This window comes from Pseudofrankia saprophytica, from assembly GCF_000235425.2.
Taxonomy (GTDB): Bacteria; Actinomycetota; Actinomycetes; order Frankiales; family Frankiaceae; genus Pseudofrankia; species Pseudofrankia saprophytica.
The window spans coordinates 118,000-171,455 of sequence record NZ_KI912267.1; the positions used below are offsets into that span (position 1 = coordinate 118,000).

At 72.6% G+C, this 53,456-nt stretch carries 50 protein-coding genes and 1 pseudogene (1 of these 51 running past the window's edge); 8 read left to right on the forward strand and 43 right to left on the reverse strand.

Annotated features, from left to right (window positions below):
* The 13 genes from cysT to rpsB form a co-directional block, all read right to left on the reverse strand.
* A protein-coding gene (gene cysT / locus FRCN3DRAFT_RS0235025) for a sulfate ABC transporter permease subunit CysT (protein WP_007519456.1) crosses the window boundary here: on the reverse strand, nucleotides 1-183 show its start. 675 nt of this gene lie to the left of the window's left edge; the window shows 183 of its 858 coding nt (coding positions 1-183); it begins with the start codon at nucleotides 181-183; the stop codon falls past the left edge of the window.
* Nucleotides 180-1,244 carry a sulfate ABC transporter substrate-binding protein gene (locus FRCN3DRAFT_RS0235030; RefSeq protein WP_007519457.1) on the reverse strand — a complete coding sequence of 355 codons (1,065 nt, stop codon included), beginning with the start codon at nucleotides 1,242-1,244 and terminating at the stop codon, nucleotides 180-182. Before FRCN3DRAFT_RS0235030 ends, cysT begins: the two co-directional genes overlap by 4 nt.
* A gap of 200 nt (nucleotides 1,245-1,444) precedes the next feature.
* On the reverse strand, nucleotides 1,445-2,296 hold the full coding sequence (locus FRCN3DRAFT_RS0235035; RefSeq protein WP_007519459.1) for a GNAT family N-acetyltransferase: 852 nt from the start codon (nucleotides 2,294-2,296) through the stop codon (nucleotides 1,445-1,447).
* Between the two features lie 19 nt (nucleotides 2,297-2,315).
* Nucleotides 2,316-3,470, reverse strand: coding sequence for a flavodoxin-dependent (E)-4-hydroxy-3-methylbut-2-enyl-diphosphate synthase (gene ispG, locus FRCN3DRAFT_RS0235040; RefSeq protein WP_007519461.1), 1,155 nt, complete (start codon nucleotides 3,468-3,470; stop codon nucleotides 2,316-2,318).
* A 72-nt stretch (nucleotides 3,471-3,542) separates the two neighbouring features.
* Nucleotides 3,543-4,721 (reverse strand): M50 family metallopeptidase, encoded by a 1,179-nt coding sequence (locus FRCN3DRAFT_RS0235045; protein ID WP_007519463.1) that lies wholly within the window; start codon nucleotides 4,719-4,721, stop codon nucleotides 3,543-3,545.
* Nucleotides 4,721-5,950, reverse strand: coding sequence for a 1-deoxy-D-xylulose-5-phosphate reductoisomerase (gene dxr, locus FRCN3DRAFT_RS0235050; RefSeq protein ID WP_027141227.1), 1,230 nt, complete (start codon nucleotides 5,948-5,950; stop codon nucleotides 4,721-4,723). The genes FRCN3DRAFT_RS0235045 and dxr overlap by 1 nt, the downstream gene beginning before the upstream one ends.
* Nucleotides 5,951-6,058: 108 nt before the next feature.
* On the reverse strand, nucleotides 6,059-7,477 hold the full coding sequence (locus FRCN3DRAFT_RS47720; RefSeq protein WP_051467390.1) for a CE1 family esterase: 1,419 nt from the start codon (nucleotides 7,475-7,477) through the stop codon (nucleotides 6,059-6,061).
* Nucleotides 7,464-8,798 carry a dual-specificity RNA methyltransferase RlmN gene (gene rlmN / locus FRCN3DRAFT_RS0235060; RefSeq protein WP_007516715.1) on the reverse strand — a complete coding sequence of 445 codons (1,335 nt, stop codon included), beginning with the start codon at nucleotides 8,796-8,798 and terminating at the stop codon, nucleotides 7,464-7,466. The genes FRCN3DRAFT_RS47720 and rlmN overlap by 14 nt, the downstream gene beginning before the upstream one ends.
* 58 nt (nucleotides 8,799-8,856) lie before the next feature.
* Nucleotides 8,857-9,969 carry a phosphatidate cytidylyltransferase gene (locus tag FRCN3DRAFT_RS47725; RefSeq protein ID WP_007516713.1) on the reverse strand — a complete coding sequence of 371 codons (1,113 nt, stop codon included), beginning with the start codon at nucleotides 9,967-9,969 and terminating at the stop codon, nucleotides 8,857-8,859.
* 164 nt (nucleotides 9,970-10,133) lie between these two features.
* Complete coding sequence (frr, locus tag FRCN3DRAFT_RS0235070; protein ID WP_007516711.1) at nucleotides 10,134-10,691, reverse strand: ribosome recycling factor; 558 nt, start codon at nucleotides 10,689-10,691, stop codon at nucleotides 10,134-10,136.
* Entirely contained in the window at nucleotides 10,688-11,467 is a 780-nt protein-coding gene (pyrH, locus tag FRCN3DRAFT_RS0235075; protein ID WP_007516709.1) for a UMP kinase, read from the reverse strand. The genes frr and pyrH overlap by 4 nt, the downstream gene beginning before the upstream one ends.
* Nucleotides 11,468-11,846: 379 nt before the next feature.
* Nucleotides 11,847-12,461, reverse strand: coding sequence for a translation elongation factor Ts (locus FRCN3DRAFT_RS0235080; protein ID WP_007516706.1), 615 nt, complete (start codon nucleotides 12,459-12,461; stop codon nucleotides 11,847-11,849).
* Nucleotides 12,462-12,919: 458 nt separating this feature from the next.
* Nucleotides 12,920-13,804 (reverse strand): 30S ribosomal protein S2, encoded by an 885-nt coding sequence (rpsB, locus tag FRCN3DRAFT_RS0235085; protein WP_007516704.1) that lies wholly within the window; start codon nucleotides 13,802-13,804, stop codon nucleotides 12,920-12,922.
* A gap of 1,080 nt (nucleotides 13,805-14,884) precedes the next feature.
* Between rpsB and FRCN3DRAFT_RS52200 the strand changes: the two genes are divergently transcribed.
* Complete coding sequence (locus FRCN3DRAFT_RS52200; RefSeq protein ID WP_051467392.1) at nucleotides 14,885-15,370, forward strand: murein hydrolase activator EnvC family protein; 486 nt, start codon at nucleotides 14,885-14,887, stop codon at nucleotides 15,368-15,370.
* A 275-nt stretch (nucleotides 15,371-15,645) separates the two neighbouring features.
* Here FRCN3DRAFT_RS52200 and FRCN3DRAFT_RS0235105 read toward each other — a convergent pair whose 3' ends face one another.
* The 18 genes from FRCN3DRAFT_RS0235105 to FRCN3DRAFT_RS0235190 form a co-directional block, all read right to left on the reverse strand.
* Nucleotides 15,646-16,713: a tyrosine-type recombinase/integrase gene (locus FRCN3DRAFT_RS0235105; RefSeq protein ID WP_007516700.1), complete on the reverse strand. Its 1,068-nt coding sequence runs from the start codon at nucleotides 16,711-16,713 to the stop codon at nucleotides 15,646-15,648.
* 200 nt (nucleotides 16,714-16,913) lie between these two features.
* The gene (locus tag FRCN3DRAFT_RS0235110) at nucleotides 16,914-17,489 is read right to left on the reverse strand and encodes a hypothetical protein (protein WP_007516698.1); all 576 of its coding nucleotides are present in this window, start codon (nucleotides 17,487-17,489) and stop codon (nucleotides 16,914-16,916) included.
* A complete protein-coding gene (dprA, locus tag FRCN3DRAFT_RS0235115; RefSeq protein ID WP_007516697.1) occupies nucleotides 17,486-18,817 on the reverse strand; it encodes a DNA-processing protein DprA in 1,332 nt (443 codons plus the stop codon). Before dprA ends, FRCN3DRAFT_RS0235110 begins: the two co-directional genes overlap by 4 nt.
* On the reverse strand, nucleotides 18,814-20,433 hold the full coding sequence (locus tag FRCN3DRAFT_RS0235120; protein ID WP_007516695.1) for a YifB family Mg chelatase-like AAA ATPase: 1,620 nt from the start codon (nucleotides 20,431-20,433) through the stop codon (nucleotides 18,814-18,816). Before FRCN3DRAFT_RS0235120 ends, dprA begins: the two co-directional genes overlap by 4 nt.
* On the reverse strand, nucleotides 20,433-20,825 hold the full coding sequence (locus FRCN3DRAFT_RS0235125) for a YraN family protein (RefSeq protein ID WP_007516693.1): 393 nt from the start codon (nucleotides 20,823-20,825) through the stop codon (nucleotides 20,433-20,435). Before FRCN3DRAFT_RS0235125 ends, FRCN3DRAFT_RS0235120 begins: the two co-directional genes overlap by 1 nt.
* Before the next feature lie 336 nt (nucleotides 20,826-21,161).
* Entirely contained in the window at nucleotides 21,162-21,458 is a 297-nt protein-coding gene (locus FRCN3DRAFT_RS0235130; RefSeq protein ID WP_007516692.1) for a DUF2469 domain-containing protein, read from the reverse strand.
* On the reverse strand, nucleotides 21,455-22,174 hold the full coding sequence (locus tag FRCN3DRAFT_RS0235135; RefSeq protein ID WP_027141228.1) for a ribonuclease HII: 720 nt from the start codon (nucleotides 22,172-22,174) through the stop codon (nucleotides 21,455-21,457). The genes FRCN3DRAFT_RS0235130 and FRCN3DRAFT_RS0235135 overlap by 4 nt, the downstream gene beginning before the upstream one ends.
* Nucleotides 22,171-23,337, reverse strand: coding sequence for a signal peptidase I (lepB, locus tag FRCN3DRAFT_RS50185; protein WP_007516689.1), 1,167 nt, complete (start codon nucleotides 23,335-23,337; stop codon nucleotides 22,171-22,173). The genes FRCN3DRAFT_RS0235135 and lepB overlap by 4 nt, the downstream gene beginning before the upstream one ends.
* A gap of 640 nt (nucleotides 23,338-23,977) precedes the next feature.
* Nucleotides 23,978-24,319 carry a 50S ribosomal protein L19 gene (gene rplS, locus FRCN3DRAFT_RS0235145; RefSeq protein ID WP_007516688.1) on the reverse strand — a complete coding sequence of 114 codons (342 nt, stop codon included), beginning with the start codon at nucleotides 24,317-24,319 and terminating at the stop codon, nucleotides 23,978-23,980.
* A gap of 239 nt (nucleotides 24,320-24,558) precedes the next feature.
* A complete protein-coding gene (gene trmD, locus FRCN3DRAFT_RS47745; RefSeq protein ID WP_007516687.1) occupies nucleotides 24,559-25,365 on the reverse strand; it encodes a tRNA (guanosine(37)-N1)-methyltransferase TrmD in 807 nt (268 codons plus the stop codon).
* Between the two features lie 99 nt (nucleotides 25,366-25,464).
* A complete protein-coding gene (rimM, locus tag FRCN3DRAFT_RS0235155) occupies nucleotides 25,465-26,001 on the reverse strand; it encodes a ribosome maturation factor RimM (RefSeq protein WP_007516685.1) in 537 nt (178 codons plus the stop codon).
* Between the two features lie 167 nt (nucleotides 26,002-26,168).
* Nucleotides 26,169-26,402: an RNA-binding protein gene (locus FRCN3DRAFT_RS0235160; RefSeq protein ID WP_007516683.1), complete on the reverse strand. Its 234-nt coding sequence runs from the start codon at nucleotides 26,400-26,402 to the stop codon at nucleotides 26,169-26,171.
* A complete protein-coding gene (rpsP, locus tag FRCN3DRAFT_RS0235165; protein WP_007516682.1) occupies nucleotides 26,403-26,828 on the reverse strand; it encodes a 30S ribosomal protein S16 in 426 nt (141 codons plus the stop codon).
* Between the two features lie 242 nt (nucleotides 26,829-27,070).
* Complete coding sequence (gene ffh / locus FRCN3DRAFT_RS0235170; protein ID WP_007516680.1) at nucleotides 27,071-28,642, reverse strand: signal recognition particle protein; 1,572 nt, start codon at nucleotides 28,640-28,642, stop codon at nucleotides 27,071-27,073.
* 881 nt (nucleotides 28,643-29,523) lie between these two features.
* Nucleotides 29,524-30,693: a signal recognition particle-docking protein FtsY gene (gene ftsY / locus FRCN3DRAFT_RS0235175; protein ID WP_007516679.1), complete on the reverse strand. Its 1,170-nt coding sequence runs from the start codon at nucleotides 30,691-30,693 to the stop codon at nucleotides 29,524-29,526.
* A gap of 63 nt (nucleotides 30,694-30,756) precedes the next feature.
* On the reverse strand, nucleotides 30,757-34,431 hold the full coding sequence (locus FRCN3DRAFT_RS0235180; RefSeq protein ID WP_007516678.1) for a chromosome segregation SMC family protein: 3,675 nt from the start codon (nucleotides 34,429-34,431) through the stop codon (nucleotides 30,757-30,759).
* Nucleotides 34,432-35,454: 1,023 nt separating this feature from the next.
* The gene (locus FRCN3DRAFT_RS0235185; protein ID WP_007516676.1) at nucleotides 35,455-35,649 is read right to left on the reverse strand and encodes a hypothetical protein; all 195 of its coding nucleotides are present in this window, start codon (nucleotides 35,647-35,649) and stop codon (nucleotides 35,455-35,457) included.
* Between the two features lie 315 nt (nucleotides 35,650-35,964).
* Entirely contained in the window at nucleotides 35,965-36,243 is a 279-nt protein-coding gene (locus FRCN3DRAFT_RS0235190) for an acylphosphatase (protein ID WP_007516674.1), read from the reverse strand.
* Nucleotides 36,244-36,433: 190 nt separating this feature from the next.
* On the opposite strand from FRCN3DRAFT_RS0235190, the gene FRCN3DRAFT_RS47750 reads away from it, so the two are divergent.
* The gene (locus tag FRCN3DRAFT_RS47750) at nucleotides 36,434-36,673 is read left to right on the forward strand and encodes a hypothetical protein (RefSeq protein WP_007516672.1); all 240 of its coding nucleotides are present in this window, start codon (nucleotides 36,434-36,436) and stop codon (nucleotides 36,671-36,673) included.
* A gap of 71 nt (nucleotides 36,674-36,744) precedes the next feature.
* Here FRCN3DRAFT_RS47750 and FRCN3DRAFT_RS0235200 read toward each other — a convergent pair whose 3' ends face one another.
* The 9 genes from FRCN3DRAFT_RS0235200 to FRCN3DRAFT_RS0235240 all read right to left on the reverse strand — a co-directional run bounded on the left by FRCN3DRAFT_RS0235200 (nucleotide 36,745) and on the right by FRCN3DRAFT_RS0235240 (nucleotide 45,012).
* Nucleotides 36,745-37,488 carry a DUF2786 domain-containing protein gene (locus FRCN3DRAFT_RS0235200; protein ID WP_007516670.1) on the reverse strand — a complete coding sequence of 248 codons (744 nt, stop codon included), beginning with the start codon at nucleotides 37,486-37,488 and terminating at the stop codon, nucleotides 36,745-36,747.
* 175 nt (nucleotides 37,489-37,663) lie between these two features.
* Nucleotides 37,664-38,629 (reverse strand): bifunctional DNA-formamidopyrimidine glycosylase/DNA-(apurinic or apyrimidinic site) lyase, encoded by a 966-nt coding sequence (mutM, locus tag FRCN3DRAFT_RS0235205; protein WP_007516668.1) that lies wholly within the window; start codon nucleotides 38,627-38,629, stop codon nucleotides 37,664-37,666.
* A gap of 3 nt (nucleotides 38,630-38,632) precedes the next feature.
* Nucleotides 38,633-39,562 carry a ribonuclease III gene (gene rnc / locus FRCN3DRAFT_RS47755; protein WP_007516667.1) on the reverse strand — a complete coding sequence of 310 codons (930 nt, stop codon included), beginning with the start codon at nucleotides 39,560-39,562 and terminating at the stop codon, nucleotides 38,633-38,635.
* Nucleotides 39,559-40,584: a phosphate acetyl/acyltransferase gene (locus tag FRCN3DRAFT_RS0235215; RefSeq protein ID WP_007516665.1), complete on the reverse strand. Its 1,026-nt coding sequence runs from the start codon at nucleotides 40,582-40,584 to the stop codon at nucleotides 39,559-39,561. The genes rnc and FRCN3DRAFT_RS0235215 overlap by 4 nt, the downstream gene beginning before the upstream one ends.
* A gap of 7 nt (nucleotides 40,585-40,591) precedes the next feature.
* Nucleotides 40,592-40,762 (reverse strand): 50S ribosomal protein L32, encoded by a 171-nt coding sequence (gene rpmF, locus FRCN3DRAFT_RS0235220; RefSeq protein WP_007516664.1) that lies wholly within the window; start codon nucleotides 40,760-40,762, stop codon nucleotides 40,592-40,594.
* Nucleotides 40,762-41,367, reverse strand: coding sequence for a YceD family protein (locus FRCN3DRAFT_RS0235225; protein WP_007516662.1), 606 nt, complete (start codon nucleotides 41,365-41,367; stop codon nucleotides 40,762-40,764). The genes rpmF and FRCN3DRAFT_RS0235225 overlap by 1 nt, the downstream gene beginning before the upstream one ends.
* Nucleotides 41,368-41,631: 264 nt before the next feature.
* A complete protein-coding gene (gene coaD / locus FRCN3DRAFT_RS0235230; RefSeq protein ID WP_007516661.1) occupies nucleotides 41,632-42,114 on the reverse strand; it encodes a pantetheine-phosphate adenylyltransferase in 483 nt (160 codons plus the stop codon).
* Nucleotides 42,111-42,668 (reverse strand): 16S rRNA (guanine(966)-N(2))-methyltransferase RsmD, encoded by a 558-nt coding sequence (rsmD, locus tag FRCN3DRAFT_RS0235235; protein ID WP_007516659.1) that lies wholly within the window; start codon nucleotides 42,666-42,668, stop codon nucleotides 42,111-42,113. The genes coaD and rsmD overlap by 4 nt, the downstream gene beginning before the upstream one ends.
* A gap of 130 nt (nucleotides 42,669-42,798) precedes the next feature.
* Complete coding sequence (locus tag FRCN3DRAFT_RS0235240; RefSeq protein ID WP_027141230.1) at nucleotides 42,799-45,012, reverse strand: ATP-dependent DNA helicase RecG; 2,214 nt, start codon at nucleotides 45,010-45,012, stop codon at nucleotides 42,799-42,801.
* Between the two features lie 263 nt (nucleotides 45,013-45,275).
* Here FRCN3DRAFT_RS0235240 and rpmB point away from each other — a divergent pair, with 263 nt between their 5' ends.
* Together rpmB and FRCN3DRAFT_RS0235250 are read left to right on the forward strand one after the other, a co-directional pair.
* Nucleotides 45,276-45,464 (forward strand): 50S ribosomal protein L28, encoded by a 189-nt coding sequence (gene rpmB, locus FRCN3DRAFT_RS0235245; protein WP_007516655.1) that lies wholly within the window; start codon nucleotides 45,276-45,278, stop codon nucleotides 45,462-45,464.
* 435 nt (nucleotides 45,465-45,899) lie between these two features.
* Entirely contained in the window at nucleotides 45,900-46,349 is a 450-nt protein-coding gene (locus FRCN3DRAFT_RS0235250; protein WP_007516653.1) for an SCP2 sterol-binding domain-containing protein, read from the forward strand.
* Between the two features lie 64 nt (nucleotides 46,350-46,413).
* On the opposite strand, the gene thiD is transcribed toward FRCN3DRAFT_RS0235250, so the two are convergent.
* Complete coding sequence (thiD, locus tag FRCN3DRAFT_RS0235255; protein ID WP_232794347.1) at nucleotides 46,414-47,334, reverse strand: bifunctional hydroxymethylpyrimidine kinase/phosphomethylpyrimidine kinase; 921 nt, start codon at nucleotides 47,332-47,334, stop codon at nucleotides 46,414-46,416.
* A 408-nt stretch (nucleotides 47,335-47,742) separates the two neighbouring features.
* Between thiD and FRCN3DRAFT_RS0235260 the strand changes: the two genes are divergently transcribed.
* Nucleotides 47,743-47,976 carry an Lrp/AsnC family transcriptional regulator gene (locus FRCN3DRAFT_RS0235260; RefSeq protein WP_007516650.1) on the forward strand — a complete coding sequence of 78 codons (234 nt, stop codon included), beginning with the start codon at nucleotides 47,743-47,745 and terminating at the stop codon, nucleotides 47,974-47,976.
* A gap of 4 nt (nucleotides 47,977-47,980) precedes the next feature.
* The gene (locus FRCN3DRAFT_RS0235265; protein WP_007516648.1) at nucleotides 47,981-48,451 is read left to right on the forward strand and encodes a DUF3515 family protein; all 471 of its coding nucleotides are present in this window, start codon (nucleotides 47,981-47,983) and stop codon (nucleotides 48,449-48,451) included.
* Nucleotides 48,452-48,524: 73 nt separating this feature from the next.
* On the opposite strand, the gene FRCN3DRAFT_RS0235270 is transcribed toward FRCN3DRAFT_RS0235265, so the two are convergent.
* Entirely contained in the window at nucleotides 48,525-49,667 is a 1,143-nt protein-coding gene (locus tag FRCN3DRAFT_RS0235270) for a D-alanine--D-alanine ligase family protein (protein ID WP_007516646.1), read from the reverse strand.
* A 424-nt stretch (nucleotides 49,668-50,091) separates the two neighbouring features.
* Between FRCN3DRAFT_RS0235270 and murA the strand changes: the two genes are divergently transcribed.
* Entirely contained in the window at nucleotides 50,092-51,501 is a 1,410-nt protein-coding gene (gene murA, locus FRCN3DRAFT_RS47760) for a UDP-N-acetylglucosamine 1-carboxyvinyltransferase (protein WP_007516644.1), read from the forward strand.
* A 121-nt stretch (nucleotides 51,502-51,622) separates the two neighbouring features.
* Here murA and FRCN3DRAFT_RS47765 read toward each other — a convergent pair whose 3' ends face one another.
* A complete protein-coding gene (locus FRCN3DRAFT_RS47765; RefSeq protein WP_007516642.1) occupies nucleotides 51,623-52,711 on the reverse strand; it encodes an NAD(P)H-dependent glycerol-3-phosphate dehydrogenase in 1,089 nt (362 codons plus the stop codon).
* 337 nt (nucleotides 52,712-53,048) lie between these two features.
* Between FRCN3DRAFT_RS47765 and FRCN3DRAFT_RS55595 the strand changes: the two are divergent.
* A pseudogene (locus FRCN3DRAFT_RS55595) lies at nucleotides 53,049-53,456 on the forward strand (2-phospho-L-lactate guanylyltransferase); the annotation flags it as partial.

Genomic DNA, 53,456 nt, shown 5'->3' on the forward strand with positions numbered 1-53,456 from the left:
ACCGGTGAACCCCCGCGCGACGACCGCCGCCAAGGGGATCAGCACCAGCAGGCTCAGCCACAGGACCGCCACGCCCAGCCCAAGCCCCGACCCGGGCCCGAGCCGCGCGGCGCCAGAGGCGTCCCGCGCGGCCCGGGAACGAGCCGGTGAAGCCGCCGTCGCCGGCTCCACCACAGTGCTCATCCGGTGGCGTTCTCGATCTTCGTCACGATGCCGTTGTCGGCGTCGAAGAACTCCTTGTTGACCTTGCTCCAGCCACCGAGGTCCGTGATGGTGGTCAGCTTCTCGATGGTCGGGAACGGCTTGGAGGGATCGTTCGCGCCCTCGACGGTGCCGATGGTCGCGTTCTTGTCCGTCGGGCGGAAGCCGTGGCTGGCGAAGATCGCCTGGCCCTCGTCACTCTTGGCGTATGCCAGGAACGCCTTGGCCGCCGGCGAGGCGGACACGGTCACCGCGGCCGGGTTCTCGATCAGGAAGGTTTCCTTGGGGATGACGTAGTCGAGGTCGACACCCTTCTGCCGGGCGCCGATGGCCTCGTTCTCGTAGGAGAGCAGCACGTCGCCGGTGCCCTGGGTGAACGTGGTGGTGGCCTCCGCGCCGCTCGCGGGCTTGCTCACCACGTTCTTGAAGAAGGACGTCAGGTACTCCTGGGCCTGCGCGTCCGTGCCGCCCTCGGCCAGGGTGTGGGTGTAGGCCGCGAGGATGTTCCACTTCGCCGAGCCGGACGAGGCCGGGTCCGGCGTGACGATCTTCACGCCTGGCTTGATCAGGTCATCCCAGCCGGTGATGTGCAGCGGGTTCCCCTTGCGCACCGCGATCACCACGACCGAGTTCGAGATCTGACCCTTCGTGCTGTCCGCGTTCCAGTCCTCGGCCACGAACTTCGGCACCAGGCGAGTCATGTCCGGGTCGAGAGAAAAGGTCACGAAGTCGGCCTTCTGGCCGCTGGCCACCGACTTGCTCACGGTGCCGCTCGCCCCGAAGGTCTCCGAGAACTTCACACCCTTGCCCGCGTCCGTCTTGACGAACGCGTCCTGCAGCTCGTCGTAGGCCGGCTTCGGAACCGAATACCCCACGATCGCGACCGACTGGCCCGCGTTGGCTCCCGCGCCGGCTCCCGCACTGGCACTCGCCCCAGCGTCGTCGCTTCCCCCGGAGTCACCGCCGCAGGCGGTCACCGCCAGCGCGAGCGCCGCACCAGCAGCGATCAAGGGCGCACTGCGCCACAGCCTACTCGGCTTCATATCTGGTCCTCCCCGGACGTACACACCGCAACGCTACAGGCAAGTCGATCGGACTTGTCGGGAACGACAGCATGCCAGACCGGGCACACCATGACCAACACCTTGTTGCATCCGCAACACGGACGAGTAACAAACTTTCCGTTTTCTCGATGGGCTTTATCGAGAATAGAGTTGAGAGGCCCCCAGCGGGGAGCGAAGATCTAAAACAGGATCGACGCGAAGGTGCCGACGCGGCTGAAGCCCACCCGCTCGTAGGCGCGGCGGGCGGGCAGGTTGAAGTCGTTGACGTACAGGCTGACGACCGGCGCGTACATCGCCTGCGCCAGCGCCACGACGCTCGCCGTGCCGGCGGCGCCGAGCCCGCGGCCGCGCAGCCGCGGCGCGACCCAGACGCCCTGCACCTGGCTCACCCCGCCGGCGATCGCGCCGATCTCGGCCTTGAACAGCACCTGCCCGTCCTCGATCCGCGCGAACGAGCGGCGCTGCCCGACGAACTCCGCGACGCGGGCGCGGTAGAGCGCGCCGCCGTCAGCGAGGATCGGCGACACGCCGATCTCCTCGGTGAACATCGCGATGCTTGCCGGCATCAGGATGTCCAGCTCGTCCGGGCGTACCAGCCGAACGCACGGGTCGGGGGCGACCAGCGGCGACCCTTCGATCACCAGTAACGGCTGCTCGCCCCGCACCTCGCGAGCCGGCCCCCAGAAAGGCTCCAGGTGACCCCACAGCTCGGCCACCGCGCCAGCCTCGCCGACGATCGACGAGCAGCGCCGGCCGGACCGGCGGGCCCGTTCGGCGAACAGCCGAACGGACGCGGCACCGGCACCGACCGGCCACAGGTTCGCGCCCGAATAGCACAGCGCGGCGATCCTGCCGTCGACGACGTGTCCCCAGACCTCCGCGCCCAGCCGCCACGGGTCGAGCCCACAGGCCTCCACCCGGGACGCGACGAACACGTCGGTGACCGGGTCCCGGGCCAGCAGCTGACGGACCGCGGGCAGGTCGCGGTCGTCGAGCAGCCGGACCGGGCTAGACCGTAGTGGCAGACCCATCCAGCATCATGATCCGCGGCTAGGCGACGGAGACGGAGGGTTCGCCGGAGGCGACGCCCGCGGTCTCCATCTCCTCGGCGAGACGCATGGCCTCTTCGATCAGCGTCTCGACGATCTGCGCCTCGGGCACGGTCTTGACGACCTCGCCGCGGACGAAGATCTGGCCCTTGCCGTTGCCGGAGGCGACACCGAGGTCGGCCTCGCGGGCCTCGCCGGGGCCGTTGACGACGCAGCCCATGACGGCTACGCGCAGCGGGACCTCCATGCCCTCCAGACCGGCGGCGACCTGGTTGGCCAGCGTGTAGACGTCGACCTGGGCGCGCCCGCAGGACGGGCAGGAGACGATCTCGAGCCGGCGGTCGCGTAGGCCAAGCGACTCGAGGATCGCCGTGCCGACCTTGACCTCCTCGACCGGCGGGGCCGACAGCGACACTCGCAGGGTGTCGCCGATGCCCTCGGCGAGCAGTGCTCCGAACGCGACGGCCGACTTGATCGTGCCCTGGAACTGCGGGCCGGCCTCGGTGACCCCCAGGTGCAGCGGGTAGTCGCAGCGCTCCGCCAACATCCGGTAGGCCGCGATCATGACGACCGGGTCGTGGTGCTTGACCGAGATCTTGATGTCCCGGAAGTCGTGCTCCTCGAACAGCGAGCACTCCCACAGCGCCGACTCGGTCAGCGCCTCCGGCGTCGCCTTGCCGTACTTGGCGAGCAGCCGCTTGTCGAGCGAACCGGCGTTGACGCCGATGCGGATCGGGATGCCGGCCGCACCAGCCCGGCGGGCAATCTCGCCGATCTTGTCGTCGAACGCCTTGATGTTGCCCGGGTTCACCCGGACGGCCGCGCAGCCCGCGTCGATCGCGGCGAAGACGTACTTCGGCTGGAAGTGGATGTCGGCGATCACCGGGATCGGCGACTTGCGGGCGATCGCGGCGAGCGCGTCGGCGTCGTCCTGGCTTGGCACGGCGACCCGGACGATCTGGCAGCCCGAGGCGGTGAGCTCCGCGATCTGCTGCAGCGTCGCGTTCACGTCGGCGGTCAGCGTCGTGCACATCGACTGCACCGAGACCGGCGCGTCGCCGCCGACCAGGACGCTGCCAACCTTGATCTGCCGGCTCACCCGACGTTTGCCGAGCGGACGGGCCGGAGCCTGTGGCATGCCCAGAGTAACGGTCACTTTGTCCTCACTGGGATATGGATGCGATTGGGCGCACGGCAGACCGATGCCCGGAGCGGCGCGCCTCGCGGGTCACTGCAGACGGATCGGGTTGACGATGTCGGCGGACAGGATGAGCAGGCTGAACCCGAGCAACACGACGACCGTCGCGTACGTGGCTGGTAACAGCTTGGCGAAGTCCACCCGTTTCACGGGGCCACGGTAGCCACGCAGTCGGCGCACCCCATGCCGTGCCTGCTCGAATGCCAGGACGGCGATGTGGCCGCCGTCGAGCGGCAGCAGCGGCAGCAGGTTGAAGATCCCGACGGCGAGGTTGATCGCCGCCACCAGGACCAGGAAGTCGCGGATCCGGTCCGGCCAGGAGCTGCCCGGCGCGGCGACGACATCACCGCCGATGCGGGCGGCGCCCACGACGCTGACGAATCCGGCGGGGTCACGGTTGTCGCTGAACAGGTTGCCCAGGTCATCGAGACGATGGGTCAGCGTGTCGTACATCCCGGTGAAGCCAGACCAGATGACCTCGCCGGTGCGCGGGATCGCCGCGATCGGACCGTAGCGCTCGGAGTCCGTGCCCGGCTTCACCCCGATGGCCCCGACCGGGTCGGACCCCTCGGCGCCGGTCTGCCGGTCGCGCAGCACCTGCACGAGATCCGGGCGCAGCGTGACCTGCTTGCCGTCCCGGTCGACGACGACGGTCGCGGCGCCCGCGCCGTGGTCACGCACGAGCTGGGTGAACTGCTTCCAGGTCGTGACCCGCACGCCGTCGAAGGACAGCACCCGGTCGCCGACCTCCATGCCGGCCGCGGCCGCCGGGCCGGGGCCCGAGCACTGGGTACTGGTCGACACGCAGCTGGTCGCGCCGATCTTGTTCTCGCTCACCTTCGGCGTGCCGAGCGCGATCAGGACGGTGTAGATCAGCACGATGGCGATGATGAAGTGCACCACCGAGCCGGCGGACATCACCACGAACCGAGCCCGGGCCGGCTTGTTGTAGAACGCCCGCGGTACGTCGTTCGGGTCGATCTCCTCGAGGGGGGTCATCCCCTCGATCTTCACGAACCCGCCGGCGGGGACCAGCTTGACGCCGTACTCCGTTTCGCCGCGCTTGCTCGACCACACGGTCGGGCCGAAGCCGACGAAGAACCGGGAGGCCTTCATCCCGTAGTGCCGGGCCGTGAAGAAGTGGCCCGCCTCGTGCAGGCAGACCGACACCAGCAGCGCCACCGCGAAGGCGACGATGCCAAGGATCATCACCGCGACACCACCTCGTTGGCCGTCTGGTCGATCAGCCGGTTCGCGGCGGCCCGGGCCTCACGCTCGGTGGCGAAGACCTCGTCGAGGGTCGGCTTGGCGATCACCTCGTGCGCCGAGAGCACCTCCGCGACGACGTCGACGATCCGGACGAACGGCAGCCGCCCCGCGATGAAGGCGGCGACCGCCTCCTCGTTGGCGGCGTTGAAGACCGCCGGCGCGGTCCCGCCACGCTTGCCCGTCTCCCGCGCGAGCCCCACCGCCGGGAAGGCGGTGGTGTCCAGCGGGAAGAAGTTGAGGGTCTGCGCGGTCGTCCAGTCCATCGGCCGCTGGGCCTCCGGAACCCGCTCCGGCCAGCCGAGCGCCAGCGCGATCGGCAGCCGCATGTCGGGCGGTGAGACCTGGGCCAGCGTCGAGCCGTCGTAGAACTCGACCATCGAGTGCACCAGCGACTGCGGGTGTACGACGACATCGATGTCGTCGTACGGAATACCGAACAGCAGCTGTGCCTCGATCAGCTCGAGGCCCTTGTTCATCAGGGTCGCCGAGTTGATCGTGATGACGGGGCCCATCGCCCAGGTCGGGTGCGCGAGCGCCTGGTCCAGCGTGACCGCCTCCAGCTCCGCGCGCTTCTTGCCGCGGAACGGCCCGCCCGAGGCGGTGAGGATCAGCTTGCGCACCTCGTGTCGCCGCCCGCCGCGCAGGCACTGCGCGAGCGCGGAATGCTCCGAGTCCACCGGGACCAGGCGGTCCGGGTCATCGCCGACGGCGTCGAGTACCAGCGGACCGCCGACGACGAGCGACTCCTTGTTCGCGAGCGCCACCGTGCGGCCGGCCGCCAGCGCGGCAAGGGTGGACGGGAGCCCCACGGAGCCGGTGATGCCGTTGAGCACGATGTCACACGGCCACGCGGCGATCTCGAGCGCGGCCTCGGGGCCGCCCAGGATCTTCGGGACGACGAACTCGCCCTTGCGGTAGCCGCGCTTCGCCGCCTCCGCGTAGAAGGCGAGCTGCAGGTCCTGCACGGCCGAGGCCGCCGACACCCCGACGACCTCGACGCCCAGGTCGAGCGCCTGCCGCGCGAGCAGTTCCACGCGCGACCCGCCGCCGAGCAGAGCGACGACCCGGAACTCGTCCGGGTTGCGCTGGACCACGTCGATCGCCTGGGTCCCGATTGATCCCGTCGACCCGAGCAGAACGACCTCACGTACGACCCGTGGCTGCGACACCCGTCCATTGTCGCAGGCTCGTCCCTGGCTCGACGACGGCCTGTTCGGTTCACCCCTGTTCGGTTCATGACACCCCGCGCCCGCCCCGTGTGGAACCGGGAGCCAGGCTCAGCCGCCGGCGAGGGCGCTGCCCAGGGAGCCGGCGATGCCCGGGGAGTCCGCCGACACGACCGATCCGACCACCGGGTGGGCCTGGAAGTAGAGCAGGCTGACCACCGTCGCGCTGAACGACGTCGCGGTCGGGCCGAGCTCGGGGCGTGCCTGCGCCTGGGGCCACGTGTGGCCGCCGCCGGTGACCGACAGGGCGCCGACATCGGGCTTCCCGTCGCAGGTCCAGGCGGTCAGCTTGCCGAGCCCGGGCAATACCTCGTCCTTGGGTTCCGCGCCACAGCCGGCGGCCTGCGCGTAGCGGCGGAGACGGTCGGGCACCGGCTGCGCGGTGACACCGGTGAACGGGGCCGCCCGCGGCGCACCGCCCCCGTCCCAGGGGGCGATCTGGTCGGCCGCGCCGTGGATCTCGAGCAGGTTCGTGACGGTCTTCACGCAGCTCGCCGGCACCGTGGCGCCGGCCACGGAGACGATCGCGGCGATCCGCCCGGGCAGCGCGCAGCTCGCGGCCACCGCCATGTCGGCGCCGTCCCCGAACCCGGTGGCGAAGACCCGGTCGTCGGCGAGGCAGCCGCGGCCGCGCAGGTCGTTCAGCAGCGCGGCGACGAACGCCACGTCATCCGGCCCGACGGCGCTCGACCGGATGAAGTTCCACCGCTTGTCGACCCCGGCCGGGACGACGACGACGTAGCCACGCTTCGTCGCCTCGCCGGCCAGGCCGGTGTAGGCCTCCAGGTCGGTGGGTGCCTGACCGTCGCCGTGGAAGTTGAGGATCACCGGCCGAGGCTGGTTGTCGCCCGCGGCGGCGGGTGGGACGGCGAGCAGGTAGCTCCGCTTCGCCGAGCCGACGGTGACGGTCTCGGCGGTCACGCCCGCCGGCAGCGTCTTGCCGGTCTTGCAGCCGCTCGGAGCGGGCGAGGCCACGACGACGCTCGCGCCGTCTCCCCCGCCGCTCCCGTCGGTGGCCGCCCCCGCGCCGCCGTCGGGAAGGCCCGCCCGCGCCGCGGCGGCGATGTTCGCCCCCGGCTCGCCCGACGACCGCGACGGGTCGTGCGCGAGCGCGTACCAGAGCAGCATCAGGAGCACGATGCCGGCGGCGGCGATCGGAACCAGCGTCGTGCTCCTGGACGTACCCGCGCGCGGGCCGCCCCGGCCGGCCACCCGCGCGCGGCGCGGCCCCGAGGCGCGGTGCCCGCGGCCGGGAGTGGCGTCGCGCCCGCCGGACTCGAGCCGGCTGGCCAGGCCGCGGCCGGTGGAGGAGCGCGCCGGGACCCGGCGGGCCGAGACATCGCCGCCGCCCCGGCCGGCGACGGGCCTGCCGGCGGCGGCGCTCCCGCCACGGCCCGCGGCACCGCCGCGACCGGTGGCACCACCGCGACCCGCGCCGCCGCCCCTGGCGGGCGGGTTATCGAAGGCCACGGCCCACGTCGGCGTCGCCGAGGCCCGGGACGCCCTCCAGGTTGTCGGTGACGCCCAGGGTGACCTCGCCGGCGCGGTCCGCCCGGCGGGGACCCGCGGTGTCGTCGGTGTCGTCGGCGGCGAGCTGGCCGCAGGCGGCCGCGATCTCGCGGCCGCGGGTGTCGCGGACGGTCGTGGTGATCCCGCGGGCGCGCAGCCGGGCGACGAACTCCCGCTCGGCCGACCCGGCGCTGGCGTGCCAGCTCGATCCCCGGGTCGGGTTGAGCGGGATCAGGTTGACGTGCGCGGGTCGCCCGGCCAGGCGCCTGGCGAGCAGATCGGCCCGCTCGGGCTGGTCGTTGACCCCGCCGATGAGGGCGTACTCGATGCTCACCCGCCGTCCCGTCAGCGACGCGTACTCCCAGGCGGCGTCGAGCACCTCGGCCACCTTCCAGCGAGTGTTGATCGGGACGAGGGTGTCGCGCAGCTCGTCGTCGGGAGCGTGCAGGGAGACCGCGAGCCGCACCGGCAGCCCCTCGCGGGCGAGCCGGCCGATCGCCGGGACGAGGCCGACCGTGGAGACGGTGAGGGCGCGGGCGGAGATCCCCAGGCCGTCCGGAGCCGGGTCGCTGATCCGGCGCAGCGCGGTGACCAGGGCCCGGTAGTTCGCGAGCGGCTCGCCCATGCCCATGAACACGACGTTGGACAGCCGGTCCCGCGGCCTCCCGGAACCCGGCGCTGAGGCAGTCTCGCGTTCCGCCTGACCGGGCTGCCCGTCGGCGCCGGGCAGTTCGCCGCGGCGAAGCACCCTGGCGGCGTCCACGACCTGTTCGACGATCTCGGCGACCGTCAGGTTGCGCGTGAGCCCGCCCTGACCGGTCGCGCAGAACGGGCAGCCCATCCCGCAGCCGGCCTGGCTGGAGACGCACACGGTCGACCGGTCCGGGTAGCGCATCAGCACCGACTCGATCGTCGCGCCGTCGACGGTGCGCCACGCGGTCTTGCGGGTCGCGCCGTCGTCGCAGGTCAGCGTCTTGCCGGCGGTCAGCAGCCTCGGCAGCAGCGCGTCGGCCAGCACGTCGCGGGCGGCGGTCGGCAGGTCGGTCATGCCGGCGGTGTCGCCGGGAGCGGCGAGCCGGGCGAAGTAGTGCCGGGCGAGCTGGTCGGCCCGGAAGGCCGGCTGACCGAGCTCGACGGCCGCCGCGCGGCGCTCGTCGCGGGAGAGGTCCGCCAGGTGCCGTGGGGGCTTCACCCGACGAGGTGTGAGGGTGAGGCCGACCGACTGCCCGGCTGGACCATCGGTCCCGGCGGGCTGGTCAGTTCCGGCTCTGGTGACTGTCATAGCTCTGCCAGTGTGCCAAACCGACCCAGCGCCCGCTCCCGGAGGAGATCCGCGGAGGCTAGCCCGGGGGTAGGAAGGCGGTGATGAGCAGCCAGGCGACCGGCGCGGTGCACAGCAGTGAGTCGAGCCTGTCCATGATCCCACCGTGGCCGGGCAGGAGGTTGCCCATGTCCTTGATGCCGATGTCCCGTTTGAGCAGCGACTCGCCGAGGTCGCCGACCGTGGCGGTGCACACGGCGGCAAGCCCGAGAATCACCCCCTGCCAGACGTGGCCGCCCAGCGGCCAGCTGACGACCACGCTCGCGACGACGACGCAGGCGGTCGCGGAGCCGGCGAAACCCTCCCAGGACTTGCCCGGTGAGACCGTCGGGGCGAGCTTGTGCCGCCCGCCGGAGAGCACCCCGGCGGTGTAGCCGCCGATGTCGCTCGCGACGACCGTGCCGAGGAAGGCCACCACCCGCCAGCTGCCGTCGGCGGGCGCGGTCAGCAGCGCCGCGAAGCCGGCGGCGAACCCGACATAGACAGCGGCGAAGATCGTGGCGGCCAGGTCGGCCGGCAGCCCCGCCGGCTCGCCCAGGGCACGGACCGCCACGGCGAGCAGCACGGTGAGCGCGAGCGCGCCGACCAGCGCGCCGGGACCGCCGGCGTAGGCGGCGATCGGCATCGCCACGGCGCCGGCGAGGAGCGGTGCCAGCGGCGGCCGCAGCCCCGCGAGCCGCAGCGCCCGCACGACCTCGAAGGTTCCGATCGCGACGGCGACGCAGACGACGCCGATGAACCCGGCCTTGACGGTGAACAGCGGTACCAGGATCAGCGCGCCAAGCAGGACGCCGACGGCGATGGCCGCGCGCAGGTTGCGGCCGGCCCTGATCCGCCGCCGGGACGACGGGGCCGGCTCGTCGGCCGACCCGCCCGGTCCGGCCGGCCTGGCCCGCTCTGTCCGTCCCGCCTGGTTCTCGGGGGACGGGTCGTGGTCCGTGGGGGAAGGGTCGTCCGCGGCCGGTGGTCTCATGACGGCGTCGTCCGCCGCGGGGGACGCGGCCGGCTCACCGACGGACCCATCGGTCGCCATCGGCTCGCCGACGGGCCCGCTGGCGCGGAGCAGCGAGCTGGGGGAGGCTTTCTGGCCCAGCCCGTCGGCCGGCGCCGTGGCGCGCAGACCTTCGCTCACCTCGCCCCTTCGCTGACCTCGCGTCGTTGGTCTGGGGGATGGTCCCCCAGCCAGGCATCATGGGCCACCGGGAGCCCGTGGCGGAACATTCCCTCGGATTCGTCGGCGCGGATCGGAGGCATCGGGCGGTGTCGCCCGATGCCCGCTCAGCCGGCAGGAAGCGCTCAGACCGACAGGAGGTCGGATTCCTTGGTCTTGAGCAGCTCGTCGATCTGGGCGACATAGCGATGCGTCGCTTCGTCCAGGTCCTTCTCCGCCCTGCGGCCGTCGTCCTCGCCGGCCTCCCCGTCCCGGACGATCCGGTCCAGTGCCTCCTTGGCATGCCGACGCACGTTGCGGATGCTGATCTTGGCGTCCTCGGCCTTGCCACGGGCCACCTTGACCAGGTCGCGCCGGCGCTGCTCGGAGAGCTCGGGGAAGACCACCCGGATGATCGAGCCGTCGTTGCTCGGGTTCACACCGAGGTCGGAGTCACGGATCGCCTTCTCGACGGCGCCCACCGACGACTTGTCATACGGCGTGATGATGACCATGCGGGGCTCAGGGATGTGGAACGATGCCAGCTGCTGAACGGGGGTGGGCGCGCCGTAGTAGTCAACGACGATCTTCGAGAACACGGCGGGCGTGATGCGACCCGTCCGGATGTTGGCGAAGTCGTCCTTGGCGACCGAGACGGCCTTGTCCATCTTCTCCTCGGCCTCGAGGAGTGTGTCGTCGATCACCGCTGTCCTTCCGTTCCGTAGGCATCGACACTGACCAGAGTCCCGATCTTCTCACCTCGCACGGCTCGCGAGATGTTCCCTTCGGTCAGCAGGTCGAAGACGACGATCGGCATGGCGTTGTCCATGCAGAGGCTGATCGCCGTGGCGTCCATGACCTTCAGCCCACGATTCAGAACCTCCCCGTAGGTGAGCGTGTCGAAGCGCACCGCGCCGGGGTTGGTCTGCGGGTCGGCGTCGTAGACACCGTCCACCTTCGTCGCCTTCAACACAGCCTGGGCCTTGACCTCCAGTGCCCGCTGCGCGGCGGTGGTGTCGGTCGAGAAGAACGGGGCGCCCAGGCCGGCTCCGAAGATGACGACCCGGCCCTTCTCCAGGTGCCGGATTGCGCGCAACGGCAGATAGGGCTCCGCGACCTGGCCCATGGCGATCGCCGTCTGGACTCGGGTGACGGCGCCCTCACGCTCGAGGAAGTCGGCCAGGGCGAGGCAGTTGATGACCGTGCCGAGCATGCCCATGTAGTCGGCCCTGGCTCGGTCCATCCCACGTTCGGCGAGCGCCTGGCCCCGGAACATGTTGCCCCCGCCGACAACGATCGCGACCTCGATGCCCGATCGGGCCACGTGCGCGACCTGCCGCGCGATCGTCGAGACGGTCACGGGGTCGATGCCCAGCTGGTCCCCGCCGGCGAACGCCTCGCCGGAGAGTTTGAGCAGGACACGCGGCCACCTGGGCTCGGTGCTCTCAGGCCCGGTGGCCACCTCGGCTTGATCGATCACGGGTGGCCCTCTCCCCAAAGGGGCCGCCGGAGGTGCGCGTTCGGGACATCGCGCCTCCTTTGGCCGCGCCAGCGGCCGGGATGTTCGGCCGGAGGTCGTCTGACTGCCAGTCTGCCCCATCCAGGGCCGTCATCGGCGGCCCGGTCCCACCAGCGGCAGGTCGCCCCGTCCACTCCAGCGGGATTGGCGCACCAGACACCGCGCGCGACTGGCGACGCGGTCGGACCCGGTGAGCCGCCAGATCGGCGGCCCACCGGTGAGGGGCGCCTCAACCTCAGACCGGCCCCATGCCCTTGCGAGGATCAACCCGGCTCTGGCACTGACCCGGAGCCAGCCCGATCGGGCGCGGAGCGTCTGTCACGCGACCGCCTCGTCCGTCCTATGCCTGGCGGATGTTGAAGCGGGCGAAGCGCCCGATCTCGATCTTCTCGCCGAGGGAGGCGCCGGCCTCCTCGACGAGCGCGCCGATGCTGGTCTTGTTGTCCTTCACCCACGGCTGGTCGAGGAGCGCCACGCTCTTCCGGTAGCCGTTCAGCTTGCCCTCGACGATCTTGGCGATCGCGGGCTCCGGCTTGCCCTCCTCGCGGGCGGCGGTCTCGTAGATCCGCCGCTCCTGCTCGAGGACCTCGTTCGGGATCGCGTCCGCGGTCACGTACAGCGGGTCGGCGGCCGCGATGTGCTGCGCGATGTCGCGGGCAAGCTGCTGGAACTGATCGGTCTTGGCCACGAAGTCCGTCTCGCAGCGCAGCTCGACGAGCACCCCGATGGTCGGCGGGAGCTGCGGGTCGGTGCGGTGCAGGTAGGAGTCGACCAGGCCGTTGGCCGTCGAGCGGCCGGACCGCTTGGCGACGCCCGCGAGGCCTTTCTCGCGCAGCCAGGCCTTCGCCTTCTCGAAGTCGCCGTCGTGGTCGACGAGCGCCTTCTTGACGTCGCTCATCCCGGCGCCGGTTACCTCGCGGAGCTTGCGGATTTCGCCGGCAGTGATCTGTGCCATCGTCTTTCGTCCCGTTCTGGGTGTGACGGGCGCCTGTGCACCCGTCGTCGGGCGCTTCGCGCCCTCCTGCACTGATTGCGGTTCAGGTAGATGACCGCGGCCGGGGCAGCTACCACGGCCGGCATCGTCGTTGGGCGGGCAAGGCCAGCCCAAACGAGCCTGCGCGGGGCGCCACGCCCTCCCCCGGCCCGCGACGAACTGGCGTGCCCGTCCTGAAACACCGCGCACCGCGCGCGTCCACGGCGGAGCGTATGGCTGGTGGTCGGACCTGCCGCCCCGGTTCCTGCTGGGGCTGATAGGCCACGGAAACGGCCAACCGACCGGAAAAGGAAAGTGCCCCCGAGTGCCCGCGGAGTCGGGTCCGCTGACCGCGTAGGTCGGTCCCTGTCTGATCGGCATTGCCGATCAGACAGGGACCGGAGAGCCCGCCCGCGAGCGAAACGCCGCCCGCGCCAGTCTCAGACGGAGGAGCCGACGGTGTCCTGGACGGCCTCGGCCGGAACCTCGGCCGGGACCTCAGCCGATGCCTCGACCGGAGCCTCGGCCGGCGCCTCAGCCGGAACCTCGGCGTCGCGGCGCAGAACCTCCTGCTCCCACTCGGTCAGCGGCTCGTCGGTCGCGAGCTGCTCGGGCTTGGCGTCGGTCGCGCTCGCGCCGGCGCGGGCCATCAGGCCGGCTCCGACCGCGTCCGCGACCACCCGGGTGAGCAGCGCGGCGCTGCGGATCGCGTCGTCGTTGCCCGGGATCGGGTAGTCGACCTCGTCCGGGTCGCAGTTGGTGTCCAGGATCGCGACGACGGGGATGTTGAGCTTGCGCGCCTCCCCGACGGCGATGTGCTCCTTCTTGGTGTCGACGATCCAGACCGCGCTGGGCACACGGGCCATGTCCCGGATGCCGCCGAGGGTGCGCTCGAGCTTCGCCTTCTCCCGGCTCAGCACGAGCTGCTCCTTCTTCGTGCGCACCTCGGTGCCGCCGGTCAGCTCGATCTCCTCGAGCTCCTTGAGCCGCTGCAGGCGCTTGTAGACCGTGGAGAAGTTGGTCAGCATGCCGCCGAGCCAACGCTCCTTGACGTACGGCATCCCGACTCGGCGAGCCTGCTCCTCGACCGCCTCCTGCGCCTGCTTCTTGGTGCCGATGAACAGCACCGTTCCGCCGTGCGCGACCGTCTCCTTGACGAAGTCATAGGCGCGGTCGATGTAGGACAGCGTCTGCTGCAGGTCGATGATGTAGATGCCATTGCGCTCGGTGAGGATGTAGCGCTTCATCTTCGGGTTCCAGCGCTTGGTCTGGTGCCCAAAGTGCACGCCGCTCTCAAGCAGCTGCCTCATAGTGACGACGGCCATGACCGCCGCTCCTTCCCATCCGGCCCACGGGGCCGGATCGTCTCGGTTGTCGGCCGCGGCTGGTGCCGGCGGCCCCCTGACGCCCGATAGGCCCCTACCGTCGCAAGGCGACGGACCGAGGGAGCCCTCCTGGCCGGCCCGGCCAACGGGCCGGGCGGCGATGGGCGCGAGTAGACCGTCGGCAATCGACCGACGACATCGAGACACGACATCGACAGGACGACCATGGCCTGCCGCGCCCGCCAGGAGCAGGCGTGCGAAGTGAGCTCCTTGCGGAACTCCATCGCTGATGATACTCGGCCGGGCCGAGAGCCCGCTCGGCCGCCATGCCTGTGGGCGCCAAGTGGGCTGAGATGCGGGTCGATCCGCCCATGGAGATCCTCGACTGGACGTCCGGACGCCAAACATGCGGCGGTTACCCACAGGATCCGGCTTATCCACAGACGCCCGGCTCGCGCTGGCGCGCCGCGTTCCCGGCGCCCATCGTGTGCCGGGCCGGCCGACGACGCCCCCGGGCCGGCGCACGGCGGCCGGGGGCGGGGTCCGGTCCTCCACACCGCGCCTCCCGCCCCCGGTCGCTCCGAGGGCCGCCGCCCAGCCGTAGAGGACCGTCGCCCAGCCGTAGGAGTGCCCATGGCCCCAGCCCCGAGCCACGACCCGCGCATTCCGCCACTCGTCGCCGCCGCCTTCCTGGCCGCCGTTCTCGCGCTCGGCGGCTGGTCTCACCCCGTCACCACCGGCCAGACCACCACGGCCCAGCCCCCGTCCGCGGCCCAGCCGTTGACCACGACCCAACCGGCGCCCATGGCCCAAACAGCACCCATGGCCCAACCGGCGTCCACGGCCCAAACAGCACCCTTGGCCCAAACGGCACCCTTGGCACAGCCGACACCCGCCGCCGCGAGGCTCCAGGCGGCGGCCTGGCGCGACACCGTCATCTCCCCGAGCTCCGGCGACCTGGCACCGTCGCACACCGGCGCAGCTCCGCGGCCAGACGGGGAGCCCACCGTCGGCCCGATCTCCGGTGGCACTTCTCCCTCCTCGGGCCTGGTCCCGCAGGAAGGTACGGAGGAGGGCGCCGTGCCGATCGCTCCGGCCACCCGGGCCACTCCGGCCAGCTGGCGACCGCCGCTGGACGGTCCGTTGGCGGTTGTCCGGCCGTTCCAGCCGCCGGCCACTCCTTATGGCGTCGGGCACCGCGGCATCGACCTGCACGCCCGGGTCGGCGCGACGGTGCGCGCCGCGGGCGACGGGGTCGTCAGCTACGCGGGCGTCCTCGCGGGCCGAGGGGTCGTCGCGGTTACCCACGGCGGGCTGCGGACCACGTACGAGCCGCTGACCGTACTCGTCAGCGCCGGCCAGCGGGTAGCGGCCGGTACACCCCTCGGCCGGCTGGCCGCGGGGCATCCTGGCTGCGTTCAGGACGCCTGCCTGCACTGGGGCCTGCTGCGCGCCGACGTCTACCTGAGCCCGTTGACGTTGCTGCTTCCCGACCCGCCCCGGCTGCTTCCCCTGGCCAGGCCGGCCCCCCGCACCGATCCGACGGCCCGAGCCGGCCGACGGTAAGCGGCCAGGGCCTGGTGCTCGCGCCCAGCCGTTCACGACCAAGCGCTCGCGCCCAGCCGTTCACGACCAAGCGCTCATGCCCAGCCGTTCACGGCCAAGCGTTCACGGCGCAGGCATCCCGCCAAGATCCAGCGCCGCCCCAGGCAAGATTGGCCCGCCCGCCGCGGGCATGATCGTGGTTTCGACCCTCTGGTGGTCGTAACTGCCGCCGTTCCACAACCACCCGAGGGCGCAGCCGGCGATCACGCAACGGGCTTGACCTTGGCGGTCCGGCTTTAGGCGCGCGGATGGGCCTGTTGGAAGGCGGCTCGCAGGCGCTCCGGGGTGACGTGGGTGTAGATCTGCGTGGTCGCGAGGCTCGCGTGGCCAAGTAGCTCCTGCACCGAGCGCAGGTCGGCGCCGCCGTCGAGCAGGTGGGTGGCCGCCGAGTGGCGCAGCCCGTGGGGGCTGACGCCATCGGGGCCACCTGTGGAGGCGAGCCGAGCGGCCAGGATCCGCCGCACGGCCCGGGGGTCCAGCCGCCCACCGCGGGCGCCGAGTAGCAGCGCGTGGGCCGCCGTCGCCGTGGCTCCCGGGGTCCTTCGGGCTTCGGTTTCCCGGGTCTCGGGGGGGCCGGAAGGTCCGCGGGCCTCCGCCGGGTCGGCGGTTCCCGCATCCGCGGCACCGTGCTGCGAGGGCCGCCGGGAGGGCCGTTGGGAGTGCCGCACGAGCTCGGACCGCCCGCCGCGCAGCCAGGCGGCAAGTGCGCGGGCCGCCGGTAGGCCATAGGGAACGGCGCGCTGCCGGTCGCCCTTGCCGGTGACCCGCAGCAGGCGCCGTTCATGGTCGACGTCGTCGAGATCGAGCCCGCACAGCTCGGACACGCGCACGCCCGTGGCGTAGAGCAGTTCGAGCACCAGGTCGTCGCGCAACCGCAGCGCACCGGCCAGCGGATCTCCCGGATCGCCGGCTTCCCGAATCGCCGGCCTCCCGGGGGTACCTGGCGGCGGGCCCTCGAGCAGGGTGCGCGCCTGCTCCACGGTGAGCACCCGCGGGATCCGCCTCGGCGCGCGCACGCTCGCCAGCCGGGCCGCGACGTCCTCCGGCAGGTGACCACGCCGCGTGGCGAAGGCGCTGAACGCCCGGGCGACCGACGATCTGCGCGCGAGCGTCGCCGGCGCGGCGCCGTCCGCGCGCAGGTCCGCGAGCCAGCCACGCAGCATCGCCAGGTCGAGGGCCGTGAGCTCCGGTCGCCCCATCCTGATCGCGTGGGCCCGCAGGCTGGCGAGATCAGCCCGATAGGCGCGCACAGTTCGCGGCGAGCGGTTCAGCTCCGCGACCAGGTGGTCCGCGAAGGCGGCCACGGCGCGGTCCCAGCCCGGTTCCCCGGCGCCGTCCGGTCCAGACGCCCCAGCTGCTCGCATGTCGCCACTTCATCACCTCGAGGTGGTCACGTCACGCCACCCCGATCGTGCCTTCGTCCGCCGCGCCCGGTACACGACGTCGTGACGTGGCCTGGCGCGACGCGAGATGGCGGTAAACGACGTCGGCCGCCGGCCGACGGTCAGTTGTCCGTCTCGGGAAGCGGATGCGTGGCAGGGGACGCGGCCGCAAGGGCCGGACCGGGAGCTCCGGACGAACGTGGGACGGCGATCGCCAGGCGGCCGACGGGGGCGACGTCGTGGCTCCCGTCCTCGTAGCAGCGCCAGGTCACCTCACCGGCTGGGACCTCGTCCCCGGCTTCGGCACGTAGCGTCGCGGCGTGCCGCGGGCAGCGCGGCCAGGCGTGCCAGAGGATCTCCGTGAAGCATTCCTGCACACCCACGGCGACGGCCACGACCGCCTCCGCGCCCTCCGCGCCAAGCGGCAGCGGCCCGGCACCCGCCGGCCAGAACCGCCCGTCAGGCAGGGCCACGAAGAACCCCTGCTCGGTGCCGACCAACTGGAACCGGCCGCTCCCGGTGACCAGGCGTCCCGCGGCCTCGCCCGCGCCGTCACCGTCACCGTCACCGACCAGGTCGACGTCACGGGTCGTGTCGTCGGCGCCGATCGCCGGGCCGTCGCCGGGATGGCTGTCGAGGTCGCGCTGGACGAGCCGCAGGGCGGCGCGCAGGCCGGCGAGCTGGCTGTTCGGGGTCATGGGTGAACCTCCCGCGTCGGGAACAAGGCGTCATCCTCCACGGCGGCATGGGGGGTGCCGACGTGCGACTTTCCGGCCAAGGTCGAGCCGGCCAAGGTCGAGCCAGTCGGGGTCGAGCCAGTCGGGTCTGGCGCCGTCGGGGGGCCCACAGCGAGCCGGAGCGGGTCCGGCCGGGGCTGGGCCGGACCACGGCCGAGCGCGGTCAGCCGGTAGCCGTCCGGCCCGGACTCGACGAGGCCTTCCACCTGGAGCGGGCCGAGCATGGCGAGCACGTCGCGGGGCTCCCTGCCGATCCGCCGCGCCAGCACCGCGACGCCGGCGACACCGCGCGACGGCAGGGCCTCCAGCAGAGCGCGCACCACGGCGGGCAGGTCGTCGCGCGGGCTGGTGGAGGCACTCGCGGGACCGCCGTCGAGACCTACCGGCCCGATCTCCTCCTCGATGTCGCGCGCATCTGCGACCAGCGCGCATTCCTCGCGGTGGTCACGCAGCAGCCGATGGCAGCCGGCCGACATCGCGCTGGTCACCGGGCCGGGCACGACCATGAGCCCGCGGCCCAGCCGGCGGGCATGCCGCGCCGTGCTGAGCGCGCCGCTGCGCAGTCCCGCTTCCACCAGCACCGTGCCTCTGGTGAGCGCGGCGATGAGCCGGTTCCGGATGAGGAAGCGCCGACGCAGCGGCGGGCTGCCTGGCGGCACCTCGCTGACCAGCAGGCCGCTGCCGCGGATGTCGTCGAGTAGCCGCGCGTGCGCGGCCGGGTAGGGGACGTCGACACCGCAGGCGAGCACGGCCACCGTCGTCCCGCCGCCGGCCAGGGCGCCGCGGTGCGCGGCGGCGTCGATCCCGAACGCCGCACCCGAGACGACCGTCCATTCCCGCTCGGCCAGCGTGTACGACAGCTCGCTCGCGACGTGCTGCCCATAGGCGGTGGCCGCCCGGCTGCCGACGACCGCGACACCGCGCCGGTCGACGTCCGTGAGGCTCGCGCGCGGCGCGCCGGCAGCGCCGAGGACCCAGAGGGCCAGCGGCATGCCGTACTCCCGCTCGCCACGCCCCACCACCCGGTCCAGGCCGTCCAGACCTGCTGGCCAACCTGGATCGCCGGGGCAGATCAGCCACCCGCCGAGCTCATGCAGCCGGTCCAGGTCACGGCGCGGCTCGATGTCCGGATGCTCGGCGCGGATCCGGGCCCACGCCTCGGTGGGGCCGACCGTGCGCAACAGGCCCGCGAGTCTCGCGTTGCCGTACCCGACGAGGTGCGACAGCGCCGCCCGCGCGAGCCGGTCCGGCGATTCCTCGTCGCCGGGCGGGCCGGTCGGCGCGTTCACGCGTCCCGCCCGGGGATCCGCAGGCTCAATGCGAGGCCGAGCTCGGTTGCGCCCGGCCGGTCCAGGCCGCGCAGGTCGGCCAGCGTCCAGGCGACCCGCAGCACCCGGTCGAGACCGCGGGCGGTGAGCGACCCGGTCTCGTAGGCCCGGTCGGCGGCGAAGGTGACCGACGGCGGCAGCGGCCAGTCCCGCCGCAACATGGCACCGGGCACCTCCGCGTTCGTCCGCCACGGGGTGGCCCGCAACCGGGTGGCCATGGCCGCCCGCGCGCTCGTGACCCGCTCGGCGACGACCGCGGTGGACTCGGCGGAGCCCGCGTCCGCCCGCAGCTCGGCGCGGCTGGGCGCGCCGAGCTCGATCTGCAGGTCGATGCGGTCGAGCAGCGGGCCGGACAGCCGGGCCTGGTAACGGCGCCGGACCGCGCTGGGGCACTCGCAGGCGTTCTCGCCCCTGGTGCGGGCCTTGGCGCACGGGCATGGGTTCGCCGCCAGCACCAAGAGGAACCGAGCGGGGAAACGGGTGGTCATCCGGGCTCTGGAGATCTCGATCACGCCGCTCTCCAGCGGCTGGCGCAGCGCGTCGAGCGCCGGCCGCGCGAACTCGGGAGCCTCATCCAAGAACAAGATCCCCCGGTGTGCCTGGCACGCGAGTCCGGGGCGGATCACGGTGGTGCCGGCACCGATCAGCGCGGCCGGCGTCGCGCTGTGATGCGGGCCGCGGTACGGCGGACGGCTGATCAGCGGTGTGCCTGCGGGCAGCACGCCGGCCACCGAGTGCACGGCCGTCACCTCGATGGCCGCCTCGAGGTCCAGATCAGGCAGCAGGCCCGGCATCCGCTCGGCCAGCATCGTCTTTCCCCCGCCGGGCGGCCCCTGCATGTACAGGTGATGGCCGCCGGCGGCGGCGACCTCGACGGCGAGCCGGCCGCGGCTTTGCCCGGCGACGTCGGCGAGATCGAGATCCGCGTCGCCCGGCGGCTGGCCGGGGTTCCCGCCGGATCGGCGAAGCCCGGGATGGCCGCCGGATCCGCGGATCCGACCGGGCAGGTCCGCCGCCAGAGCCACGAGCCCGCTCCCCACCGCCGTGGCCGGCTCCGGCTCGTACTCGCCGCGCAACAGGCCGATCGCGCTGCGCAGGTCCGGGACCGGCTCTACCTCGGAGGCGGGGACGAGCGCCGCCTCGGCGGCGTTGCGCACCGGAACCACCACCCGGCTCACACCCGCGTCCACGGCCGCCAGCACGGCCGGCAGCACGCCGCGCACCGGGCGGACCCGGCCGTCCAGCGCGAGCTCGCCGAGCATCACGCGCTGTTGGGGGGCGACCCGTGGGACCACGCCCGCGGCGGCGAGGATCGCGAGCGCCATGGCCAGATCGAAGGAGCTGCCCGACTTGGGCAGGGTCGCTGGGAACAGCCCGACGGTGATCCGCTGGTCGGGCCATTTCTGCCCGGAGTTGAGGACCGCGGCGCGGATGCGGTCGCGGGCCTCGGCGAGCGCCGCGTCGGGCAGCCCGATCAGGGTGAGGCCGGGCAGCCCACCGGACAGGTGCGCCTCCACCTCCACCAGGTGGCCCTCGACCCCGATGACGGCGACGGCGAGGGCGCGCGCCAAGGCCATCAGAACGCCCCGCGCCGGTGCTCGACGCGCATGGCCTCGGGCACGCCCGGTATCAGGTCGCGGCTGACCGCCAGCAGGTCGAAGCGCACCGGGCCGCGCAGGCGTGGGTGCGCGGCGAGCCAACGCACGGCCAGCAGGCGCACCCGGGCGGCCTTGCGGCCCGCCACCGCCTCGGCCGGCGTGCCGAACCGCGTCCCGCTGCGGGTCTTGACCTCGCAGAACACCAGCGTGCCCGCCTCGCGGGCGACGATGTCCAGCTCGCCCTCACGGCACCGCCAGTTCCGGTCGAGGATCTCGGCGCCGCTCTCGACGAGGTGGCGCGCGGCCAGGTCCTCACCGAACCGACCGAGCTCGTCCTTGGCTCGGCGTTCCCCTCTTGGCCTGGATGTCACAGCCGGACCCCCGCCGTCCGCCGGCCGCCCGCGACCGGCTTCACTCGAGCGGCGCTGCCCTGGCTGTTCGGCCAGGGACGGCGCACCGCCCGCGGCGGCTGCTGCCGCCAGCGAGGATCAGCGTGCGAGCCTGGCGGCCCCACGTCGAGGCCGGTCGGCGCTCCTGTGGACAACTGCCCGCCGTCCACAGACTGGCGAAGTGGCCAACGGTCCGGACGCGACTTCACCAGGCATGCCGGGCCCGGACATGAAGCGGCGAGCGGGACCCTGGCGGCGGCACGCCGCCAGACCCGGCCTAAAAGGGACGCCAGGCCCGAACTGAACGAACCCTCGGCGCTACAGCTCCGCCTTCGTCAGCTCCTCGACGTTGACGTCCTTGAACGTGACGACCCGGACGTTCTTCACGAAGCGCGCGGGGCGGAACATGTCCCACACCCAGGCATCCCGCAGCGTCAGCTCGAAGAAGACCTCGCCGTCCGAGGTGTTCCGAACGTCGATCTTGTACTCGTTGGCGAGGTAGAAGCGGCGCTCGGTCTCGATCACGTACGAGAAGAGCCCGACCACGTCCCGGTACTCCCGATAGAGCTGCAGCTCCATCTCGGTCTCGTACTTCTCTAGGTCCTCGGCGCTCATGCGGGCTCCGTGCCCTGCCGGCCGGCCACTGCCACGGTCTCCTCCAGCCGCACCGATCGAAAGTCCCCACCCTGCGCGACCAGGGACTGGACATTGACATACGAGAGGCGGTGCTCCTCGCACGGCCCGTGTCTCGCCAGTGCCGCGGCATGCGCGGCGGTGACGTATCCCTTGTGCTGCGCGAAATCGTACTCGCCATAGCGCTCGTGCAGCTGGCACATGATCCGGTCCCTGGTGACCTTGGCGATGACGGAAGCGGCCGCGACACAGCCCGCGACCTGGTCACCCTTGCGGACGGCGAGCGACGGTGCCTCGATTCCCGGCACCGGGAACCCGTCGACGAGCACATATCCCGGCCGCACGGCGAGGCGCGCCACGGCGCGGCGCATCCCGGCGATGTTCATGACGTGCAGCCCGTGCCGGTCGATGTCGGCTGCCGGGATCACGACCACGGACCACGCCGCCGCCACGGCCATCACGTCGTCGTAGACACGCTCCCTGACCCGCTCGGTCAGCAGTTTCGAGTCCGCGAGGGCGCCGAGGCGCCCAGTCCTGCGCGGATCGAGGACGACGGCGGCCACCACCATGGGGCCGGCGCAGGCGCCACGGCCGGCCTCGTCGACGCCGGCCACCGGGCCGAGACCGCGCCGCGCGAGCGCTCGCTCGTAGCCGAACAGACCGCTGTCACGCCGGATGACCGCACCCGGGGGCTTCATCGCGAACGTCGCCACCGCGCCCGCCGCCACCGCCCGCCTCTGCCGGGCGTCCGTCCGGCGCCCGGCCCACGGCCCGGCGACAGCCCGCGTCGACCGCCGCCGCCGTGCACGGCGAGGGCGAGGGCGCCGACGAGGGGCAACGAGGCGGGCGTGCCTGTCGGCAGCGCGCCGTCGCCCTGGAGGCCGGGATCGGCGGCGCCGGTGAGGGGACGCGCCGGGCTCGCCGCCGGGATGCCGTGGAACGTGCCGGGGACGGTCAGAAAGCCGAACCGGCTGAGCGGCCATACCCGTACGAAGGCGCGGCCGACGACGGCGCCGGTCGGGATCGTCCCGTTCGCGCGCGAGTCCGACGAGGCGCTGCGGTGGTCGCCCATGACCCACAGCCGGCCGTCGGGCACCTTCACCGGGCCGAAGGGCTGGCTGTCGTTCTCGAAGACGTACGGCTCGTCGAGCGCCTTGCCGTTGACCATCACCCGGCCCTGGCTGTCGCAGCAGCTCACCGTGTCGCCGCCGACGCCGATGACCCGCTTGATGAAGTCCTTGTCGCTGGGCGCGCCCAGGCCGAGCAGGTTCTGGGTGCCGCGGACGAACCGGCTGAACCCGTTGCTGGGCGGGGCGATCACCGACTCGTGGCTCTGGAACCCGGTCCCGTCCCCGTTGAAGACGACGATGTCGCCGCGGTGGACGTCCCGGAAGTGGTAGACGACCTTGTTCACCAGCACCCGGTCGTTGATGAGCAGCGTCCGCTCCATCGACTCCGACGGGATCCAGAAGGCCTGTACGAGCAGGGCCTTGATGAGCAGCGCCAGAACGAAGGCGATGAGCACGAGGACGGGTAGCTCCCGCAGGAACGATCCGCGCCCCTCCTCACGGTCGCCGCGCCCGGGCCGCTCCCGCCTACCGCCACGTACCCGCCGGCCCACGCGGGTCGTAGGACCGGCGGAGTCATCGGGCTCGTCGGTGGCGCGGTCGTCCTCGTCGGCCTCGCTGGCCGTCGGCCCGAAGCCGTCGTCGTCCCAGGCACCGCGGTCCACGGCTGGCGCGGGCCCGCGCGGGGGTCGCGGCCCGCTGGCCGACGACCACCCGGAGCCCAGGCCGGCCCCGGCGGGCAATGCTCCGCCGATGTCGGCCGGGTCCGGAGTGCCCTGCTCGGACGAGCTCACTACGCCACCTCACGTTGTGATCCGCGGCGGCCCAGAACCCGGCAACGCGCCAGGCAGGCCGGTGACCACAGGACGACGACCAACTGTGGTCCCTGAGTTCCCGAGCGCGGCAGCCGTTGTCTCGTCCGCCGGTGCTCGGTCACGACCCGTCTATCTTCGTCCATCCACCCGGCGCACGCTGGCACGCACCCGTCCCCGCCACGCCGAGCATGGGTGGACGTTGTTCGGAATCGTCCGGCCTCGGAACTCGTGGTATTCGCCAGGACCATGCGCGGGTACGGACACCCACGTCCGGTCACCTGGCTCGATGGGACCGACGACGCATGCCATGGCGCCCGATGTCCACGTGGTCCACGTGCCCGGCATCCACGCGCACGCTGGCGCCGCGAAGGCGCTCTTCGGCGACGGGTGGCCTGGTGCGAGACCCGTTGGCGACGACGCGCTCAGCGTGGCGGCAGCTCAGCCGTCTCGCCGGCCCGGATCCAGACCCGGCCACCGCTCGGGACGCCCCGCCCGAAGGCAGGCAACGAGGGGATGCTCGACGCCCGACCTAGGGTCCCCGCCGAATCACCGACAGGTTCCCGCCGAACCGGAGGTCCGGGAGGTCCAGGGCGCCAGCACCCGCCTCAGCGCCCGCGAACTACCGCTTTTCCTTGATCTTGGCGGCCTTGCCGCGCAGTTCACGCAGGTAGTAGAGCTTGGCCCGGCGAACGTCACCGCGGGTCACGATCTCGATCTTCGAGACGATCGGGCTGTGCACCGGGAAGGTGCGCTCCACGCCGACGCCGAAGCTGACCTTGCGGACGGTGAAGGTCTCCCGCAGGCCGTCGCCCTGCCGGCGGACCACGACGCCCTGGAAGACCTGGATGCGCTGGCGGCTTCCCTCGACCACGCGCACGTGGACCTTGAGGGTGTCGCCCGGCCAGAACTCGGGCACGTCGGTCCTCAGCGACTCGGCGTCGAGGCTGTCCAGGGTTTGCATGGCAGTCGCTTCCTCAGTGGTGGCAGTTGGTCCTAGGTCCTCACGGCGAGCCGCGCCCAGGGCGGCGAACTCACCACGATCATGAAGGCCGGACACCGGCTACGCCGCAGACCTGCGCGCTGGTGGATCACGCGTCAGGTCGTCGGTGCCGAGACCCGGCCGAACCGGCCACGGACCGGCGGACACTGCATCCTACTGTGCCACACGACCGGCCGGGCGCATCGCGGCGGCCACCACGATCACCCCGCCGGCGAGGACGCATCGCGCGCGGTGGTGTCGATCGGCGGATCCGGCTCCGCTTCCAGGGCCTGGGCGACGACCAGCCGGTCACGGTCGCCGAGCTCGAGCGACGTGAGCAGGTCCGGACGACGCCGCACGGTCCGGCTCAGCGCCTGGTCGCGCCGCCACCGAGCGATCGCGCCGTGATCCCCGGATAGCAGCACATCAGGGACCCGATGCCCCGCCCACTCGGGTGGACGGGTGTACACCGGCCCTTCGAGCAGCCCATGCGCGAACGAATCATCCGCGACCGACTCGGCATTGCCGACGGCGCCGGGCAGCAGCCTGGTGATCGCCTCGAGCATGACGAGCGTCGCGACCTCTCCGCCGGAGAGCACATAGTCACCGATGGAGACCTCGTCGTCGGCCCAGACATCGACGACTCGGGCGTCGATGCCCTCATACCGGCCGCAGCAGAAGACCAGCCAGGGCTCGACGGCCAGGTCGGCCGCGTAGGCCTGGGTGAAGGGCCGCCCAGCCGGGGTGGGGACGATCACACGCGGCCGTGGCGCGGGGCCGCCAGCACCAGCGTCGGTGCCGGCGCCGGTGACCGAGCGCAGCGCCGCGTCCCACGGCTCGGGGCGCATGACCATGCCCGGGCCGCCGCCGTACGGCGTGTCGTCGACGGTCCGGTGCCGGTCGGTGGCCCAGTCCCGCAGGTCGTGAGCGTGGATCTCCACCATGCCGCGGTCGCGGGCCTTGCCGAGCAACGACAGACGTAGCGGCTCGAGATAGGCCGGGAAGATCGTCAGAACGTCCACCCGCATGCCGGGTGACTCTCCTTCCCACCAGCGGCCCGGGCCGAAGGAGGCTTGGGGCCCTTCCTCCTTCGTGCCTCGGCGGGCCCCCGGCGACGTCTGCGCCGGTCAGTCGAGGTCGAGCAGGCCCGGCGGGGCGTCCACGACGAGCCGGCCCCCGGCCGGGTCGACGGTGGGAACGATGTCGTGGACGAAGGGAACCAGATGCTCGCCACCGCCCGGCTTGCCGATCGCCAGCAGCTCGCCGGCCGCCGTGTGCACGATGTCGGTCACCTCACCGAGCAGGCTCCCGTCCGGGGCGACGGCACGCAGGCCGACCAGGTCGCGGTCCCACCAGAGCTCGCCGTCATCGTCCGGCTCGTCGGGATCCGCCGCGTCACCGGCCAGATCCGCGTCGATCGTGAGCACGATCCCGCGCAGCCCCTCGGCCGCGGTCCGGTCGGCCACGCCCTCGAAGCGAATGAGCAGCCGTCCGGAGTGCCACCGGGACGTGGCGATCACCAGGTCCGACCCGTCGCTGGGTCGCTCGAACCGGGCGCCGACGGTGAACCGCCGCTCGGGCACGTCGGTCCGAACGTCGATGGTCACGTCACCGCGAACGCCGTGCGCCTTCCCGATCCGGCCCACGACGATTGCCTCACCCATCGCCGACCCGCGCCGACCGAAGCATTTTCCCCGCCGGGTCGGCGACAGAGTCCCTGCCGGATCCGCGAAGCGGATCCGGCAGGGAAGCGACCCAGCGGAAACCCCGGCTTTGCCGGTCCGGGAGGAAACCCAGGACTCCCCACGATGAGCAGGGCTCGCCGCTCACGTCACCGGTCGACGTCGACGACATCGACACGCAGCCCACGACCGCCAACGCCGGCCATGACCGTGCGCAACGCCTTGGCGGTACGGCCACGCCGGCCGATCACCTTCCCGAGGTCCTCGGGATGCACCCGGACCTCGAGGGTGCGGCCGCGCCGGTTCGACAGCAGGTCCACCCGGACGTCCTCCGGGTGGTCCACGATCCCCCGAACCAGATGTTCGAGCGCCGCTTCGAGCACCTACTGCCCCGCGGCCGGCGTCTCGTCGCCTTCGGCGGCGGACTTGCTCTTCTTCTTCGGCGTGGTGGCCGGCTTCTCCTCGAGACCAGCGGCCTCGCGCGCCGCGGCCTGGAAGACCTCGCGCCGGTTGGCCTTGGGAGCCGCGACCTTCATCGGCTCGGGCGCGGGCAGGCCCTTGAACTTCTGCCAGTCACCAGTGACCTTGAGCAGGACGAGCACCGGGTCGGTCGGCTGCGCGCCGACCGAGAGCCAGTGGGCGGCCCGCTCGCCATCCACGATGATCGTGCTGGGGTCGTCCTTCGGGTGGTACTGGCCGATGGCCTCGATGACCCGGCCGTCCCGCTTGGTACGGGCGTCGGCGACGACGATGCGGTAGTGCGGCTCACGCATCTTGCCGGTGCGCTGCAGCTTGATCTTGGTTGCCACGGTTGTTGAAAAGCTCCATTGCTTGAGGGCCGCGCACCACAGCGCGGTACCAGGTTCCGGGGGCCGTCCCCCGGGCCGATCTGACGACCTCCGGGGCTGACCCAAAGTCAGCGGCAAACCTAAACCTAGGGCAGTCGGCTTGCGCCTACAGTCTGCCAGATCGTCAGCCGGACGCGCCGCCGGCTCCCGCGTCCATGCTTGGCGGTCCGGCGGCCGACGGGTCGCCGGGGCAAATTTGCTCCCTAACGACCGCGGCGTCCGGGCGGGTTGAAGGCTCCGGGCTTGAGCAGTGCGGACAGGTCCACATCCCCCATCCCGCCGGGAGGCAGGCCGCCCGGCAGCCCGTCGACGCCGGGAGCCCCGCCCACGCGGCCACCGCCGGGCTGCTTGTTCTTGGCCTCCGCCGCCTGCGCGGCGCGCGCCGCCGGGTTGCCCTTCTTGTTGGCGCCCTTGCCCTTCTTCGGCGCCTTACGGGCCTGAGCAGCCTTCCCGCGTCCCATCCCAGGGATGCCGGCGCCATTCGCGAGCTGACGCATCATCTTGCGCGCCTCGGCGAACCGGTCCAGCAGCTGGTTGACCTCGGTGACGGTGACCCCGGACCCCCGGGCCACCCGCTCCTTGCGGCTCTTCTGCAGGATGCTCGGATCGCTCCGCTCGCCCGGTGTCATCGACCGGATGATCGCGACGACCCGGTCGACGTCCCGGTCGTCGACCTGGGACAACTGGTCCTTCATCTGGCCCATGCCGGGCAGCATTCCGAGCAGGTTGCCGATCGGCCCCAGCTTGCGAACGGCCAGCATCTGGTTGAGGAAGTCCTCGAGGGTGAACTCCGACGCGGCCATCTTCCGCGCCATCTCTTCGGCCTCGTCCTGATCGAAGGCCTGCTCGGCCTGCTCGATCAGGGTGAGGACGTCACCCATGCCCAGGATGCGTGACGCCATCCGTTCGGGGTGGAACACGTCGAAGTCGGCGAGTGCCTCGCCAGTGGACGCGAACATGATCGGCCGGCCGGTGACGTGCGCGACCGACAGCGCGGCGCCGCCGCGGGCGTCACCGTCGAGCTTCGTGAGCACGACGCCGCTGAAGCCGACCCCGTCGAGGAACGCCAGCGCCGTGGTGACGGCGTCCTGGCCGACCATCGCGTCGACGACGAAGAGGATCTCGTCCGGGTCGACCGCGTCGCGGATGTCGGCCGCCTGCCGCATCATCTCCTCGTCGATGCCGAGGCGGCCAGCCGTGTCGACGACGACCACGTCGTGGACATGGCGGCGAGCGTGGGCCATGGCATCGCGGGCGACCGCGACCGGGTCACCGACGCCGTTGCCCGGTTCGGGCGCGAACACCTCGACGCCGGCCCTCGACCCGACGACCTGCAGCTGGTTCACCGCGTTCGGGCGCTGCAGGTCCGCGGCCACGAGCAGCGGCGTGTGCCCCTGCTTCTTCAGCCACATACCGAGCTTGCCGGCGAGCGTCGTCTTGCCGGTGCCCTGCAGACCGGCGAGCAGGATCACGGTGGGCGGCGTCTTGGCCAGCCGCAGCGTCGTGGTGCCGCCGCCGAGGATGCCGACGAGCTCCTCGTTGACGATCTTGATGACCTGCTGAGCCGGGTTCAGCGCCTGGCTGACCACGACCCCGCGGGCACGCTCCTTGATCGCCGCGATGAACGCGCGGACGACCGGCAGGGCGACGTCGGCCTCGAGCAGGGCGACCCGGATCTCCCGCGCCGTGGCGTCGATGTCGGCCTCGGACAGCCGACCCCGGCCGCGCAGCGACTTGAAGACCGTGTCGAGTCGGCTGGACAGGGTGTCGAACACGCGCACACTCCGGGATCGCTGGCCTGTGGTGGGAGGGGCCCGTCCGCGCGGCCACCGGCCGGCCCGACCATTCCGACGAGCCGGCGAGCGCCGCCACATCGGGCGAACACGACCCCACCAGGAGAGTCGGCTACCACGCCCCGGGCAGCATGGGAACGGACAGTTCTAGGGTACGCATCCAGACCGCCCCCCGGCCCAGCGGTAAACCCAAACGCCCCCACAGCTTCTGCTCGAACCCCGAACTCACCCCTGCAACGACCACCAGCGAGGTCCGACCTCCGCCTCAGCCCCGGACGGGGTAACGCCGGCAGTCACACGCGCAACCCAGCCACAGCTGGTGACAGCGCATCAGCGCAGCACCAACCCAGCCACGTCACCGAGCCGGCCGCAGCCCGACCACCGCCATATGCCTCAGCCCGGAACCACGCAGGAGGGCGCTCAGCGCCCGATAGGCGCTGCCCGGTTGCGGGCGCGGAGCGTCCGGCAACGGGAGCGCCCCAGGTCCGGCGAGGCATGCCGCACGAACTCGGGCTGGCGATGACGCCAGCCTGGTCCGCCCTCTCCGTTGAGGAGGGCGGGACACCTCGCCGGACGCTGGTTCCCCGATCCGGACCGCGCCGGTGGGGATCTTCACGGACGTGCGGGGCGCGGTCAGCGGGCCAAAGAAGACCGCCCAAAGATGCTAGATCGAGTCCAGCGCCGAAAGAAAGGCCTGGAGGCAACTTGGTGTGTCTCAGGCCACATCTACATTTTCCAGCCGATCCCACTGCCTCGGCGGCCTCCGAGACGAGAACGGATACCCCATCCGCGGGCCCCGGCCTACCGCCCGGCCAGCCGGCCGGTGGGGCGGTAGGGCGATGTACCAGGCCGTTCGGGACAGGTCAGCTCACGGGCTCGCCGAGCAGGGCGTCGACGAAGCCCTCGGGTTCGAACGGCGCGAGGTCGTCGGGACCCTCGCCCAGGCCGACCAGCTTGACCGGGACGCCCAGCTCACGTTGGACGGCGATGACGATGCCGCCCTTCGCGGTGCCGTCCAGCTTGGTGAGGGCGACGCCGGTGATGGCGACGGCCTCGGCGAAGACCCTCGCCTGGATGAGGGCGTTCTGGCCGGTCGTCGCGTCCAGCACGAGGATCACCTCGTCGACCGGGCTCTGCTTGACGATGACCCTCTTGATCTTAGAAAGCTCGTCCATCAGTCCGACCTTGGTGTGCAGACGGCCGGCCGTGTCGATCACGACGGTGTCGACGCCGTCCGCGATGCCCTGCTTCACCGCGTCGAAGGCGACCGACGCCGGGTCCGCGCCCTCCGACCCGCGGACCGTCACCGCGCCGACCCGGCCGCCCCAGGTCTCCAGCTGGTCGGCGGCGGCGGCACGGAACGTGTCGGCCGCGCCGAGCACGACCGACCGGCCGTCGGCCACCAGCAGTCGCGCGATCTTGCCGCACGTGGTCGTCTTGCCGGTGCCGTTGACCCCGACGACCAGCATGACCGCGGGCCGGTCCTCGGCCGAGACGCGCAGCGACCGGTCGGCGGTAGTGCCGATCTGAGCGAGCAGCTCGTCGCGCAGCATCTCCCGCACGTCGTTGTAGCCGCGGGCGCCGAGCACGGCGGTGCGCTCCCGCAGCGCCGCGACGAGCTCGCCGGTCGCGCCGACACCCACGTCGGCGAGCAGCAGCGTCGACTCGACGTCCTCCCAGTCCTCGTCCGAGAGCTCGTCGCCGGACAGCAGTGACAGCAGGCCGCGGCCGAGCGACGACTGCGAGCGGGCCAGCCGGGCGCGCAGCCGGACGAGCCGGCCCACCGCGGGCGCCGGCACCTCGAGGCCGGGCGGCTGGGCCACCTCGGCCGGGGCGACCGCCTCCGCCTCCAGCGCGCCGGGTGGTGCCTCCAGCGTGCCGACACCGCCGGCTGGCCCGGTCCCGGTCAGCTCCTCGGCGCCGGACCGGGCCCGCGGCAGCCGGGGCCGGCGGCGCACCGCGTTGCCGACCAGCGCCCCGCCCGCGACCACCAGCAGGACGGCGACCACGACGATGATGTACAGGTACTCCACGCTTCGATCCTTCCAGCCCCGGCCGGCCGAGGTCACCCCGCCCGCGCCCCACGCCCGAAGCGCCTATGCGGAGGCCCGCTCGCGCAGCCGCTGACTGATCACCGTGGTCACGCCGTCACCGCGCATCGACACGCCGTACAACGCGTCGGCGATCTCCATCGTGCGCTTCTGGTGGGTGATGATGATCAGCTGCGACTTCTGCCTTAGCCCCTCGACGGCGTTCAGCAGCCGGCCGAGGTTGCGGTCGTCGAGCGCCGCCTCCACCTCGTCGAGGACGTAGAACGGCGACGGGCGGGCCCGGAAGATCGCCAGCAGCATCGCGAGCGCGGTCAGCGAGCGCTCGCCGCCCGACAGCAGCGACAGCCGCTTGACCTTCTTGCCAGGCGGCCGGGCCTCCACCTCGATCCCGGTCGTGAGCATGTCCTCGGGGTCGGTGAGCACGAGCCGGCCCTCGCCGCCGGGAAACAGCGTGTCGAAGACGATCTCGAACTCGCGGGCGGTGTCCTGGAACGCGGCGGCGAAGACCTCACGGACCCGCGAGTCGACCTCCTCGACGACGAGCAACAGGTCACGCCGGGTGTTCTTGATGTCGTCGAGCTGCGCGGACAGGAAGGCGGCCCGCTCCTGCAGGGCCTCGAACTCCTCGAGCGCGAGCGGGTTGATCTTCCCGAGCCGGACCAGCTGCTTCTCCGCGCCTGCGAGCCTCGCGGTCTGCTCGGCGCGGTCGAAGGGCCGCTCCTTGCCACCCTCCTCATCCGGGGGTACCGGCAGCGTGGGGCCGTATTCGGCGACCAGGTCGTCGGCGGCGATGCCGTGCTCCTCCAGCGCCTTGGCCTCGAGCGCCTCGGATCGCAGCCGCTTGGTCTCCCGCGCCAGCTCGTCCCGGTGCGCCTCGTCGCGCAGCGCGGACAGGGCCGCCGCGTAGGCGCGCACCCGGTCACGCACGCCGGCGAGCTCGGTGTCGGTCGCCCGGCGGGCGGTGTCCGCCTGCTCCCGCTCGGCCGCGGCGGCGGCCAGCGACGTCTCGCACGCGGCGAGCGCCTCGTCGGCCGCGACCGCGACGGCGGCGGCGATCTTCGCCTGGCGCTCGCGCAGCGCCCGGGTACGGGCGGCCGCCGCGCGGGCCGAGCGCTCCTGAGCGGCCTGGCGCAGCAGGGCGTCGGCCCGGCCGGCGAGCCCCCGGGCGCGCTCCTCGCTGGTACGCACCGCGAGCCTGGCCTCGACCTCCTCGCCCCGGACGGCGGAGGTGGCCGCGACGAGCCGGTCGCGCTCCTCGGCGGGCCGCTCGTCGACGTCCAGCTCGTCGTCGCTCGCCGCGAGCGCCGCCTCGAGCTCGGCGAGCGCGCCGTAGGCCTGGTCGCGCGTCGCCTCCGCGGCGAGCCGGCCGCGTTCCAGCCGGTTGATCTCCCCGGCGACGGAGCCCCGGCCCCGGTCCAGCTGGGCGAGCTGGTCGGTCAGCGCCCGGTGGCGGGCGCCTGCGGCGGAGCGGTCGGCGTTGGCCGCGTCGATCGCGGCCCTGGTCCTCGCGACCTCCTCGCGGGCGGGCTCCATCGCGGTACGGGACGCCTCGGCCCGCGCCTCGGCGGCGGCCATCGCGGCGGCGGCCTCCTCCGCGGCGGCGGCCAGCTCCAGCAGCGAGGGCGCGTGCGCGCTGCCGCCGACCGCGGCCGGCGGTCCGAGGGTGTCGCCGTCACGGGTCACCAGCCGCAGACCCGGGCGAGCCGCGGCGAGCTTGGCCGCGCTTGGCAGGTCGTCGACGACCACCACCCCGCCGAGAATGGCGGCGACGGCCGGGGCGAACCGCTGGTCGACGACCCGGACGAGCTCCAGCGCCGGAACGGCCCCGCCGGGCAGGCCTTCGGTCAGCTCGGCCGCCGCCGGCGCGACCGGTGGCGGCGGGAACGCCGGCACGAAGGCGGCCCGGCCGGCCTCGGCGGTGCGCAGCCAGTCCAGGGCGGCGACCACGTCGTCGACGGACCCGACCGCGAGCGCGTCGGCGGCCGGCCCCAGGGCGGCGGCGATCGCCACCTCTGCGCCCGGGGTGACCGCGAGGATGTTCACCAGCCGCCCGACGACCTGGATCGGGGTCCGCGGCGGATCGGGCACCCGGGCGGCCTCCGCCAGCCGGCCCTGCTTGCCCTTGCCCGCAGGCTTGCCCCCACCGGCTCGCCCGCCGCCCGCGGACTCCCGCTCGTCCGGAGCTGGACCCTCACCGGTGGCCGTGAGCAGCGCGGCGGCGCCGTCGGCCGGGGCCAGCGAAAGCGAGAGCGCCTCCCGGCGGGCGGCGGCCGACGCACGGTCCCGGTCGGCGCCGCGCTCCTGGGTCCGCAGCGCCTCCAGCCGCTCGGTCGCGGCGGCGTGCAGAGTGACGGCCGACTCGTGCCGGCTGGCCAGCTCGTCGCGTTCCGTCTCGATCCTGGCGAGCTCGGTGTCCAGCGCCTCGCGCGAGCCGCTGGCCTCGGCGTCCCGGGCCTGGGCGGCGTCGAGCGCCTCGGTGAGCCGAACGATGTCGGCCTCCGCCGCCGCGGCCCGGGAGCGGGCCGTCTCGACCTTGCCCGCGAGCCGGGCCATGCTCTCCCGCCGGGCCGCGGCGGCGCGGCTCGCGGTGAGCAGCGCCTGCTCCTCGGCGGCGAGGGCAGCCTCCAGCTCGGCGCGCCGGCTGGTCACCTCGGTCAGCGTGTCCCGGTCGCGCTCCAGGCGGGCCTGCAGCGCGGCCTCCCGCTCGTGGACGGCCGCCGCCTCCTGCTCCAGCTCCTCGGGGTCGCGCCCGCCCCGGGTGGCCTGCGCGCCAGCACGCAGCAGCCTGGAGCGCTCGGTGGCCAGCTGGCCGGTGCCCCGCAGCCGCTCACGCACCGACGACAGGGCGTACCAGGTCTCCTGGGCCGCGGCGGCGCGAGGGACGATCCTGGCGAGCTCGGCCTCCAGCGCCTGCTCCCGCTCGGCGGCGGCGGCGTGGGCGGCCTCGGTCTCGGCGAGCCTGGCCCGGACGGTCTCCTCGTCGGCGATGTCGGCGGCGAGCTCCGTCCGCGCGGTGACCAGGTCGTCGGCGAGCAGCCGCAGCCGCGCGTCGCGCAACGTCGCCTGGATGACGCCAGCCTTGCGAGCGATCTCCGCCTGCCGGCCCAGCGGGCCGAGCTGGCGGCGCAGCTCGGCGGACAGGTCGGTCAGCCGGGTGAGGTTGGCCGCCATCGCCTCCAGCTTGCGAAGCGCCTTCTCCTTGCGCTTGCGGTGCTTGAGGACACCCGCGGCCTCCTCGATGAACGCCCGCCGCTCTTCGGGGCTCGCGTGCAGCACCGCGTCCAGCTGGCCCTGGCCGACGATCACGTGCAGCTCGCGGCCGATCCCGGAGTCACTCATGAGCTCCTGGATGTCCAGCAGGCGGCAGGAGGTGCCGTTGATCGTGTACTCGCTCTGGCCGCTGCGGAACATCAGCCGCCCGACCGTGACCTCGCTGTACTCGATGGGCAGCGCGCCGTCGGAGTTGTCGATCGTCAGCAGCACCTCGGCGCGGCCCAGCGGCGGCCGCGACGGCGTCCCGGCGAAGATGACGTCGGACATCGTGCCGCCGCGCAGCGCCTTCGCGCCCTGCTCGCCGAGCACCCAGGCCATCGCGTCGACGACGTTGCTCTTGCCCGAGCCGTTGGGCCCGACGACACAGGTGATCCCCGGCTCGAGGCGCAGCGTGGTCGAGCTCGCGAAGGACTTGAAGCCCCGCAGTGTCAGGCTCTTGAGGTACACCGGTCTCCGCAGCGATGGGGCGGTCGTGGTCGGGCGCGAAGGTCACCCTCCGGATGAGCGTCGCGGTGCGCGGGGAACGACCAGACGAGCTCCCCCGCGGCCGGCCGCCGATCAGGGCCGCCGACCAGGGATCGTGGGCGCCGCCGCCGGCCCGTCTCCGGGCCGCCGCCCACGATATCCGCCAACTCACTGTCACGAAAAGGACACGCCACTGCGTGCCTGGTGTGGCCAGAACGCGATAGTCTGCCACGCACCACCACGGCCACGCCGGGACACCAAGATCCGTAGATCACGGACATCTGGATCCCACGTGGTCACCAACCGAGACGCCCCCGCCCGGCTGACCCGCCGGCGACCCGGCTGACCCGGCAGAGCCCGCCGAATTGACCAGGATCCCGTCCCCGGGATTGTGGATCAGGTGGGTATACATGGTTGGAACAACAGGAGTATGGGCCCGCGACGAGGGCAGCACTGACCCAGGGCTGCCAACCCGCCTGGCGACGCACCTCAGTGGCCCACGACGCGAAGGCGGGCACTCAAGCCCGAAAGGCCCACCGAGGCCGCGGCGCGGCGGCAACAGCCGCGAACGCCCGCGAAACCGGCGGATGTGCACCGAACCCTGTCGACATATCGCTGGGGAGGCTCACAAGGAGACCACTCCCAAAACGACAGCCACCAGGCAGGCTTAAGACCGAGACGGTGAACGGGATGGACAACTCCAGACCCGCCCACTCGCCCAGCCGCGGAACCGTCAAGGCATGGACGAACGGGTACCGGTGGATCCGATCCGAAGATCGGTTTCGGGCACCCGGAACGTCGCTCGAGGGCTCTACCGGGAAGATTGCCGGACCGCGGGCAGCCAGGCCGGGAGGCATCCGGGTGCTCAAGGATCCTTCAGTGATCCAAGAACAGACCCGAGTGACAGGCCGACCAAAGCACGACATCGGGGGTTCCAGGGAGCCATCCCTGGACAGACGTCTGACCCGAAGCCCGACGAGCCGCCCCCAGAGGGCGGCTAACAGGTCAGGTCAGGGCCGGCTCGACGTCCAGCTCACGGACGTCCTCCGGAACGTCGACGCCGACGAGCGCGTCATTGACGGCACGACTCCGAGCAAGCTCAGCCTCGAGCTCGGCTACGCGAGCGCGCAGCCGACGTACCTCGTACGAGAGCCGGAGGTCGTTGCCGGAACCGACGTGGCCGAAAAGGGCCTTCGCCATGGTGATGGTCCTCCACGATGAGTGACCTTGCGGGGTGCTGGGCGCGACAAAGCCGGGACGAAGCTGCTGAAGCCGTCCCATCCAACCACTGGTATAGCTCCAGCCGCTGGTTCACCCCGGCCGATGCACACGACCTTGCGTCGCACACGTAGGCGGAGTGCGCCCCAAAGAATGACCTAAGCCTCCCACACCCAGTCACCGAAAGTCAAGAGCATGCCACATGGGACGGCATCCGTCCCTAGAACTCGGGAATCTTGAGCCTCGATTCGACCTAACCGTCAGGCCTGTCTGTCCAGGTCAACGGGGCGACGAGGCTCAGCGACGCACAAACCCAGCCAGGCCGCCGACCACGGGGCCGATCATGTGTTCTACCCGATCGGTCCGCCCGGGGGTGTGGCCGGTTACAAGGAGTTCCAGCAGCGCGTCACAGGCCTCCGGCGGCCCTTCGGCCACGACGTCGACTCCGCCGTCCACGCGGTTGGTCGCCGAGCCCACCAGACCGAGACGACGGCCCTTCGTGCGCACGTAGTCCCGGAAGCCGACACCCTGCACCACGCCGAACACGGAGGCCGTCAGCCGCACGGGCGAGCCCACGGCCACCGTCTCCCGGGACTGCTCACCAGCTGTGTTCGCTGGTCCACCCGGCTGAACCGGCGGCCGCTTCTGAGGAAGGTCATTCATCGGCACGGTAGGCTACTGAGCCATCGTGAACACGACATCTCTCCTCCTCAGCAGCCTGATCCGGCGCGGCGCGCGGCCCGCCCGACCAGGCCGACGAGCCGCCATGGCGGCCGTCACCGTCGGAGCCCTCAGCGGCTCGCTGTTGCTGGCCGGCTGTGGCCAGAACTTCCAGCAGGACGGCGGCTCCGTGCCGGTGCCGCGCGCCACGATCGTGGATGGGCCCAGCGCGACCCCGTTCGGCAACGTGAGCGCCGTACCCGCGCCCACCGACGGTTACGCGCCTCCGCACACAGCCGGCCCGACCCAGACCGCCGCCCCGAACCTCCCGGGCGGCAAGCTCTAAGAACTCCGGCTTCGGAGAAACCTCGCGCCGGATCCAGGTGGAGTGAGCGCCGGCTCGGGGCGAGCCTCGCCTCAGTCAAGGGCACGACGGGCGGTCGGCGTCTCGACCCGGCGCTGGGTGTCGAGGTCGGCACGCTGGCCGGCGGCGTAGCCGGCACGCCCGCCGGAGCCGGACAACTGACGTCCCCGGGCCGCCCGCAGGTGCGGGTAGACGCTCGACAGGTGCGCCTCGACCCGGTCGGAACGGTCGGCGAGGACGAGGGCCACCGAGGCCCCGGTACCGGACTCGCCGGTCGCCGGCTCGGCCGCGGCCCTCGCGGCCTGTTCCGCGACGGTCAGCCGCTGCTGTACGGCGACCGCGAACCCCGCCATCCAGGACCGGCGAAACGCCCGCGGGTCCTCCCAGGACGGCGGCACGGCCACCGCGATCCCATGCGCCTGCTGGACGAGCAGCGAGGTGAACAGCAGCTGGGCCCGGGTGAGATCGGCCTCCATGCCGAACAGGTGCGCCGTGTGACCTGTGCCTCCCTTTCCCCGCTCCGTGCGGTGCACCAGTCGGCAGCCCAACGGCACGACGATGCTGGCCAGAAGAGTGATCTTGTCCCGGGCGTACGGCGGGTGGATGTCGAGCGCCAGGTCGGCGGCGGCGACCTTGCCAGGCCCGGCCTCCTCGAGCAGCGCGCGGTCGATGCCGTACTGGGCGATCAGCTCGGCGGCCTTGGCGTTGTAGGTCTCCCTGGCGGCGTCGGTCAGCCCTTCGGACTCGGCCATCGCGAGCAGCTTGCGTACCCGTCCCAGCAGGGCGTCCGAGTTCATGGGTCGTCTCCTTCGTCACCGCGCAGCGAGGACGGCGCACCTGGTCAGCGCCCAGTGTGGGTGCAGACACGACCCTAGGGACGTCGGGGGGTGCACCCCCCGAATCGACACCCCGCCGCGGCGAGCAGCCGTGCCCGGGGGCAGCTGTGCCCGGCGGCCTACCCCTCCCGACGGCCTACCAGCGACCGCCGCGGGGGCGCGGCTGACAGGTGGGGCAGCTGAAGCTGGACCTGTTCATGAACGCGTCGCGGCGGATCTGGCTCGCGCACCGCCGGCACGGCTCCCCTTCGCGGCCATAGGCGGCGAGCTCCCGCTCGAACAGTCCGCTGACGCCCTCGGTGGAGACATAGAGCCGGTCGAACGACGTGCCCCCCGCCGCGAGGGCCGAGGTCAGCACGGCGCGCACCTCGGCGAGCAGGCCGACGGCTTCGGGCCGCCGCAGGGTCTCGGTCGCCCTGGCATAGTGCAGCCTCGCGCCCCACAGCGCCTCGTCGGCGTAGATGTTGCCGATACCGCTGACCAGCCGCTGGTCGAGCAGCGCCCGCTTGAGGCCGGTGCGGCGGGCCGCGAGCCCGGCCACGAAGGCGTCGTCGTCGAACAGCGGATCCATCGGGTCACGGGCGATGTGGGCGATCGGGGCGGGCAGCGACGCTCCTCCCAGCGCGATCGCCATCCCCCCGAAGGTGCGCTGGTCCACGAACCGGAGCTCGCGCCCGCCGTCGGTGAAGGTGAAGCGGATCCGCAGATGGGTCTGGTCCGGCGTGCTGGGCGGCACGACGAGCAGTTGACCGCTCATGCCGAGGTGCCCGAGCAGGGCGTCCCCGTCGCCGGCCGGCAGGGGCGGCAGGGGCGGGACGAGCGATGCCTCGGGCACGCCCGACCTGTCCGGCGGTGTGTCCGGAAGATTCTCCAGCGGCGTGTCCAGGCCGTCTGGAGCCGCGAGCGCCAGCCAGAGGTACTTGCCCCGGCGACGCGCGGCGGTGACCGTCTGGCCGGTGAGCGCCGCCTCGAAGTCGGCGGTGCCGGCCACGTGCCGGCGCACGGCCCGCGGGTGCAGCACACTGACCTTCGCGATCGTGCGGCCGACCACGCCGCGCTCCAGACCGCGCCGCACCACCTCGACCTCAGGCAGCTCCGGCATGGCTCAGCCCGGCTCCGCCGCGGACGCGGGCGCCGCGGCCTCGGCCGAGGCTCCGGCCGGCGTGAGCCCGTCCAGGCCCGTTGCCCCGTCGCCCTCGACGCCGGCCGCTCGCGACGGCGGGTCCACGACACCGGCCACCGGTACGGCCGGGGAAGGGTCTACCGGGGACGGGTCCGCCGGGGCGCCTCCGGCCGGGGTGCCCGAGGCCGCGGCGGCGGCCGAGGTGAGGCCCTGAAGGGCGACGAACGCGTGCTCGGCCGCTCGCTGCTCGGCCTCCTTCTTGCTGCCGCCCTCGCCCTCGCCGTAGATCCGGTCGGAGATGCGGGCCCGCGCCCGGAACCGCTTGGCGTGGTCCGGGCCGGAGTCGGTGACCACGTAGTCGGGCGGGCCCATCCCCAGCTCCGCGGTGCGCTCCTGCAACGAGGTCTTCCAGTCGAGGCCCGCCCCGCGGCCGGCCGCCTCGTCGAGCAGCGGGTCGAAGTAGCGGTGCACGAAGGCGGAGGCGATCTCGAGCCCGAGCTCCTCGTAGACCGCGCCGATGAGCGCCTCGAGCGTGTCGGCGAGGATGCTCGGCTTGTCCCGGCCGCCCGTGGTCTCCTCGCCCTTGCCGAGCAGCAGGTAGGGACCGATCCCCACGGATCCGATGTCGCGGGCCACGGCCGCGAGTGCCCGCATGTTCACCACCGAGGCGCGTTGCTTGGCGAGCGCGCCCTCGGCGAGGTCTGGATGGCGCCGGTACAGCGCGTCGGTGACGACCAGCTGGAGCACGGCGTCACCGAGGAACTCCAGCCGCTCGTTGGTCGGCAGGTTGCCGTTCTCGTAGGCGTACGACCGATGGGTGAGCGCCCTGTCGAGCAGATCGGGGTCGATGCGCAGGCCAAGCGCGGCAAGCAGATCCTCGCGGGCCTGAGGGACCGACGCGCCCCGGCTCACAGGGACAGCCCCGCGATCGCTCTGCGCCGGGCGATCAGCCGGACGAGCTCGGCGCGGATCTGGGCGACGAGCCCCCCGCGCCACACCGTCGCCGCCGTCGCGAGCGCGGCCGGGATGCCGGTGGAGAGGTCGTCGGGACCGCCGACGGGATCGCCCGCCCGCACCGCGACGCCGTCCACTCCCAGCACGATCGTTCCCCCTTGCAGATCCGGGCCGGCCGGGCTGCGCCAGGCTGGGTCGAGACTCGCCTGCGCGTCCGGAACGGTCGTCGGCACCGCCGCCCTGACCGCCCGCAGGCAGGCCAGCACGACGTCACCGGTGAACCCGTCCGTCACGACGACGTCGGGGCCTTTGCCGGCGGACCGGCCCGCATGGACCAGCGCACCGGCGTCCACCTGGCCGACGTAGTCGACGCCGAGCGTGCCGAGCAGCTCGTGTGCCGCCCGGCGCATCGTGTCCGGCAGCGCGGGGCGGGCGGTGAGCAGGCCGACCCCCGGCTCACCGGAACCGGCGCGGACCCGGGCGTACGCCGCACCGGCGAGCGCGAACTGGGCAAGGTCGTCCGCGGCGACGTCGACCGAGGCGCCGGCGTCACACAGCACGACGCCGGGCGCGCGGCCGACGTCCACGACGGCCGCCAGCGACGCCCTGGTGGCGCCGGGCAGCAGACCGAACGTGAACAGCGCCGCCGCCGCGACCGCCTCGGGCGGCGCGACGGAGACCATCGCGTCGGCACGGCCGTCACGGACGAGCCGGGCGGCCACCCGTACGCCGCTGTCCCGCCGGGCCCGCACGTCGCGAACGGCGTCGGCGCCGGCCGGGATGCCGCGCGCGGCGGTCACCAGGTGGACGCGTTCCCCGGTCACGATGCCGCGGCCGGCGAGATCTTCCGCCGTCCGGCCTGGTGGGACGACGAGCGTGACCACCAGCTCCGGATCGGCGTCCAGCGCGGCAGGCAGGGCGTCCAGCACCGACTCAGGCGGGACGCCCTCTCCGAGGAGGTCTACGGCGACGCGGGTCACGTCGAGATCAGACGTCGAGCACCTGTCGGTCGTTGTACCGGCCGCAGGTCGGGCAGGCGTTGTGCTGCCGGACCACGTGCCCGCGCGGGCAGCGGGACAACGCCGGAAGCGTCGCCTTCCACTGCGACCGCCGAGACCGGGTGTTGCTGCGCGACATCCGCCGCTTGGGGACGGCCACTAGTCCTTCTCCTTCGTTTCCCGCCCGGCGACATCGCCGGCGGATCCAGCTTCGGTCAAGGCCGACAGCGCGGCCCACCGGGGGTCGGCACCGTCGTGGGAGTGGTCCGGGTCGACGTCGTCCAGCCGCACGCCGCAGTCGACGCACAGACCGGAGCAGTCGGGATCGCACAACGGCGAGAGCGGCAGGTCGAGGACCAGGGCGTCCCGCACGACCGGCGCGAGGTCGACGTGGTCGTCCACGACCGCGAGCACGTCCTCGTCCTCCTCGTCGATCTCGGTGGCCCGGTCGGGGTAGTAGAACAGCTCGCGCAGCTCGACGGAGACGTGGTCGTGCACCTCGTCGAGGCAACGGGAGCACTCACCGACAAGGTCGGCCGAGGCCGTCCCGCTGACCAGCACGCCCTCGTGGACCGACTCGAGCCGGAGGTCCAGCTCGACCGGCCCGCCCGTCGGCACCCGCAGCATCGGGGTGCCCAGTCCGTCCGGCGCCAGCACCGTCCTGACGACAGGCTTCATCGTCCCCGGCCGACGGCCCAGCTCGCGGGTGTCGAGCACGAAGGGACCGCGCGGGGTCTGGCGGCGGGGACGGTGATGTCCGGTCATAGCTTGTCCGGTCATGGCTGCGGGGGTCACGGAATCTCGTCGAGGTGATCTTGATAGGACATGGCTCGGCGGCCCGGGCCGTCGTGTCCAGTGGTGCTCTCGCGGCACGGGCGCGCGACACGCGCACGCGGTAGGCCGAAGGGCACCCGGACGCCGTCGGCTCCAGGCACAGACGACCAGCCTATCCGATCCCCGCGACCAACCCCTCGCCCCAGCCTGATCAGGGTTGGCACAGCCTGATCAGGGTTGGCACCCACCCCGCCCTCAGAGCCGCTCGCGCAGGTGCTTGAGGACGACGTCGGGGACCAGGCCAGTGACGTCACCGCCGTAGCGCGCGACCTCCTTGACGAGGCTGGAGGACAGGAACGCGTACTGCGGATTGGTACTCATGAAGAGCGTCTCGACGCCGGCCAGCCGGTTGTTCATCTGCGCCATCTGCAACTCGTAGTCGAAGTCGCTCACCGCACGAAGGCCCTTGACGATCGACGAGATACCGCGAGCTCGACAGAAGTCGACCAACAGCCCGTGCGACGCCTCGACAACGACGTTGGAGACCCCCTGCGGATGCTCCCGGGCCGCCTCGCGGATGAGTTCCATCCGCTCCTCCACCGTGAACAGGGTGGATTTCGTCTTGTTGATCAGAACTGCGACGACGACCTCGTCAAAGAGCTTGCTCGCCCGCATGACGATGTCGAGATGGCCGTTCGTGATCGGGTCGAATGAACCAGGACAGACAGCCCTCCTCATGATCGACAACCGTACCAGAGGACCGCCTCTCCGTACCCCCTCGAACGGACCTCGACCAGCCCGTCCGGCCACGCCGGCGGCGGCGAGCGGCGGGCCCGTTCGACCACACAGACACCGTCCTTATCCAGCCAGCGCTGATCAACGAGCCGATGAAGCACATCGGCCAGCCGAACGTCAGCGAGTGCATACGGAGGGTCTAGAAAAACCACGTCGTAGGGCTGCCCGACAGTGGTGTCCACCACACGTTCGACGGCACCCACGACGACTTCGGCGCCGGTGAGGCCCAGCTCGGCGGCGTTGCGCCGCGCGACCCGTGCCGCGGCCGGGTCACGCTCGACGAGCAGGGCGTGCGCGGCGCCCCGCGACAACGCCTCCAGGCCGACCGCCCCGCTGCCCGCGTACAGGTCGGCGACCCGGGCACCCGACAGGTCGACGAGGGTCGTCAGCGAGTTGAAGAGCCCCTCCCGCGCCCGGTCCGAGGTGGGTCTGGTTCCCGTTCCCGGCGGCACGGCGAGCCGGCGCCCACCCGCGACCCCGCCCACGATCCGCGTCATTCATCCCCCCGACCGACACTCTGGGTCTAGCGATATCTGAGGGCCTCCGGCCACGCGAGGCTTCGCCATCGTCGCCGCAGGGGTCCCCGAAGGTCGGCGCCAGCCGATCTTCCGGGGGAGCGACTTTGGTCTAGCCCTTCTCGAGGTACTCGACCGGCCGGTCGTCCAGGGCCAGCAGGACGCGGCGGGCCAGGGCCGGGTGGGAGGACAGGTCCGGGTCGGTGTCGACCACGCGGCCCGCCTCCTCCCTGGCGTCCAGGATCAGCCGCTCGTCCTTGAGCAACTCCAGCAGGCGCACCGAGCGGCCGCGGCCCGACTGGCTCGCGCCCAGCACGTCGCCCTCACGGCGCTGGCCGAGGTCGAGGCGGGCGAGCTCGGCGCCGTCGGTGGTCGCCGCGACGTTCGCGAGCCGCTGGGTGGCCGGCGTGTCGCCGCCGACCTCGGTGTGCAGCAGGCAGACGCCGGCGGCCTGCCCACGCCCGACCCGGCCGCGAAGCTGGTGGAGCTGGGAGACGCCGAACCGGTCGGCGTCCAGGATGGCGATCACCGTCGCGTTGGGGACGTCCACGCCCACCTCGATCACGGTCGTCGCGACCAGCACGTCGACCTCGCCGGCCGCGAACCTGGTCATCACCGCGTCCTTGGCGTCCGCAGGCAGCCGGCCGTGCAGCGCGGCGACCCGAAGGCCCGCGAGCGGCCCCTCGGCGAGCCAGGGCAGCAGCTCCTCGACCCCGACGCCGGCGAGCGAGCCGGTTCCGTCGCCGAAGCCGGGTCGCCCGGCCTCCGCCTCGTCCTCGGGCAGGTCCTCGTCGTCCGCCGAGCCGCCCGCGACGGTGCTGATCCGCGGGCACACGACGTATGCCTGGTGGCCGGCGGCGACCTCGTCCCGGATACGGCCCCAGATCCGGCCCCGCCAGCTCGGATGCTCGGCCCCGTTCACGACGAACGTGCCGATCGGCGACCGGCCGGCGGGCAGCTCGGTGAGCGTGGAGACCTCCAGATCGCCGAACACGGTCATCGCGACGGTCCGCGGGATCGGCGTCGCCGTCATCACGAGGACGTGCGGCGGGTCGGTGGCGCGGGCGCGCAGCGCGTCCCGCTGCTCGACGCCGAACCGGTGCTGCTCGTCCACGACGACCAGCCCCAGATCCCGGAACGCCACCCCCTCGTGCAGCAGGGCGTGCGTGCCGATGACCAGGCCGGCGCTCCCGTCGGCGGCGGCGGCCAGCGCCTCGCGTTTCGCGCGCGCGCCGAGCGAGCCCGTGACCAGTGCGACCTTGGTCGCCGGCGAGGTCTCATCCAGCTCGCCCGCTCGCCCGAAGCCGCCCAGCAGGGCGCGGACGCCCCGGTGGTGCTGGACGGCGAGGGTCTCGGTCGGTGCGAGCAGGGCGGCCTGGCCACCGGCGTCGACGACGGCGAGCATCGCTCTCAGCGCGACCACGGTCTTGCCCGACCCGACCTCGCCCATCAGCAGCCGGTGCATCGGGACGGGACGCGCGAGCTCGCCGGCGATGGTCGCTCCGACGCCGCGCTGGCCGTCGGTCAGCGCGAACGGCAGCTGGCCGTCGAACGCCGCGAGGATGCCGTCGGGACGGCCCCGACGGGCGACTGTCGCCATGGCCGAGATCGCCCGCCGGCGCTGGGCGAGGATCACCTGGAGCGTCAGCGCCTCATCCCACTTCAGCCGCCGGTGGGCGCGCTCGACGTCGCCCGTCGACTCCGGCTGGTGCACCAGCTCGTAGGCCTTGCGCAGGTCGACCAGGCGGTAGCGAGCCCGCAGGTCGGCCGGCAGCGGATCGGGCAGCTCGCCCAGGGTGTCGAGCAGGACCCGCACGCAGCGACCGATCGCCGGCGAGTTGACCTGCTCGGTGGCCGGGTAGATCGGCACCAGCGCCCTGGCCCACCTGTCCGGGTCGTCGCCCGGGCCGTCGTCGTCCTCCAGCGGGTGCGTCTCCGGGTTGACCATCTGCAGGCGCTGGTTGAACCGGTCGACCTTGCCGGAGAACACCGCCACCGAGCCGGCCGACAGCCGGCGGGCCGGCGACCTGGCCGGGTTGAAGTAGGTGACGGTCATCTGGGCGGTCCCGTCGGTCACGGTCAGGACCGCGTAGCGCCGTCCGGTGCGGGCCGTCTTGCTCTCGTTCCTCACGACGCGCGCGTGCACGGTGGAGACCTCGCCCTCGACGAGGTCGGCGAGGTTGGTCAGCTCCCCACGCCGGTGGTAGCGCCGCGGCAGGTGCTCGAGCAGGTCGGCGACGGTGACCAGCTCGAGCGGGCGCTCGCCCAGCCGCTTCGCGTCCTTCGCCGGCAGCAGGTGCCGCAGCGGGGTGTCCAGCTCGATCACATTCCCGATACTGCACCCGGACAGCGACAGTCCGGCGTCGCGTGCCACCCGGCCGCGCCGCGCGCGGACCGCGGCGCCCCGAGCCCCGGTCGCGCTGTCTCTGCGGTAGCCTTCAGTGAGCACCGCCGTGTCCGGGTTGTTTCGACGCCCGTCCGGCGCCATTCGTCCAGCGGCTCTGCCCGCGGTCAGGCGCCAACGGCGGGCCAGCGCGGCCGGAACCCCGGTCACGGCTTCAGCGACAACCTCTCGGCGGAGTGTTTCTCGTGTCTTCGGTGTGCGACGTCTGCGGCAAGGGACCGGGCTTCGGCATGTCGGTCTCCCACTCCCACCGGCGCACCCGGCGGCGCTGGAACCCCAACATCCAGACGGTGCACGCCCTCGTCGGGCGCACCCCCAAGCGTCTGAACGTGTGCACCTCGTGCATCAAGGCGGGCAAGGTGACCCGCGCGTAGGGCGCTCCCGTTGCCGGACGCTTCGCGCCCGCAACCGGGCGGCGCCTGTCGGGCGCTGAGCGCCCTCCCCACGTGGTTCCGGGCACTGGCATATACCGGTGGTAAGGCCTGGTTTCGGGCAGGCGAGGTGGCTGGCTTGACGCAGCGCTGAGGCGCTGTCACCTTTTGTGGCCGGGTTTGCGTATATAGCTCGTCAAGAGGCGCCGCGCAGGTGGCGCCTCTTTTCGCGCGCCGGGCGCCGGGCGTCCCGCCAGATCTCCTGATCGCCGGTTTCCCGGATCGCCGGCCCCACCGATCGCCGGACCGTGATCCGGGATGGCGACAACGGCTCACCACCGACCGGCGAGCGGGCGGTGCCCCTCGCGATCCGCCGGCCCGGTCGTGTTGATATGAGAGGGATCGTTTCTCGGACCCTCTTGTACCGGAGCCGCCGACATGCCCCAGACCTTGCCGGACCTGAACGCGCTCAGCCTCGAGCAACTGGTCTCCTACACCGCCGGGCTCTCCGACGCGGCACTCGAGGAGCTGATGAGCGGGCCGGAACGCTCCGCCCTCCTCGACGAGTACTTCGACCGGATGGCGAAGCAGGCCGACCCGAACAAGATCAAAGACCAGAACGCGGTGGTGCACTTCCACATCACCGATCGGCCGGGCGGCGGCTCGGACAACTACGAGATGGTCATCCGGGACGGCGCCTGCGTCATCAACCGCCAGCCCGTGGAGAACGCGAAGGTGACCGTCACCCTCGACGGCGTCCGCTTCATCAAGCTGATCAGCGGCACGGCCGACCCGACCAAGATGTTCCTGACCCGCAAGCTGAAGATCAGCGGCGACATGATCTTCGGTGGCAAGGTGCTCGGCTGGTTCGACATCCCCACCCCCTGATCCCGAGGCGTCCGGGCGCGCGAGGCTTCGGTACCGTCGCGCGCCCTCCGGCCCGAGCGGACTCCTACCTGGCCAGCCGGCGGGAAGGAGCGGCCGGGGGTGACGGCGGAACGGTCGGGGGCGACGGCGCCTCCCCCGTCGCGGGGGCGTCCGCCGTGGCGCGCCACCGCCAGCCGTGGTCGACCGGCCCGATCCCGGCCCCCAGAGCGAACCCGGTGCGCAACGCGCCGGTGACGTAGTCCTTGGCGGCCCGCGCCGCCGCCGGGACGTCGAGACCCATCGCGAGCCCGGCGGCGATCGCCGAGGCGAGCGTGCAGCCCGTCCCGTGGGTGTGCCGGTTGTCGGCGCGGTCGGCCCGAAGGACGATCTCGGTCGTCCCGTCGGTGAGCAGGTCGACGGCCTCGCCGGGGAGGTGCCCACCCTTCACGAGCACCCAGCGAGACCCGAGGCCCAGCATCGCCTCGGCGGCCCGCCACAGCCCGGCCTCGTCGCGCACCTGGACGCCGGTCAGCAGGGCCACCTCGTCCAGGTTCGGCGTCGTCACCGTGGCCAGTGGCAGGAGCAGGTCACGCAGCACCGACACGGCCGCAGGCTCCAGCAGCCGGTGGCCGTGCTTGGACACCCCGACCGGGTCGACGACGAGCGGCGCCGAAATCCCCCGCAGCTCCTCGGCGACCACCCGGACCAGCTCGGGTGTGGCCAGCATTCCGGTCTTGACCGCGTCGACGCCTATGTCGCCGACCACCGAGACGATCTGTGCCCGCACGGCCTCGGCCGGCAGTTCCCAGGCGCCCTGGACGCCGACCGAGTTCTGCGCGGTCACCGCCGTGACGGCCGTCATCCCGTGCACGCCGAACGCGGCGGCCGTCTTCAGGTCCGCCTGGATCCCGGCGCCGCCGCCGGAGTCGGAGCCCGCGATCGCGAGCACCCGCGGGGGCGCGGCCCTGGGCCCCTGAACGGCGGTGGCGGCCTCCGACGACCTCATCGCGATGCCCCGGAGGTGACCTCGCCGGTCACCGGCCATCCGGCTCCGCATGTATCGCTGGTCACATTTCCTCCGTCACCCGGTCACGGCCACGTTGTCATCCTGGCCGCTGGAACCGCGTCGCGCCGTCGCGCCAACCCGACGGTTCGCCCACATGAACCCACGTATGGCCTTGGCCAGACAAACGAGTGGTGGTATCAATCACAGATCGGGGGTCGTGATTGTTCCGCGGTGGTGGTGCCATCGCCCGGACCAAGGCCACTCAAGCCCTCCGGCGTCACGGAGACTCGCGCGTTCACAGCAGTTCCTTCGGCTGGGAGCCTCTCACGGAGGCCGATTGCCTGTTACCGTCTCTCGGCCCGTACTTCTCTACTCGACGGGCTGTCGACGTCCGACGAGGGAGCGTCTGTGGTTCACGCGTACATCCTTATCCAGACCGAGGTCGGCAAGTCCGCGTCGGTGGCCAAGGAGATCGAACAGATCCCCGGCGTCACGCAGGCGGAGGACGTCACCGGCCCGTACGACGTGATCGTGCGCGCGCAGGCGGGCTCGGTCGACGACCTGGGCAAGCTGGTGATGGCCCGGGTCCAGGCCGTCGAAGGAATCACCCGCACGCTGACCTGCCCGGTCGTGCATTTCTGACGAGATGACGAGATGGCGGGCGGCCGGCCTGACGGTGGCGGCGGCGGCGCTGTTCGCCGCGGGGTGCTCGGGTGGGTCCGCCGCGGTGGCGGTGACGGGTGCGCCGGCGCCCACCGGTGAGACCGCGACGTCGTGCCGAGCCCTGCTGGACGCGCTGCCCGATTCCCTCGGCGACGGGCTGGACCGGCGTCAGGTCACCCCGCAGGGGGTGTCCGCCGCCGCGTTCGGCTCGGCGCCGGTCCTGGTCACCTGCGGGGCCGAGGGGGTCGCCGCCGGCTACCGGCCGGACTCGGTCGTCTCCGAGCACGACGGCGTGAAGTGGTTCCCGGAGGACGCCGCTGGAAGGTCACGCTGGTCGACGCCGACCAGGCGGCCACAGGTGACGCTCACCTTTCCGGACGACGTCCTGCCCTACAACGTGATCGCAGCCGTCACCCCCGCGGTCCTGGCTCACACCGCCGACACCGCTCTCTGAGCGCGGCGGGGCCGCAGGGGTACGGGGTGCGGGGTCCGCAGGGCTGAAGGGGCAGGGTTCGCGCGGGTTCGGCCTACCGGAGACCGCTGCCGTGATCCAGCGCCAGCTGGATGAGGCGATCGACCAGAGCCGGGTAGTCCAGGCCGCTGGCCGCCCACATCCGGGGGAACAGCGAGGTGGGGGTGAAGCCCGGCATCGTGTTCACCTCGTTGAGGATCACCTCGCCGGCCGCGGTGAGGAAGACGTCGACGCGGGCGAGCCCGGCGCAGTCGAGCGCGCGGAACGCGGCGGCCGCCGCGGCGCGCACCCGGTCGGCGATCTCGGTCGGCAGGTCGGCGGGCACGTCCAGGCGGGTGTTCGAGGAGACGTACTTGGCCTCGAAGTCGTAGAAACCGGCCGAGGAGTCGACGACGATCTCCGCCGGGGCGCTGGCCTCCGGCTCGCCGCCGCCGAGCCGGTCGAGCACCCCGCACTCGATCTCCCGGCCGACGATCGCCGCCTCGACGAGCACCTTCGGGTCCGACTCACGCGCCGTCTTGATCGCGGTGTCCAGATCCTCCCAGGCGTCCACCCGGCTGATCCCGATGCTCGACCCGCCCCTCGCGGGCTTGACGAACACCGGCAGTCCCAGCCGCTCCTTGTCGGTGTCCAGCAGGGTCTCCCCCGCCCGCAGCACCGCGTACGGACCGACGCGCAGGCCGGCCGCCGCCAGCAGGGCCTTCATGTGCTGCTTGTCCATCGCGGCGGCGCTGGCGAACACCCCGGAGCCGACGTACGGAAGCCCGGCCATCTCCAGCAGGCCCTGGATCGTGCCGTCCTCACCGTAGGGACCGTGCAGGAGCGGAAAGACCACGTCGACGTCCAGGCCACCGGGGCTCCCGCCGGCTTCCGTCGCCGGGGCGGCCACGGCCCCTGCCCCCGTGACGGGCTCCAACGCGACGAGGGCGGCCCCGTTCGGGTCAGGAGGAAGGATGACGCCCTGGCCCGCGCCCGAACGCACCTCGGGCAGCTCAAGACCGCTGCCGGCCAGGGCCGCCGGGTCGTCGGGCAGTACCAGCCACTGGCCGTCCGGCGTGATACCCACCGGCACGACCTCGTAGCGATCGCGATCCACCGCGGCCAGTACCCCACGGGCGGAGACACAGGAGATCGCATGCTCAGTGCTGCGCCCGCCGAACACGATCGCCAACCGGGGCCTTCGCGCGAAGCCAGCCATGCGGGGACAGTAGCCGATGGCATATTGCGGCCGGGTGAACCTCTTCTTATTGGCCCACTTCTCCCGGTTCTTTACGGCCTTCCGATGCGCTGGCCGGTGCGGGCGGAAGTCACCCGGAGTGGGCGACAAGCGGTGTCCGCGTGAGGCGGTGTGGGCGAGAAGTGGTGCCGCCCCCGAACCGGGTGCCGCCGGCCTGGGCGGCCCGAGCCGTCTGGTTGAATCCCCAGGGCCGACTGTGGTCGGCCCGAAGCCCCTGAGTCGTCGGATCGCGACCGAGAGTGATCGCGCGTCCGATCTTGGCCAGTACCCCGGGGGCGGGCCGCGGAGTTCGCCGCCAAGTACGGCGCCTCGTGGCCCGCCTCATCCGCCCGAGGGGCACCCCCGGACCCCCGGGAGTCCTGCCCCGACCGCGAGGAGGCGTCCCATGCCCCAGACCTCCCAGCCAGCCAGCCCCGCCGCCCCGCCGCTGGCCCCCACCGCGACCGATCGGCACCGGTACCGGATCATCGGCGGGCAGCCGCTGGTCGGCTCCGTCGAGGTCTCCGGCGCCAAGAACTCGGTGACCAAGCTCCTGGTCGCGACGCTGCTGACGGACGAGCCGTGCACGCTGGCGCGGGTGCCCCGCATCGTCGAGGTCGACGTCGTCCTCGGGATGCTGGCCGAGCTCGGCGCCGAGGTCGAGTGGCTCGACGACCACCGGGTGCGCATCGCGACGCCGCGTATCGCCGACGCGTCGCTGTCCGAGGCGTACTCGGGCGTCAACCGGATCCCGATCCTGATGATGGGCCCGCTGCTGCACCGGGTCGGTGAGGCCGTCGTCCCGCTGCCCGGCGGCTGCCGGATCGGGAAGCGCCCCGTCGACTTCCACCTGGCCGGGCTGCGCGCGATGGGCGCGGAGATCGTCGAGCAGGTCCGGTCGGTCCAGGTCAAGACGCTGGGCCTGCACGGCGCGCACGTCGAGCTGCCGTTCCCGAGCGTCGGCGCCACCGAGAACCTGCTGCTCGCCGCCGTCCGCGCGAAGGGCACCACGGTGATCTCGAACGCCGCCGTCGAGCCCGAGGTGATCGACCTCATCCTCTTCCTGCAGCGGATGGGCGCCCTGGTCGACGTCGAGGTGGATCGCACGATCGTGGTCCAGGGCGTGGACCGGCTGCACGGCGCCGACCACACCGCGATCCCCGACCGGATCGAGGTGGCCTCGTTCGCCGCGGCGGCGGTGGCGACGAACGGCCGCGTCGACGTGCGCGGCGCCCGCCAGGAGGACGTCGCGACGTTCCTGAACCACCTGCGCCGCCTCGGCGGCGAGTTCCGGGTCACCGACAGCGGGATCACCTTCTACCGGGACCGGGAGCTCACCGCGACCCACGTGCAGACCGACGTCCACCCCGGCTACATGACCGACTGGCAGCAGCCGCTGGTCGTGCTGCTCACCCAGGCGCGGGGCGCGTCGGTCGTCCACGAGACGATCTATGAGGACCGGTTCGGCTACACCCGCCAGCTCAACGAGATGGGCGCGAGCATCGCGCTGTCGACGACCTGCCTCGGCGGCAAGGCCTGCCGGTTCGCCTCCAGGGACTTCGAGCACTCGGCGGTCGTGTCCGGGCCGACCCCGCTGGTCGGCGGCGACCTGGAGATCCCGGACCTGCGCGCCGGCTTCGCCTACATCATGGCCGCGCTGGTCGCGGGCGGCGCCAGCATGATCTCGGGGACCCGGTTCCTCGAGCGCGGCTACGAGGACCCGGTCGGCAAGCTCCGCTCGATCGGCGCCCTCATCGAGACGCTGCCGCCCGCCACGGCCCTTCCCACCCAGCCGCCCGCGCCCGCGGCCGGCTGAACCGCGCGGCCGCGCGCGACCCGTTGGTTCCGGGGTTCGTGACCTCAGGACAACGGGGCTCCACCCGGGGCTTCACACCGGGCTTCACACCGGATCCGGCCGCGCTCCGGCCTGTATCGGCCTACAGGTCCGGGCGCGCCGGGGTCCGGCGGGCGGCCGCGGCCGCGTCGGCGTCCGTCCGGTACTCGGGGCCTGGCTCCCGGCTCATCAGGTCCTTGACGGCCTCCAGCGGCGGCAGTCCGTCGTAGAGCACCCGTTCCACCTGTCGGCTGATCGGCATGTGCACGCCGAGCCGGTCGGCGAGCGCGAGCAGCGGACGACACGAACGCACTCCTTCCGCCACCTGCCGCTGTTCGGCCAGCGCCGCCTCCAGCGTCATCCCGCGGCCGAGCTTCTCGCCCAGGGTCCGGTTGCGCGACAGCGGCGAGCAACAGGTCGCGACCAGGTCGCCGAGACCCGCGAGCCCGGCGAAGGTCATGGGGTCGGCGCCCAGCGCCACGCCCAGCCGGGAGGTCTCGGCGAGTCCCCGGGTGATGAGCGACGCGACGCTGTTCGCCCCGAACCCCAGGCCCTCGACCATGCCGGCGGCGAGCGCGATGACGTTCTTCGTCGCACCGCCGAGCTCGCAGCCGACGACGTCGCCGTTCGTGTAGGGGCGCAGGTAGGGCGTCCAGCAGGCGGCCTGGACGGCGGCGGCGGTCGCGGCCGAGGCGCTGGCGATGACGGTCGCCGCCGGGTCCTCGGCCGCGATCTCCCTGGCCAGGTTCGGCCCGCTGACGACGGCGATCCGCTCCGGGCCGCAACCGGCGACCTCGCCGATCACCTCGCTCATCCGCCGGCTGCTGCCGTCCTCGATGCCCTTCATCAGGCTCACGAAGACCGCCGACGGCTCGACCATCGGCGCCCAGAGGGCCAGCGCCGGGCGCAGCGCCTGCGCCGGCACGGCCAGCACCACCAGGTCGGCCCCGGCCAGCGCCTCGGCCGGGTCGGACGTCGCCAGCACCTGGTCTGGTAACCGGACCTCGGGCAGGTAACGCGGGTTCTGATGCTCGCGGTTGATCGTCGCCGCCAGCGCGTCATCGCGGGTGACCAGGGTCACCCGCCGCCCGGCATCCGCGAGGATCTTCGCGAAGACCGTCCCCCACGACCCGGCGGTGAGCACCGCGACCGCGGGGCGCGGACCGCCGCCGTCACTGCCGTTCGTCGTCATGCTGCCGAAGTCTCATCCACTCGTAACCGGCTCGTCGACCAGCCCGGCCGTACCGGGCTTGGGCCGACGTTATGTCAGTGCCATAGGTGGGACGCGGCCGCCACCATGGCGGGGCCCACGGTGGAACCCGCCGAACGTGGTCTCGCAGTGCGTGCGCTTCCCTGCCCATTCCCGCCCTCCGCCCATTCGGCTGGATCTGGATCCCGCGGGGAGTGCCCGTGGCACAGCCGGTGTGACAGATGATCGCCGGCATCGCCGCTGTGGAAACACCGCGCGGGCCGCGCGAGTTCTCGCCGGTGCCGCCCCGCCCCGCGAGGCGAGCCCATATGGTCGGGTCGTGGCGGGCGGGCGACCCCAGGGGTGGATCGTCGTGCTGCCGTTGAAACGGCTGGGCGCGGCCAAGAGCCGCCTGGAGCACCCCGGCCGGGCGCTCCTGGCGCTCGCGATGGCGACCGACACCGCCGCCGCGGCGGCGGCCGTCGGCCGCGATGTCGTGGCCGGCGTGCTGCTGGTGACCAACGACCCGGCCGCGACCGCCGCGATCACGGGTCGCGCCGCGGACGGCGACGACGCCTCGGCCGGGTATCCCGCGGACGGTGGCGGCCCGGCGCCGGTGCTGGCCGTGCCCGACCTGCCCGACCGGGGGCTCAACGCGGCGCTGCGGCACGGCGCCAGGATCGCGGCGCGACGCTGGCCGGGGCACGGCGTCGCCGCGATGTCTGCCGACCTGGCGGCGCTGCGGCCG

Coding starts and splice junctions, on each gene's coding strand:
- FRCN3DRAFT_RS0235030 (WP_007519457.1), bottom strand. CDS start 1,244: ATGAAGCCGAGTAGGCTGTGGCGCAGTGCGCCCTTGATCGCTGCTGGT.
- FRCN3DRAFT_RS0235035 (WP_007519459.1), bottom strand. CDS start 2,296: ATGGGTCTGCCACTACGGTCTAGCCCGGTCCGGCTGCTCGACGACCGC.
- FRCN3DRAFT_RS0235045 (WP_007519463.1), bottom strand. CDS start 4,721: ATGATCCTTGGCATCGTCGCCTTCGCGGTGGCGCTGCTGGTGTCGGTC.
- rlmN (WP_007516715.1), bottom strand. CDS start 8,798: ATGACAGTCACCAGAGCCGGAACTGACCAGCCCGCCGGGACCGATGGT.
- FRCN3DRAFT_RS0235080 (WP_007516706.1), bottom strand. CDS start 12,461: ATGGCACAGATCACTGCCGGCGAAATCCGCAAGCTCCGCGAGGTAACC.
- rpsB (WP_007516704.1), bottom strand. CDS start 13,804: ATGGCCGTCGTCACTATGAGGCAGCTGCTTGAGAGCGGCGTGCACTTT.
- FRCN3DRAFT_RS0235110 (WP_007516698.1), bottom strand. CDS start 17,489: ATGACCCCGAACAGCCAGCTCGCCGGCCTGCGCGCCGCCCTGCGGCTC.
- FRCN3DRAFT_RS0235120 (WP_007516695.1), bottom strand. CDS start 20,433: ATGGCCTTGGCGCGCGCCCTCGCCGTCGCCGTCATCGGGGTCGAGGGC.
- FRCN3DRAFT_RS0235130 (WP_007516692.1), bottom strand. CDS start 21,458: ATGAGCGCCGAGGACCTAGAGAAGTACGAGACCGAGATGGAGCTGCAG.
- FRCN3DRAFT_RS0235135 (WP_027141228.1), bottom strand. CDS start 22,174: ATGAAGCCCCCGGGTGCGGTCATCCGGCGTGACAGCGGTCTGTTCGGC.
- rplS (WP_007516688.1), bottom strand. CDS start 24,319: ATGCAAACCCTGGACAGCCTCGACGCCGAGTCGCTGAGGACCGACGTG.
- trmD (WP_007516687.1), bottom strand. CDS start 25,365: ATGCGGGTGGACGTTCTGACGATCTTCCCGGCCTATCTCGAGCCGCTA.
- rimM (WP_007516685.1), bottom strand. CDS start 26,001: ATGGGTGAGGCAATCGTCGTGGGCCGGATCGGGAAGGCGCACGGCGTT.
- FRCN3DRAFT_RS0235185 (WP_007516676.1), bottom strand. CDS start 35,649: ATGGCGAAGGCCCTTTTCGGCCACGTCGGTTCCGGCAACGACCTCCGG.
- FRCN3DRAFT_RS47750 (WP_007516672.1), top strand. CDS start 36,434: ATGGCGGCCGTCACCGTCGGAGCCCTCAGCGGCTCGCTGTTGCTGGCC.
- FRCN3DRAFT_RS0235200 (WP_007516670.1), bottom strand. CDS start 37,488: ATGAACTCGGACGCCCTGCTGGGACGGGTACGCAAGCTGCTCGCGATG.
- mutM (WP_007516668.1), bottom strand. CDS start 38,629: ATGCCGGAGCTGCCTGAGGTCGAGGTGGTGCGGCGCGGTCTGGAGCGC.
- FRCN3DRAFT_RS0235225 (WP_007516662.1), bottom strand. CDS start 41,367: ATGACCGGACATCACCGTCCCCGCCGCCAGACCCCGCGCGGTCCCTTC.
- coaD (WP_007516661.1), bottom strand. CDS start 42,114: ATGAGGAGGGCTGTCTGTCCTGGTTCATTCGACCCGATCACGAACGGC.
- rsmD (WP_007516659.1), bottom strand. CDS start 42,668: ATGACGCGGATCGTGGGCGGGGTCGCGGGTGGGCGCCGGCTCGCCGTG.
- FRCN3DRAFT_RS0235250 (WP_007516653.1), top strand. CDS start 45,900: ATGCCCCAGACCTTGCCGGACCTGAACGCGCTCAGCCTCGAGCAACTG.
- thiD (WP_232794347.1), bottom strand. CDS start 47,334: ATGAGGTCGTCGGAGGCCGCCACCGCCGTTCAGGGGCCCAGGGCCGCG.
- FRCN3DRAFT_RS0235265 (WP_007516648.1), top strand. CDS start 47,981: ATGACGAGATGGCGGGCGGCCGGCCTGACGGTGGCGGCGGCGGCGCTG.
- FRCN3DRAFT_RS0235270 (WP_007516646.1), bottom strand. CDS start 49,667: ATGGCTGGCTTCGCGCGAAGGCCCCGGTTGGCGATCGTGTTCGGCGGG.
- murA (WP_007516644.1), top strand. CDS start 50,092: ATGCCCCAGACCTCCCAGCCAGCCAGCCCCGCCGCCCCGCCGCTGGCC.
- FRCN3DRAFT_RS47765 (WP_007516642.1), bottom strand. CDS start 52,711: ATGACGACGAACGGCAGTGACGGCGGCGGTCCGCGCCCCGCGGTCGCG.